This is a genomic window from Caulobacter sp. P4_E5, from assembly GCF_056401555.1.
The window spans coordinates 1-51888 of the sequence record NZ_JBFUJD010000027.1 but is presented as its reverse complement, the minus strand read 5'-3'; the positions used below and the strand labels follow the sequence as shown (position 1 = coordinate 51888).

55 protein-coding genes, 5 tRNA genes and 1 pseudogene are annotated in these 51888 nt (G+C 66.3%); 43 read left to right on the top strand and 18 right to left on the bottom strand.

Features of this window, described 5'->3' with window-relative positions:
- Positions 1–192: 192 nt before the first annotated feature.
- On the bottom strand, positions 193–531 hold the full coding sequence (locus AC1DSO_RS10965) for a P-II family nitrogen regulator (protein ID WP_004623580.1): 339 nt from the start codon (positions 529–531) through the stop codon (positions 193–195).
- Between the two features lie 328 nt (positions 532–859).
- Here AC1DSO_RS10965 and AC1DSO_RS10960 point away from each other — a divergent pair, with 328 nt between their 5' ends.
- From AC1DSO_RS10960 to glyS, 4 genes are all read left to right on the top strand, one after another.
- Positions 860–1210: a DMT family protein gene (locus AC1DSO_RS10960; protein WP_477068849.1), complete on the top strand. Its 351-nt coding sequence runs from the start codon at positions 860–862 to the stop codon at positions 1208–1210.
- Positions 1211–1295: 85 nt separating this feature from the next.
- Positions 1296–2240 carry a fasciclin domain-containing protein gene (locus AC1DSO_RS10955; RefSeq protein WP_477068848.1) on the top strand — a complete coding sequence of 315 codons (945 nt, stop codon included), beginning with the start codon at positions 1296–1298 and terminating at the stop codon, positions 2238–2240.
- Between the two features lie 94 nt (positions 2241–2334).
- Positions 2335–3234, top strand: coding sequence for a glycine--tRNA ligase subunit alpha (locus tag AC1DSO_RS10950; protein WP_477068847.1), 900 nt, complete (start codon positions 2335–2337; stop codon positions 3232–3234).
- Between the two features lie 6 nt (positions 3235–3240).
- Complete coding sequence (glyS, locus tag AC1DSO_RS10945) at positions 3241–5310, top strand: glycine--tRNA ligase subunit beta (protein WP_477068846.1); 2070 nt, start codon at positions 3241–3243, stop codon at positions 5308–5310.
- A 49-nt stretch (positions 5311–5359) separates the two neighbouring features.
- On the opposite strand, the gene AC1DSO_RS10940 is transcribed toward glyS, so the two are convergent.
- The 5 genes from AC1DSO_RS10940 to AC1DSO_RS10920 all read right to left on the bottom strand — a co-directional run bounded on the left by AC1DSO_RS10940 (position 5360) and on the right by AC1DSO_RS10920 (position 9288).
- Positions 5360–5755 carry an NUDIX hydrolase gene (locus AC1DSO_RS10940; protein ID WP_477068845.1) on the bottom strand — a complete coding sequence of 132 codons (396 nt, stop codon included), beginning with the start codon at positions 5753–5755 and terminating at the stop codon, positions 5360–5362.
- A 21-nt stretch (positions 5756–5776) separates the two neighbouring features.
- Positions 5777–6868, bottom strand: coding sequence for a serine hydrolase domain-containing protein (locus tag AC1DSO_RS10935; protein ID WP_477068844.1), 1092 nt, complete (start codon positions 6866–6868; stop codon positions 5777–5779).
- Between the two features lie 30 nt (positions 6869–6898).
- Complete coding sequence (locus tag AC1DSO_RS10930; RefSeq protein ID WP_477068843.1) at positions 6899–7762, bottom strand: helix-turn-helix transcriptional regulator; 864 nt, start codon at positions 7760–7762, stop codon at positions 6899–6901.
- Position 7763: 1 nt separating this feature from the next.
- Positions 7764–8765: a porphobilinogen synthase gene (hemB, locus tag AC1DSO_RS10925; protein WP_477068842.1), complete on the bottom strand. Its 1002-nt coding sequence runs from the start codon at positions 8763–8765 to the stop codon at positions 7764–7766.
- Between the two features lie 61 nt (positions 8766–8826).
- A complete protein-coding gene (locus AC1DSO_RS10920) occupies positions 8827–9288 on the bottom strand; it encodes a DUF2147 domain-containing protein (protein ID WP_477068841.1) in 462 nt (153 codons plus the stop codon).
- Between the two features lie 263 nt (positions 9289–9551).
- Here AC1DSO_RS10920 and AC1DSO_RS10915 point away from each other — a divergent pair, with 263 nt between their 5' ends.
- The 6 genes from AC1DSO_RS10915 to hemA all read left to right on the top strand — a co-directional run bounded on the left by AC1DSO_RS10915 (position 9552) and on the right by hemA (position 15595).
- Positions 9552–10700, top strand: a complete 1149-nt coding sequence (locus AC1DSO_RS10915; RefSeq protein ID WP_477068840.1) for an isobutyryl-CoA dehydrogenase — start codon at positions 9552–9554, stop codon at positions 10698–10700.
- Positions 10697–11296, top strand: coding sequence for a histidine phosphatase family protein (locus AC1DSO_RS10910; protein ID WP_477068839.1), 600 nt, complete (start codon positions 10697–10699; stop codon positions 11294–11296). Before AC1DSO_RS10915 ends, AC1DSO_RS10910 begins: the two co-directional genes overlap by 4 nt.
- A 12-nt stretch (positions 11297–11308) precedes the next feature.
- Entirely contained in the window at positions 11309–12361 is a 1053-nt protein-coding gene (locus tag AC1DSO_RS10905) for an enoyl-CoA hydratase/isomerase family protein (RefSeq protein WP_477068838.1), read from the top strand.
- Positions 12362–12419: 58 nt separating this feature from the next.
- Positions 12420–13220 (top strand): class I SAM-dependent methyltransferase, encoded by an 801-nt coding sequence (locus AC1DSO_RS10900; protein WP_477068837.1) that lies wholly within the window; start codon positions 12420–12422, stop codon positions 13218–13220.
- Positions 13221–13294: 74 nt separating this feature from the next.
- Complete coding sequence (gene mmsB, locus AC1DSO_RS10895; protein WP_477068836.1) at positions 13295–14191, top strand: 3-hydroxyisobutyrate dehydrogenase; 897 nt, start codon at positions 13295–13297, stop codon at positions 14189–14191.
- A 177-nt stretch (positions 14192–14368) separates the two neighbouring features.
- Positions 14369–15595, top strand: a complete 1227-nt coding sequence (gene hemA / locus AC1DSO_RS10890) for a 5-aminolevulinate synthase (RefSeq protein ID WP_477068835.1) — start codon at positions 14369–14371, stop codon at positions 15593–15595.
- A gap of 108 nt (positions 15596–15703) precedes the next feature.
- Here hemA and AC1DSO_RS10885 read toward each other — a convergent pair whose 3' ends face one another.
- Complete coding sequence (locus AC1DSO_RS10885) at positions 15704–16147, bottom strand: Ros/MucR family transcriptional regulator (RefSeq protein ID WP_477068834.1); 444 nt, start codon at positions 16145–16147, stop codon at positions 15704–15706.
- Positions 16148–16311: 164 nt separating this feature from the next.
- On the opposite strand from AC1DSO_RS10885, the gene glyA reads away from it, so the two are divergent.
- The 7 genes from glyA (at position 16312) to AC1DSO_RS10850 (ending at position 23048) form a co-directional block, all read left to right on the top strand.
- Positions 16312–17598 carry a serine hydroxymethyltransferase gene (gene glyA, locus AC1DSO_RS10880; protein WP_477068833.1) on the top strand — a complete coding sequence of 429 codons (1287 nt, stop codon included), beginning with the start codon at positions 16312–16314 and terminating at the stop codon, positions 17596–17598.
- A gap of 32 nt (positions 17599–17630) precedes the next feature.
- Positions 17631–18104, top strand: coding sequence for a transcriptional regulator NrdR (nrdR, locus tag AC1DSO_RS10875; RefSeq protein ID WP_056050709.1), 474 nt, complete (start codon positions 17631–17633; stop codon positions 18102–18104).
- A gap of 64 nt (positions 18105–18168) precedes the next feature.
- A complete protein-coding gene (gene ribH, locus AC1DSO_RS10870) occupies positions 18169–18633 on the top strand; it encodes a 6,7-dimethyl-8-ribityllumazine synthase (protein ID WP_477068832.1) in 465 nt (154 codons plus the stop codon).
- Positions 18630–19079 carry a transcription antitermination factor NusB gene (nusB, locus tag AC1DSO_RS10865; RefSeq protein WP_477068831.1) on the top strand — a complete coding sequence of 150 codons (450 nt, stop codon included), beginning with the start codon at positions 18630–18632 and terminating at the stop codon, positions 19077–19079. The genes ribH and nusB overlap by 4 nt, the downstream gene beginning before the upstream one ends.
- Positions 19039–20100, top strand: coding sequence for a thiamine-phosphate kinase (gene thiL / locus AC1DSO_RS10860; RefSeq protein ID WP_477068830.1), 1062 nt, complete (start codon positions 19039–19041; stop codon positions 20098–20100). The genes nusB and thiL overlap by 41 nt, the downstream gene beginning before the upstream one ends.
- A gap of 60 nt (positions 20101–20160) precedes the next feature.
- On the top strand, positions 20161–20664 hold the full coding sequence (locus AC1DSO_RS10855; protein ID WP_477068829.1) for a hypothetical protein: 504 nt from the start codon (positions 20161–20163) through the stop codon (positions 20662–20664).
- A 245-nt stretch (positions 20665–20909) separates the two neighbouring features.
- Positions 20910–23048: a sodium-translocating pyrophosphatase gene (locus AC1DSO_RS10850; RefSeq protein ID WP_477068828.1), complete on the top strand. Its 2139-nt coding sequence runs from the start codon at positions 20910–20912 to the stop codon at positions 23046–23048.
- A gap of 77 nt (positions 23049–23125) precedes the next feature.
- On the opposite strand, the gene AC1DSO_RS10845 is transcribed toward AC1DSO_RS10850, so the two are convergent.
- Positions 23126–23668 carry a response regulator gene (locus AC1DSO_RS10845; RefSeq protein ID WP_477068827.1) on the bottom strand — a complete coding sequence of 181 codons (543 nt, stop codon included), beginning with the start codon at positions 23666–23668 and terminating at the stop codon, positions 23126–23128.
- Positions 23669–23935: 267 nt separating this feature from the next.
- Complete coding sequence (locus tag AC1DSO_RS10840) at positions 23936–24421, bottom strand: outer membrane protein assembly factor BamE (protein ID WP_477068826.1); 486 nt, start codon at positions 24419–24421, stop codon at positions 23936–23938.
- A gap of 122 nt (positions 24422–24543) precedes the next feature.
- Here AC1DSO_RS10840 and AC1DSO_RS10835 point away from each other — a divergent pair, with 122 nt between their 5' ends.
- The 8 genes from AC1DSO_RS10835 (at position 24544) to AC1DSO_RS10800 (ending at position 29982) form a co-directional block, all read left to right on the top strand.
- Positions 24544–25074, top strand: coding sequence for a ubiquinol-cytochrome C chaperone family protein (locus AC1DSO_RS10835; RefSeq protein ID WP_477068825.1), 531 nt, complete (start codon positions 24544–24546; stop codon positions 25072–25074).
- A complete protein-coding gene (locus AC1DSO_RS10830) occupies positions 25059–25601 on the top strand; it encodes a YceD family protein (RefSeq protein WP_477068824.1) in 543 nt (180 codons plus the stop codon). The genes AC1DSO_RS10835 and AC1DSO_RS10830 overlap by 16 nt, the downstream gene beginning before the upstream one ends.
- Positions 25602–25697: 96 nt before the next feature.
- Positions 25698–26780, top strand: a complete 1083-nt coding sequence (plsX, locus tag AC1DSO_RS10825; RefSeq protein WP_477068823.1) for a phosphate acyltransferase PlsX — start codon at positions 25698–25700, stop codon at positions 26778–26780.
- Complete coding sequence (locus tag AC1DSO_RS10820) at positions 26777–27754, top strand: beta-ketoacyl-ACP synthase III (protein ID WP_477068822.1); 978 nt, start codon at positions 26777–26779, stop codon at positions 27752–27754. The genes plsX and AC1DSO_RS10820 overlap by 4 nt, the downstream gene beginning before the upstream one ends.
- A gap of 199 nt (positions 27755–27953) precedes the next feature.
- On the top strand, positions 27954–28256 hold the full coding sequence (locus tag AC1DSO_RS10815; RefSeq protein ID WP_004623639.1) for an integration host factor subunit alpha: 303 nt from the start codon (positions 27954–27956) through the stop codon (positions 28254–28256).
- A gap of 11 nt (positions 28257–28267) precedes the next feature.
- Positions 28268–28696 carry a MerR family transcriptional regulator gene (locus AC1DSO_RS10810; protein WP_477068821.1) on the top strand — a complete coding sequence of 143 codons (429 nt, stop codon included), beginning with the start codon at positions 28268–28270 and terminating at the stop codon, positions 28694–28696.
- A gap of 63 nt (positions 28697–28759) precedes the next feature.
- Positions 28760–28836: transfer RNA gene (locus tag AC1DSO_RS10805), tRNA-Pro, on the top strand.
- A 156-nt stretch (positions 28837–28992) separates the two neighbouring features.
- Positions 28993–29982, top strand: a complete 990-nt coding sequence (locus AC1DSO_RS10800) for a hypothetical protein (protein WP_477068820.1) — start codon at positions 28993–28995, stop codon at positions 29980–29982.
- Positions 29983–29986: 4 nt separating this feature from the next.
- On the opposite strand, the gene AC1DSO_RS10795 is transcribed toward AC1DSO_RS10800, so the two are convergent.
- Both AC1DSO_RS10795 and AC1DSO_RS10790 read right to left on the bottom strand, forming a co-directional pair.
- Entirely contained in the window at positions 29987–30208 is a 222-nt protein-coding gene (locus AC1DSO_RS10795) for a DUF2842 domain-containing protein (protein WP_477068819.1), read from the bottom strand.
- Complete coding sequence (locus AC1DSO_RS10790; protein WP_047406156.1) at positions 30205–30456, bottom strand: GlsB/YeaQ/YmgE family stress response membrane protein; 252 nt, start codon at positions 30454–30456, stop codon at positions 30205–30207. The genes AC1DSO_RS10795 and AC1DSO_RS10790 overlap by 4 nt, the downstream gene beginning before the upstream one ends.
- A 144-nt stretch (positions 30457–30600) precedes the next feature.
- On the opposite strand from AC1DSO_RS10790, the gene AC1DSO_RS10785 reads away from it, so the two are divergent.
- The gene (locus tag AC1DSO_RS10785; protein ID WP_477068818.1) at positions 30601–31632 is read left to right on the top strand and encodes a COX15/CtaA family protein; all 1032 of its coding nucleotides are present in this window, start codon (positions 30601–30603) and stop codon (positions 31630–31632) included.
- A 28-nt stretch (positions 31633–31660) separates the two neighbouring features.
- Here the strand turns inward: AC1DSO_RS10785 and AC1DSO_RS10780 are convergent, their stop codons facing one another.
- Positions 31661–33061 carry an alkaline phosphatase PhoX gene (locus tag AC1DSO_RS10780; protein WP_477068817.1) on the bottom strand — a complete coding sequence of 467 codons (1401 nt, stop codon included), beginning with the start codon at positions 33059–33061 and terminating at the stop codon, positions 31661–31663.
- A 239-nt stretch (positions 33062–33300) separates the two neighbouring features.
- Between AC1DSO_RS10780 and rplM the strand changes: the two genes are divergently transcribed.
- The 3 genes from rplM to argC all read left to right on the top strand — a co-directional run bounded on the left by rplM (position 33301) and on the right by argC (position 35296).
- The gene (rplM, locus tag AC1DSO_RS10775) at positions 33301–33774 is read left to right on the top strand and encodes a 50S ribosomal protein L13 (protein WP_047406152.1); all 474 of its coding nucleotides are present in this window, start codon (positions 33301–33303) and stop codon (positions 33772–33774) included.
- A gap of 3 nt (positions 33775–33777) precedes the next feature.
- Positions 33778–34248, top strand: a complete 471-nt coding sequence (gene rpsI / locus AC1DSO_RS10770) for a 30S ribosomal protein S9 (protein WP_477068816.1) — start codon at positions 33778–33780, stop codon at positions 34246–34248.
- Positions 34249–34342: 94 nt separating this feature from the next.
- On the top strand, positions 34343–35296 hold the full coding sequence (gene argC / locus AC1DSO_RS10765; protein WP_477068815.1) for an N-acetyl-gamma-glutamyl-phosphate reductase: 954 nt from the start codon (positions 34343–34345) through the stop codon (positions 35294–35296).
- 10 nt (positions 35297–35306) lie between these two features.
- On the opposite strand, the gene AC1DSO_RS10760 is transcribed toward argC, so the two are convergent.
- Positions 35307–35942, bottom strand: coding sequence for a DUF1287 domain-containing protein (locus tag AC1DSO_RS10760; RefSeq protein ID WP_477068814.1), 636 nt, complete (start codon positions 35940–35942; stop codon positions 35307–35309).
- A gap of 61 nt (positions 35943–36003) precedes the next feature.
- Positions 36004–36462 (bottom strand): redox-sensitive transcriptional activator SoxR, encoded by a 459-nt coding sequence (gene soxR, locus AC1DSO_RS10755; protein ID WP_477068813.1) that lies wholly within the window; start codon positions 36460–36462, stop codon positions 36004–36006.
- A gap of 73 nt (positions 36463–36535) precedes the next feature.
- Here soxR and AC1DSO_RS10750 point away from each other — a divergent pair, with 73 nt between their 5' ends.
- Positions 36536–36886 carry a putative quinol monooxygenase gene (locus AC1DSO_RS10750; RefSeq protein WP_477068812.1) on the top strand — a complete coding sequence of 117 codons (351 nt, stop codon included), beginning with the start codon at positions 36536–36538 and terminating at the stop codon, positions 36884–36886.
- A 19-nt stretch (positions 36887–36905) separates the two neighbouring features.
- Here the strand turns inward: AC1DSO_RS10750 and AC1DSO_RS10745 are convergent, their stop codons facing one another.
- Positions 36906–38912 (bottom strand): class I poly(R)-hydroxyalkanoic acid synthase, encoded by a 2007-nt coding sequence (locus AC1DSO_RS10745; protein WP_477068811.1) that lies wholly within the window; start codon positions 38910–38912, stop codon positions 36906–36908.
- Between the two features lie 90 nt (positions 38913–39002).
- On the opposite strand from AC1DSO_RS10745, the gene AC1DSO_RS10740 reads away from it, so the two are divergent.
- The 13 genes and pseudogenes from AC1DSO_RS10740 (at position 39003) to AC1DSO_RS10680 (ending at position 48226) form a co-directional block, all read left to right on the top strand.
- Entirely contained in the window at positions 39003–39443 is a 441-nt protein-coding gene (locus AC1DSO_RS10740) for a hypothetical protein (RefSeq protein WP_477068810.1), read from the top strand.
- A 112-nt stretch (positions 39444–39555) separates the two neighbouring features.
- On the top strand, positions 39556–40776 hold the full coding sequence (locus tag AC1DSO_RS10735) for an LL-diaminopimelate aminotransferase (protein ID WP_354072812.1): 1221 nt from the start codon (positions 39556–39558) through the stop codon (positions 40774–40776).
- Between the two features lie 38 nt (positions 40777–40814).
- The gene (locus AC1DSO_RS10730; RefSeq protein ID WP_477068809.1) at positions 40815–42104 is read left to right on the top strand and encodes a homoserine dehydrogenase; all 1290 of its coding nucleotides are present in this window, start codon (positions 40815–40817) and stop codon (positions 42102–42104) included.
- 78 nt (positions 42105–42182) lie between these two features.
- Complete coding sequence (gene glpX / locus AC1DSO_RS10725) at positions 42183–43136, top strand: class II fructose-bisphosphatase (RefSeq protein WP_477068808.1); 954 nt, start codon at positions 42183–42185, stop codon at positions 43134–43136.
- A gap of 61 nt (positions 43137–43197) precedes the next feature.
- Positions 43198–44172, top strand: coding sequence for a class 1 fructose-bisphosphatase (locus tag AC1DSO_RS10720; protein ID WP_477068807.1), 975 nt, complete (start codon positions 43198–43200; stop codon positions 44170–44172).
- Positions 44173–44245: 73 nt separating this feature from the next.
- Positions 44246–46063 carry a single-stranded-DNA-specific exonuclease RecJ gene (gene recJ / locus AC1DSO_RS10715; protein WP_477068806.1) on the top strand — a complete coding sequence of 606 codons (1818 nt, stop codon included), beginning with the start codon at positions 44246–44248 and terminating at the stop codon, positions 46061–46063.
- 91 nt (positions 46064–46154) lie between these two features.
- A tRNA-Glu gene (locus AC1DSO_RS10710) sits at positions 46155–46229 on the top strand.
- A 44-nt stretch (positions 46230–46273) separates the two neighbouring features.
- Positions 46274–46348: transfer RNA gene (locus AC1DSO_RS10705), tRNA-Glu, on the top strand.
- A gap of 172 nt (positions 46349–46520) precedes the next feature.
- Positions 46521–47111, top strand: coding sequence for a stationary phase survival cold shock domain protein CspD (cspD, locus tag AC1DSO_RS10700; RefSeq protein WP_477068805.1), 591 nt, complete (start codon positions 46521–46523; stop codon positions 47109–47111).
- Positions 47083–47642, top strand: a pseudogene (locus AC1DSO_RS10695) (DUF192 domain-containing protein); the annotation flags it as partial. The gene cspD and the pseudogene AC1DSO_RS10695, both read left to right, overlap by 29 nt.
- Before the next feature lie 76 nt (positions 47643–47718).
- Positions 47719–47795, top strand: a tRNA-Pro gene (locus AC1DSO_RS10690).
- Positions 47796–47820: 25 nt separating this feature from the next.
- Positions 47821–48126, top strand: a complete 306-nt coding sequence (locus AC1DSO_RS10685) for an ETC complex I subunit (protein ID WP_477068804.1) — start codon at positions 47821–47823, stop codon at positions 48124–48126.
- Between the two features lie 23 nt (positions 48127–48149).
- Positions 48150–48226: transfer RNA gene (locus AC1DSO_RS10680), tRNA-Arg, on the top strand.
- Between the two features lie 422 nt (positions 48227–48648).
- On the opposite strand, the gene AC1DSO_RS10675 is transcribed toward AC1DSO_RS10680, so the two are convergent.
- The 3 genes from AC1DSO_RS10675 to AC1DSO_RS10665 form a co-directional block, all read right to left on the bottom strand.
- Positions 48649–49065 carry an EthD family reductase gene (locus AC1DSO_RS10675; RefSeq protein ID WP_477068803.1) on the bottom strand — a complete coding sequence of 139 codons (417 nt, stop codon included), beginning with the start codon at positions 49063–49065 and terminating at the stop codon, positions 48649–48651.
- Positions 49066–49202: 137 nt separating this feature from the next.
- Positions 49203–50426, bottom strand: a complete 1224-nt coding sequence (locus AC1DSO_RS10670) for an ROK family protein (RefSeq protein ID WP_477068802.1) — start codon at positions 50424–50426, stop codon at positions 49203–49205.
- Positions 50427–50571: 145 nt separating this feature from the next.
- Positions 50572–51312 (bottom strand): GntR family transcriptional regulator, encoded by a 741-nt coding sequence (locus AC1DSO_RS10665; RefSeq protein ID WP_477068801.1) that lies wholly within the window; start codon positions 51310–51312, stop codon positions 50572–50574.
- Between the last annotated feature and the right edge of the window lie 576 nt (positions 51313–51888).

The window sequence follows — 51888 nt, the reverse complement described above, 5'->3', positions numbered from 1 at the left end:
GAGCGGGCGTGGCGGCCGGAGCCGGAGCGGCCTCGGCGGGCGCCGCGGCGGTAGCGGCGGCCGGCGCGGGCGCGGCCTCCTGGGCGAAGGCGGTCGCCCCCAGCGGAGCCCCCGCCAGGGTCGCGGCGAGCAGCAGCCCGGCCAGCGGTTTGAAGGTGAGTTTCATCGTCGGTATCCCCTTTTCCCGATGCGTTACAGAGCGGCCGAGCCGGTTTCGCCGGTGCGGATGCGGACGGCTTCTTCGACGTTCAGGACGAAGATCTTGCCGTCGCCAATCTTGCCGGTGGCCGCGGCGGCCTTGACCGCCTCGACGGCCTTGGCGGCGGACGCGTCGTCCACGACCGCTTCGAGTTTCACTTTCGGCACGAAATTCACCTGGTACTCGGCGCCCCGGTAGATCTCGGTCTGGCCCTTCTGGCGGCCGTAGCCCTTCACTTCCGAAACCGTCAGGCCTTCGACGCCGGCGGCGACGAGCGCTTCGCGCACCTCGTCCAGCTTGAAGGGTTTGACGACCGCTATGATCAGTTTCATCCGCCTTGCTCCGACCCGCTGAAGCACGGGCTTGCTTTGCTTGGTTGTCAGAAGCGGAAGACCGCCCCCGGTTTGATCACCGCCGACGCCGCCATTACGCGCTGCATCGTTTCCCCGGCGCGGCCACGCTATCGGCGACGGTTCCATGACGGGGCGCAAGGACAAGAATTTGGAAAGGAAATAGGCAAGGCGCCTAAAATATGTGCGATCGGCGCTGCATTTGCGTCAGAAACTGGCGATTTCGACAGACGGGAGGCTGGTGGCGCAGGAGGCGCCCCTTGCCTTAGGCTGTGGGAATCCCCAACGCCCAGCCCCGGAGCCCCCCGTCATGCCGCCCCTCGTTGTGAAGATCGCGCCCTGGCTGCTGCTGGTAATGTCGAACATCTTCATGACCTACGCCTGGTACGGCCACCTGAAAGGCAAGCCGATGGCGCTGCCTGTGGCGATCCTGTCCAGCTGGTTGATCGCGCTTCCCGAATACATGCTGGCCGTTCCCGCTAATCGCATCGGACACAGCGTGTATTCGACAGCGCAGTTGAAGGTTGGACAAGAGGTCATCACCTTGCTGGTCTTTACGCTGTTCTCCTATTTCTACCTCGGAGAATCAATCAAGTGGACGACACTTATCGGTTTTGGGTTCATCGTCTGCGGCGTGGCGATGGTGTTCTTTTTCAAGTAGAGCTTCCTGGACATCACGAGGCCGTGATCGCGGAACCGAGTCCCCGGTCCGGGCGTACACCGCTCGAACCGAGAGGAACTCGACCATGTACATTCAGCGTCTCCTGACCGCCGCCGCGGCTATCGCCCTGCTGGCGGGCGCCGCCAATGCCCAAGACATGACCTCGCCGGCGCCCGCCGCGCGGGCGCCCGCCGCCGCTTCACCGGTCGTCGCCAAGGGCGACTTGATCGAAACGGCGCAGGCCTCGGGCCAGTTCAGCACCTTCCTGAAGGCCGTCTCGGCGGTGAACCTGACCAGCGTCCTGAAGACCAATCAGAACCTGACCCTGTTCGCCCCGACCGACGCAGCCTTCGCGGCCTTGCCGGCCGGTGAGCTGGACAAGCTGATGCTGCCCGAGAACGGGCCCATGCTGCAGAAGGTGCTGACCTATCACCTGATCAACGCCAAGGTGGACTCCACCAAGATCAAGGGCGCCAAGGGCGAGGTGAAAAGCGTCGAGGGCTCGTCGTTGCTGCTGGACGGCAGCGGGGCCACGCCGATGGTCGACAACGCCGCCATCGTCCAGACCGACGTGATGGCCAGCAACGGCGTGCTGCACGTCGTCGACAAGGTGCTGCTGCCTAAGGACCTTCCCGGCCTGCAGGCCGCGGCCACGCCGTCGGCCACCGATCCGAACGCGACCATGAACGTGGCCGCCAACGAGCAGGTCGCGCCGGCCATGCCGTCGGATCCGACGACCCCGTCGGCCCAGGCCACGACGCCCTCCACCACGACCGCGCCGACCTCGACCACGGACCTGGCCGCCGATCCGGCCGCCTCGCCGTCGGCCATGGCCGCGCCCGCCGCTGGGACGAACACCTCAGGCGTGGTGCCGGTGTCGTCGCAGTCGCCGGAAGCCCAGGCTTCGCTGAAGGCCGGCGACGCCAATGTCGTCTCCAACCCGCCGGTCGCCGACACCCCGGAGAACCGCGCCAAGTACGGCAAGCCGATGTCGAACGCTGGCAAGCGCACCGCGCCCAAGGGCAACTAATTCGCGACCCGGCCTTTTCGGCCGGGACATCGCTTGAAGCAGCAGTTGGCGGGCCCTATGGTCCGCCAACTTTTTTCTAGGCCTGCTTCGATTGATGTCGCGCGAAAAACCCAAGTCCTTCCAGAGCCTGATCCTGACGCTCCATGACTATTGGAGCCGGCAGGGCTGCATCATCCTGCAACCGCATGACGTGGAAGTGGGGGCGGGGACCCTGCACCCGGCCACGGTGCTGCGCGCCCTGGGCCCCAAGCCGTGGAACGCGGCCTATGTGCAGCCCTCGCGCCGCCCGGGTGACGGCCGCTATGGCGAGAACCCCAACCGCCTGCAGCACTATTACCAGTACCAGGTGATCCTGAAGCCGAACCCCGAGAACATGCAGGACCTGTATCTCGGCTCGCTGGAAGCGATCGGCCTCGATTTGCGCACCCACGACATCCGTTTCGTCGAGGACGACTGGGAAAACCCGACCGTCGGCGCTTGGGGTTTGGGCTGGGAAGTCTGGTGCGACGGCATGGAAGTCAGCCAGTACACCTACTTCCAGCAGGTCGGCGGCCTGGACGTCTCGCCGGTGGCCGGCGAGCTGACCTACGGCCTGGAACGCCTGGCCATGTACGTGTTCGGCGTCGACAACGTCTACGACCTGCCGTTCAACGACCCCGACTCGCCGCTGGGCGCGACGACCTATGGCGAAGTGTTCCTGGAGAACGAGCGCCAGCAGTCGGAGGCCAACTTCCACGGCTACGACGTCGCCGTGCTCAAGCAGCAGTTCGAGCAGATGGAGGAGCAGGTGCCGCTGATGCTGGCCCGCTCGTACCAGGGCAAGGCCCTGGTGCTGCCCGCCTATGACATGGTCCTCAAGGCCAGCCACCTCTTCAACCTGATGAACGCCCGCGGCGCGATCGCCGTCGCCGAGCGCGCCAGCTACATCGGCCGCATCCGCGACCTTTGTAAGCTGTGCGCCAGCGCTTGGGTCGATCAGCAGGAAGCCGCGTAAGTACCGATGCCCCAACTTCTTCTCGAACTGTTCTCCGAAGAGATCCCCGCCCGCATGCAGGCCCAGGCCGCCAAGGACCTGGAGCGCTTGGCGCGCGAGCACTTGGCCGCCGCCGGCTTCCTGCCCGAGGCCCTGAAGACCTTCGCCGGCCCGCGCCGCCTGACCTTGGTGGCCGAGGGCCTGCCGCTGGCCCAGGCTGACCGCAAGGAAGAGCTTAAAGGCCCCCGCGTCGGCGCTCCTCCTCAAGCGATGGAAGGCTTCCTGCGCAAGGCGGGCCTGACCCAGGACCAACTGGTCGAGCGCGACGGCGTCTACATGGCCTTCATCGAGAAGAAGGGCCGCCCGACGCCGGAGATCGTCGCCGAGATGGTCGAGGCGATCGTCCGCAACTTCCCCTGGCCCAAGTCGATGACCTGGGGGACTAAGAAGCTGCGCTGGGTGCGGCCGCTGAAGCGGATCCTGTGCGTGCTGGACCGCGAGGTCGTGCCGTTCGCCATCGAGGGGATCGAGAGCGGCGACATCTCCGAAGGCCACCGCTTCATGGGCGACGCCCTGCCATTCCAGGCGCGCGACTTCGACGAATATGCGGCCGGCCTCGAAGCCCACTACGTCGTGCTCGACGTCGAGGAGCGCAAGGAACGCATCCTCGAGGGCTGCAAGACCCTGTGTTTCGCGCGTCATCTCGAACTGGTCGAGGACCCGGGCCTGCTGGAAGAAGTCGCGGGCCTGGCCGAATGGCCGACGCCGGTGCTGGGCGACATGGATCCGGTGTTCCTGAGCCTGCCGCCCGAGGTGATCCGCACCTCGATGCGCACGCACCAGAAGTACTTCGCCGTCCGCAAGGCCGGTGAGCAGGGCCTGGCCCCGCACTTCATCACCATCGCCAACATCCAGGCCGCCGACGGCGGCGCGGTGATCGCGGCCGGCAACGCCAAGGTGCTGTCCTCGCGCCTGTCCGACGCCCGCTTCTTCTGGGACGAGGACGTCAAGGTCGGCTTCGAGCCGTGGTTGAAGAAGCTGGACGGGGTGACCTTCCACGCCAAGCTGGGGACGATGGCCCAGCGCGTCGGGCGCATCGTCGCCCTGGCCGCCGAGATCGCCCCGCTGGTCGGCGCCGATGTCGAGAAGACTAAGGAGGCCGCCCGCCTGGCCAAGGCGGACCTGGCCTCGCAGATGGTCGGCGAGTTCCCGGAGCTGCAGGGGGTCATGGGCGGCTACTACGCCCGGACCTTCGGTCTAGACGGCGAGATCGCCGATGCGGTGCGGGATCACTACAAGCCCCAAGGGCCGTCCGACGCCGTGCCGACGGCGCCGGTGAGTGTGGCGGTGGCGCTGGCGGACAAGCTGGACACGTTGGTCGGGTTCTTCAAGATCAACGAGAAGCCGACTGGTTCTAAGGACCCGTATGCGCTGCGGCGCGCGGCGCTCGGTGTCATTCGAATTATTTTGGAAAACGGTTTGACATTGCCGTTGAACACGACGCTCACAAAGGCCCTCCGTCAGTCGTCCTTTATCCATGAGGAGGTTGCGGATGGATTTGTTGGGGCTGGCGCCGAAGTCGTTCCCGACATTGTCGTCTTCTTCGCCGACCGCCTGAAGGTCACCCTGCGCGACCAGGGCAAGCGCCACGACCTCGTCGACGCCGTCTTCGCCCTGGGCGATGACGACCTGGCGCGGATCGTCGCGCGGGTCGAGGCCTTGGACGGCTTCCTGAAGACCGACGACGGCAAGACGCTGATGGCCGGCTACAAGCGCGCCTCCAACATCCTCAAGGCCGAGGAGAAGAAGGGCGCTCTGCCGACTGGGGAACCGCAAGCTCCGGCCGCCGACAGCGACGCCGAGGTCCAGCTGTTCGACGCCCTGCGCGTGCTGAAGGCCCCGCTGGCCGACGCCCTGGCCAAGGAAGACTTCACCGGCGCCATGGCTCAGCTGGCTGGCCTGCGTGGTCCGGTCGACGCCTATCTGGACGGCGTGTTCGTCAACGACCCCGAGCACCGCGACAACCGCCTGAAGACGCTGGCGGCGGTGCGCGACGCCATGGGGCAGGTGGCGGACTTCGGGCTGATCGCGGGGTAGACCCCAATCCGGCCTTCGCCGGGGAGGTCGGGGTATGAGCTGCCCTGGCCTAGCCCCGCGCCAGCAAGGCCGGCAGCACCGCCTCCGTCAGCAGCGGGGCCAGGCGCAGTGCGCCCGGCGCGGCCGGGACGATCCAGGCTAGCTCCTCGATCTCGGCCAGAGCGGCGATGTCGCCCTCGACCGAGGCCAGGTAGGTCGCTGACTGAACGGTGAAGCCGGCTTCGTTGGCGGCCGGGGCGGAGAACCGGCCCAGCAGCTCGGCGGCGACCAATCGGCAGCCCAGCTCTTCCGCCAGCTCGCGGGCCAGGGTGGTCAGGTCATCCTCACCGCCGTCGCGCTTGCCGCCGGGCTTCATGAAGGTGGTTGTGCCGCGCTTGCGGACCAGCAGCATGCGGCCGTCCGCGTCGCGGATCACGGCGGTGACGATGTCGAGGACGCGGCTCATCCCGGTAGGTTAGCCGAGTCGCTACTTTTCGACCGCCGCCAGGATGTGCTCGGCCAGCAGCTTTTCGGTGATCGCGTGCGGCTGGCGGACGCCGAAGTTGGTGGTGGTGATCACGGCGACCAAATCGAGGTCCGGAACGATGGCCACCTTGTTGCCGCCCGAGCCGCTCATCGCCCAGGCCTCGTGGCCGGCAAAGGTCTGCAGCCAGATCAGATAGCCGTAATCGGTGTTTTCCCGGGCGTTGGCATGCGGAGTGACCGACGCCTTCACGAAGGCCGCCGGCAGTACAGTCTTCCCGTTCCATTGGCCCCCGTTGGCATAGAGCTGGCCCAGCTTCAGCAGGTCGCGACTACGCAGGCCCAGACCGCCGCCGCCCATCGCGAGGCCCTTGGGCGACATCTGCCAGTGCGGGTTTTCGATACCGAGCGGCTTGAACAGCACCTCGTCGGCGAAGGCGGGCAGGGGCTTCTTGACCGCGTTCTGCACGACCTGACCTAGGGCCACGACACCGGCGGTGCAGTAGCTGAAGGCGCGGCCATACGGCGAGGCTTCGGGCTTGGGGCTCCACTCCGGAAAGCCACGCACGGGCAGATCCAGATAGAAGCCCACCCAGTCCTCGATCAGGTACATCCGCTCCTCGTTGCCGCGCGAGAACTGGTTGTCGTCATTACACTCGGCGATCGAGCTCATGGTCAGCAGGTCCTCGACTGTGACCTTGTCCTTGCGCGGATCCGGCGCGGCGGCCGGCGGCCGATCCTTCAGGTAGGCCTTGATCGGCGCCTGGACGCCGGGCAGGGCGCCGCGGGCGATCGCCGCCCCGGTCAGCATGGCGGTGACGGTCTTGGTCGTGGAGCGGGTGTTGCGCCGCGCCTCGGCGCCGCCGTCCGGCTTGCCCTCGTCGTAATAGGCCTCGAACACCAGCTTGCCGTGGCGGGCGATCAGGACGCTGGTGATCTGCTGGAACTGGCCGGCCTTGATGGCGGCGGACATCGCGTCGAGCTTGGCGGCGGACAGGCCTTCGGCGGCGGGCGCCGCGACGGGCAGATCCGACGCGGCGAGCGCGTTGGACAGCGGAGACAGGGCCAGGGCGGCGGCGAAGGCGAGGGCTTTCAAGGGCGGTAACTCCACGGAGACGTCCGAGCTCTAGGCCGCGTCGAACCTCTCGTCTTGGACGCGCGCAACATCCGGTCGGCGGCCGCACAGCCGCGCGAACTCGCCGGGCGTGACGCCATAGGCGCGCCGGAACTGGCGATTGAGATGGCTCTGGTCGCAGAAGCCGCAGGCCAGGGCGATCTCGCCGATCGGGTCGCGACCGCGCATCAGAAGGTCGGCGGCGCGCTCCAGGCGACGCGTCCGCAGGCGATCACCCGGCGCGGCGCCCATCCAGCGACGATAGCCGCGCGCCAGGTGGACGGGATGCACGCCGGCCACGCGGGCCAGGTCGGCGACGCCGATCGGCTGGTCGAAGGCGTCGGCCAGATAGGTCTCGGTGCGCTCCAGCCAAGATGGCAGCCGTTCGCCGTCGCGTGTCGGGCTCAGGGCCTGGGCCGCCAATTCCAGACAAAGGCCCTCCAGCGACAGGGACTCGGCGTCGCGAGCGAGCAACGCGCGAGTTAGGCGCAAAGCCGCGCGGCGCGCATCAGGGCCAACGAGCCGCAGAGCGTCGACCGCCGCGCCGCGTCCGGCGTCGGCCAGCGCCCGCCAGTCCGAGGCCTCGTAGCTGACGGCCAGGAAATAGCCGCCGACCTCGACGAAGCGGTCGCGATGGACGACGCCGGGCGGATTGAAGACCAGCACCGGCCCTTCGGTCTCGGGACCCGCGGCAGTGGTGATGTAGCGGCCGTGGGTGGCCAGCACGAAGTGGGCGTCGTCGTGGCTGTGCTCGTCGACGTGCTCGGCGCGCTTGGTGGCCTCGAGGTGCGCCAGGCGAACACCAGGCAGGCGTCGCTCGACGGTCGGCGCGCCATAGAACCGGCCCTGACTGAAGGCGGTCCTTGGCGCGGCCATCCTAGCCCAGCTTCTCGGCGGCCCAAGGGGCGAAGTAGGTGATGATCCCCGCCGCGCCGGCTCGCTTGAAGGCGGTGAGGCTCTCGAGAATGGCGCGGTCCTGGTCGATCCAGCCGTTCTGGGCGGCGGCCATGATCATCGCGTACTCGCCGGAGACCTGGAAGGCGTAGGTCGGCATGCGGAACTCGTCGACCAGGCGGCGCAGGATATCCAGATACGGCATCCCCGGCTTGACCATGACCATGTCGGCCCCTTCGGCGATGTCGAGCGCGACCTCGCGGATGGCTTCCTCGGTGTTGGCCGGGTCCATCTGGTAGGTCTTCTTGTCGCCCTGACCACCCGCCAGCTTGGCCGAACCTATGGCGTCGCGGTACGGACCGTAGAAGGCCGAGGCGTACTTGGCCGCGTAGGACATGATCATCACGTCCTGGAAGTTCGCCCCTTCCAGCGCCGCGCGCAGCTTGCCGACGCGGCCGTCCATCATGTCGGAGGGCGCCAGGATGTCGGCGCCGGCCTCGGCCTGCATCAGGCCCTGTTCGATCAGGCGCTCGATGGTCGGGTCGTTGAGGATCTTGCCGCCCTCGATCACGCCGTCGTGGCCATGGTCGGTGAAGGGATCCAGCGCCACGTCGCACATGATGCCGACTTCGGGGGCGGCGTCCTTCATGGCCTTGACGGCGCGCGGGATCAACCCGTTCGGATCGGCGGCGATCGAGCCGGTCGCGTCCTTCCTCGAGCCGTCGATGTGCGGAAAGATGGCGATGGCCGGGATGCCCAGGTCGCGCGCGCGGACGGCGGCCTTGGCGGCTTCCTTGACCGACAAGCGCTCCACGCCCGGCATCGAGGCGACAGGGATGGTCCCTTCGCTCTCATGCACCACCATCGACCAGATCAGGTCGGAGGGCCGGACCTCGCTTTCGCGAACGAGGCGGCGGGTCCAGTCGGCCTGGCGCAGGCGGCGCAGGCGTGTGGCGGGATAGGGGGCGAGCGGCGGCGTGGTCATGCCGCTGGTTTCGCGCGGGTGGCCGTGCGAGGCAAGGCTCCCGCTTCCTTAAGGCGTGATCTTACGGCGCGGCGCGCGAGGCCAGGAGCGACGGACCCTCGATGCGGGTCCACAGTTGCGACTTGCACAGGAAGTTGCCGATCACGCAGCCCTTGGCGCGCATGGTCCGGGTGTCGACGATGTCGGCCGAGCCCACCAGGGTGACCTTCAGGGTCGGGACCCAGACGCGGCCTTTCAGCGTGCCATTGTTCTGGGCTTCGAAGTCACGCAGCAGTTGCTTGCCGATCAGCGTGTCGGTGCCCGATTTGCGCGCGTCGGCCTCGGCCTTGGCGCTAGCCCACACGACGACGCCGCAAGTGCTGGCGCCGCAGTCCTTGATTTCCAAGTGGACCGAGTTCTTGGGATTGCGCCAAACGCCATAGCTACGCGAGATGTCGCCGTCGGCCGCGAAGGCCGGCGCGGAGACCGCCGCCATTCCCAGGGCCGCCGCGAGAGCGGCCAGTGCAAGTTTCACGAAACGCATTGTTGTTCTGAGCAAAATTGAAAGTTGGAGGACGCCATCCCCGTGGACTGGGGATTTGAGGGGAACGACCATGGTTATCAAGGGGGTGTGGCGTTTCTGCCGATTCAAGTCGTGTAACGGAGGATTTCAGGTCACACCCTCCGGACCCTGATCAAAAGGCCCTGATCGGCGTCGAAATGGCGGTGCGGCCCGATTGACAGGGGCCCCCGAGCGCGGCACGTCAGCCGCAAGAAGGTGAGGGCGGTTCTGCCCCGAACGGGAGGATGTCGCGCATGGATTTCGCGCTAAACGAAGATCAAGTCGCGATCCAGGACGCCGCCCTTGCGTTCGCCGAGGGACAGCTTGCCCCTCATTCTGCCGAGTGGGACGAGAAGAAACACTTCCCGATCGACGTATTGCGCCAGGCGGCCGGGCTGGGTTTCGCGGGCATCTATGTGAACGAAAATGTCGGGGGGAGCGGATTGTCGCGCCTCGACGCGTCGATCATTTTCGAGGCTCTGAGCTACGGCGACGTGCCGACGGCCGCCTACCTGACCATCCACAACATGGCCTCGTGGATGATCGATCGCTTCGGCTCCGACGACCTGCGCCAGCGCTACCTGCCGCGCCTGACGACCATGGAGCTGATCGCCAGCTACTGCCTGACGGAGCCGGGCTCCGGGTCGGACGCGGCCAACATGCGCACGAGCGCCAAGCTGGACGGCGACCACTATGTCCTGAACGGCGGCAAGGCCTTCATCTCGGGCGGCGGCGTCTCGGATGTTTATGTCGTCATGGCCCGCACCGGCGGCGAAGGCGCCAAGGGCGTCTCGGCCTTCGTGGTCGAGAAGGGCGCTGAGGGCCTCAGCTTCGGGGCCAACGAGCGCAAGATGGGCTGGAACGCCCAGCCGACCGCCCAGGTCAATTTCGACAACTGCCGTGTGCCGGTCGAGAACCGCATCGGCCAGGAGGGCGAGGGCTTCCGCTTCGCCATGATGGGCCTGGACGGTGGTCGCCTGAACATCGCCTCGTGCTCGCTGGGCGGCGCCCAGTTCGCGCTCGACACGGCCAAGGCCTATATGGAGACCCGAAACCAGTTCGGCAAAGCCTTGAAGGATTTCCAGGCCTTGCAGTTCAAGCTGGCCGACATGGCCACGGAACTGGAAGCCGCCCGCCTGATGGTGCGCCGCGCCGCCCACGCGCTCGACAATCGCCACCCCGAGGCGACCAAGCTGTGCGCCATGGCCAAGCGTTTCGCCACCGACGCCGGCTTCCAGGTCGCCAATGACGCCTTGCAGCTGCATGGCGGCTACGGCTACCTCCAGGACTATCCGCTGGAGCGCATCGTGCGCGACCTGCGGGTGCACCAGATCCTGGAAGGGACCAACGAGATCATGCGCGTCATCATCGCCCGCGAGCTGTTCCGGCAGTGATCTATCTCTGTCGCCACGGCCAGACCTTCCACAATCGCGAAGGCCGCATGCAGGGCCAGACCGAGTCGGACCTGACGCCGCTGGGCCGCGCCCAGGCCGCGGCCATGGGGGACCTGCTGTTCGACCTGGTCCGACGCGACCCTCCGGCCGATTGGCGCATCGTCGCCAGCCCCCTGCGCCGGGCGCGACACACGGCCGAAACGATCGGTGCGCGCCTTGGCCTGCCGGTGGAATTCGACGATCGCCTGCTGGAGATCAGCGTCGGCGACTGGTCGAACCGTCTGCGCGACGAGGTGAAGCGCGAGACGCCGGCGCTGCTGACAGACCCCGAATGGGCGTTCAAGTCGCCGAACGGCGAGACCTACGAGCACATCATGGGTCGGATATCCGCCTGGCTGGCCGAACAGGCGCCCGAGCCCGAGCGCCGGCTGATTGTGGTCAGCCACGGCATCGCCGGCTGGATGCTGCGCGGCGCCTATGCCGGTCTGCCGCGCGCCGAGGTGATCGGCCAGGACGTGCCGCAGGACGCCATCTTCCGCTTGAGCAACGGCCAGATCGATCGCCTCAGCTGCGCGCCCGTCGCCGAACCCGCCTAGACACGGATCGACATGACCGAAGACCCCGAAGTCCTGATCCGCGTCGAGAAGAACGTCGGCCGCATCACGCTGAACCGGCCCAAGGCCCTGCACGCCCTGACGCTCTCCATGTGCGAGACCATGATCGGCGCGCTGCTGGACTGGCAGGATGATCCCGAGGTCTACATGGTTCTGATCGACCATGCGGGCGAGCGCGGCTTCTGCGCCGGCGGCGACATCCGCATGCTGGCCGACAGCGGCGCCAAGGATGGTGTGGAGGCGCGACGCTTCTTCCACACCGAGTACCAGCTGAACCATCTACTGTTCAGCTATGACATCCCGGTCGTGGCGGTGATGGACGGCGTGGTCATGGGCGGTGGGGTTGGCGTCTCGATGCCGGCGCACGTGCGGATCGCCACCGAGCGCACGACCTTCGCCATGCCGGAGACCGGCATCGGCCTGTTCCCGGACGTCGGCGGCGGCTGGTACCTGCCGCGTCTGCCGGGCAAGGCGGGCCTGTGGCTGGCCCTGACCGGCGCGCGGATCAAAGGCGCGGACTGCATGCGCCTGGGGATCGCCACCCACTTCGTCGAATTCGGCGCCGTCGAGGGGTTGAAGAAGGCCATCATCGCCGACCCGCGCCGCATCGACGAAACGCTGCGCAAATATCGCGCCGACGCCGGCAAGGCCGCCTTGCTGGGCTTCGAGCAGGACCTCAACCGCCTGTTCGTCGGCGACAGCGTCGAGGAGATCGTCGAGTTCCTGACCCTCGACTCCAGCGACTGGGGCAAGGCCCAGTTGGCGGTGATGCAGACCAAGTCGCCTCAGACCCTGAAGGTCGCCTTCGAGCAGCTGAAGCGCGGCGCGGCCATGACCGACTTCGCCGACAACATGGTCATGGAATATCGGATCGGTTCGCGCGTCGTCCGCAAGCACGACTTCATTGAAGGCGTCCGGGCCGTGATCGTCGACAAGGACAACGCCCCGCGCTGGGATCCGGCGCGCCTCGAGGAGGTCACGGAGGCCATGCTGGACGAGATTTTCGCCCCGCTACCGCCCGGCGAGGAATGGACCCCGCTGACGTAGCGAAAGTCCTGGGTTAACGTCGCCCCCAACAAGAACACGTCGGTTCGGAAGGATTGCCATGCGTAAGCCGCTTCTCAGTCTCGTCGCAGTACTCGGCCTCGCCGCCTGCGCGACGCAACCGATGGGGCCTCCGCCGCCTCCGCCGTCCCGTCCGGTCGCCATCGCGCTGCCGCCCTACGTGGCCGCCGCCCTGAGCGATCCGTCGCGTCCGGCCGCCGACATGGTGCGTGACAAGGACCGTCACCCTGGCGAGGTCCTGGCCTTCGCCGGCGTGAAGCCCGGCGCCAAGGTCGCCGACCTGATTCCCGGCGGCGGCTATTTCACGCGCATCTTCGCGAAGACCGTCGGCCCCCGCGGGCGTGTCTACGCCTATGTGCCGGATGAGCTGACCAAGCTGGCCAAGCGCGAGCCGGCGGTGAACGCTATCGCTCGCGACCCGGCCTATTCGAACGTGACGGTGATCCTCAACAAGCTGCCGAACTTCGCCGCGCCCGAGAAGCTGGACCTGGTGTTCACGGCTCAGAACTATCACGACATGCACGACAAGTTCATGGGCCCGGCCGACCTGTCGGTGGTGAACCGCCAAATCTTCAGAGCCCTCAAGCCCGGCGGCGTCTTCCTGGTCATCGACCACTCGGCCGAACCCGGTTCGGGCCTGCGCGACACCGAGACCCTGCACCGCATCGACTCGGCGGTGGTGAAGTCCGAGATCACGGCCGCCGGCTTCATCTTCGAAGGTGAGAGCCGGGTGCTGCGTGACCCGGGCGACAGCCGCAAGGTCAACGTCTTCGACCCGTCCATCCGCGGCAAGACAGACCAGTTCGTTTACAAGTTCAGAAAGCCATCGACCGCGCGATAGGCGGAAAAATATAGGTATATCAACGATAAGAGCCGCGCCCATGAGGCGCGGTTCGCATTTGCAGGGAGCTCCCAATGACGCGCATCGCCTTCATCGGCCTGGGCAACATGGGTGGCGGCATGGCCGCCAACCAAGCCAAGGCGCAACATCACGTCCGCGCCTTCGACCTGTCGGCGGCGACGGTCGAGCGGGCTGTGGCCGCCGGCTGCCACGCGGCGGCTTCGGTGGCCGAGGCAGTGACGGACGCAGAGGTGGTGATCACCATGCTGCCCGCCGGCCCGCACGTGCGGGCGGTCTATGGCGAGCAGATCCTGGCCCATGCGCCGAAGACCGCCCTGCTGATCGACTGCTCGACCATCGACGTCGAGAGCGCCCGCGCAGTCGCAAACCAGGCGGCCGAAGCTGGATTCCGCTTCGCCGACGCGCCGGTGTCGGGGGGAATCATGGCCGCCGAGGCGGGGACTCTGGCGTTCATGGTCGGCTGCGACGCCGACGACTTCGCGGCCGTCGAGGCGGCGCTGGCGCCGATGTCGCGCGTGACGATCCAGGCCGGCGACCACGGCGCGGGGCAGGCGGCCAAGATCTGCAACAACATGCTGCTGGGCGTCTCGATGCTGGGGACCTGCGAGGCCTTCGCCCTGGCTGAGAAACTGGGTCTGGCGGCCGATCGCTTCTTCGAGATCGCCAGCAAGTCTTCGGGCCAGTGCTGGTCGATCACCACCTATTGCCCGGTGCCGGGCGTCGGCCCGCAGACACCGGCCGATCGCCACTACGAAGGCGGGTTCGCCACGGCGATGATGCTGAAGGACCTCAAGCTGGCGCAGGACGCCGCCGCCAAGGCTGGAGCCAGCACGCCGATGGGCGCCCAGGCCGAGGCGCTTTATGCTCTGCTCGACGGCAACGGCTTCGGCGGCAAGGATTTCTCGGCCGCCATCCAGATGTTGCGCGGCAAGCTGGCGGAACTGAACTGAATCGTCCAAGAACCGCCGTCCGCGCGAGTGGTCATTGACGAAATCAATGCGGCCAATCGCGTAATTCAATTTGCTAGGTAGACGCCCTTAGATGGACACTAAGGGCGCTTGGTGCGAAAAGCCGAGCCTGGATTTAGGGGACCGTCGGACCAATCGACCGCCGGTTTAGAGATCGACATGGACTACAAAGCCGCGTTCCGCAGCGCCATCGACCAGATCCGCGAAGAGGGCCGTTACCGGGTCTTCGCCGACCTGAAGCGTCGGCGCGGCGCGTTCCCGCGGGCCACCTGGACCCGCCAGGACGGCTCGGAGCGCGAGGTCGTGGTCTGGTGCAGCAACGACTATCTGGGCCAAGGCCAGAACCCGGTCGTGATGGACGCCATGAAGGCCGCCGTCGACGAGCATGGCTCGGGCTCGGGCGGCACCCGCAATATCTCGGGCACCAACCATGACCACGTCTTGCTGGAGGCCGAGCTGGCCGACCTGCACGGCAAGGAAGCGGCCCTGCTGTTCACCTCCGGCTATGTCTCGAACGAGGCTAGCCTGTCGGTCGTGCAGAAGATCCTGCCTGGCCTGATCATCTTTTCGGACGAACTGAACCACGCCTCGATGATCGCGGGCATCCGCAACGGCGGCGGCCCGCGCAAGGTGTTCCGCCACAACGACCTGGCCCACCTCGAGGAGCTGCTGGCGGCCGCGCCGGCCGACGCGCCCAAGCTGATCGCGTTCGAAAGCGTCTATTCGATGGACGGCGACATCGCCGACCTCGCCGGGACCGTGGCCCTGGCCAAGAAGTACGGCGCGATGACCTACCTCGACGAGGTCCACGCGGTCGGCATGTACGGCCCGCGCGGCGGCGGCGTCGCCGAGCGCGACGGCCTGATGGGCGAGATCGACATCATCGAAGGCACGCTGGGCAAGGCGTTCGGCGTCATGGGCGGCTACATCGCCGGCGACGCCGAAGTGATCGACGCCATTCGCCTGATGGCCTCGGGCTTCATCTTCACGACGTCGCTGCCGCCGGCCCTGGTCGCCGGAGGGCTGGCCAGCGTCCGCTGGTTGAAGCAGCATCCGGAAGTGCGCGAGATCCACCAGGAGCGCGCCGCGACTCTGAAGGCGATGTTCAAGGCCGCCGGTCTGCCGGTCATGGAAAACGAAAGCCACATTGTACCGGTGCTGGTCGGTGATCCGATCCACACCAAGATGATCAGCGACATGCTGCTGGCCGATCACGGCGTCTATGTGCAGCCGATCAACTATCCGACCGTGCCACGCGGCACCGAGCGCCTGCGCTTCACCCCCACGCCGTTCCATACCGACGAGATGATGCGCAAGCTGGTCTCGGCAATGGAGGCGCTGTGGGCCCACTGTAACGTCGCCCGCATGGGCGGCCACGCGGCCTAAAGGGAATACGCGCACTTCAGCTTCGACCGAACCGCATATCGCCGAAACGAGAAACGCCGCCGGACTCCGGCGGCGTTCGCGTGCCTGAAAGGCAAAGGTGTTGAGCGATCAGCTACCGCGCCGCACGCCCTTGCCCAGCCCGATCTTCTTGGCGAAGTCAGAACGACGGGCGGCATAGGCCGGCGCCACCATCGGATAGTCAGGCGGCAGGCCCCATTTGCGACGATATTCCTCGGGGCTCATGTCGTAGTGCGAGCGCAGGTAGCGCTTGAGCATCTTCAGCTTCTTCCCGTCCTCGAGGCAGACGATGAAGTCGTGCTGGACAGAGCGCCCGACCGGCACGGCCGGCTTGGCCTTCTCGAGCGGGCGGGGCGCTTCGCCGCCGCTGTTCAGCGAGGCGAGCGCCTCGTGGACCGTGCGGATCAGGTCCGGAATGGCCGTCTGGGAAACCGTGTTTTGACCCACATAGGCGGCCACGATCTCGGCGCTGAGTCCCAGGATGTCGACGCTGTTGTCGTTCGCCGTGTCCGTGCCGCCGCCCTGAGACGCCATGAGATACCCCATTACCGTTGTTGCTGTTGGTACGCCGCGGGGGTTGAGAGCCGCCCTGCGCCACTGCAACGCACAGCTGAGCATGTGGTTCCGAGATTGATCGCCGCGCCTATCCCGTTAAAGAGGGCGCCTCTGCTGACTCCCCGTAACGCCTGGAGAGCGTCATGACCCAAGCCAACACCAGCGCCTTTTTCGGCGCCGACCTCGCCACCGCGGACCGTGACATCTTCGACCGTATCGGTCGCGAGCTGGCCCGGCAGCAGAACCAGATCGAGCTGATCGCCTCGGAGAACATCGTCTCCAAGGCCGTCTTGCAGGCCCAGGGCTCGATCCTGACCAACAAGTACGCCGAGGGCTATCCGGGCAAGCGCTATTACGGCGGCTGCGAGTATGTCGACGAGATCGAGACGATCGCGATCGAGCGCGCCAAGCAGCTGTTCGGCGCCGGCTTCGCCAACGTGCAGCCGCACTCGGGCTCGCAAGCCAACCAGTCGGTGTTCATGGCGCTACTGCAGCCGGGCGATAGCTTCCTGGGCATGGACCTGGCCGCCGGCGGCCACCTGACCCACGGCTCGCCCGCCAATCAGTCGGGCAAGTGGTTCAAGCCGATCTCGTACACCGTCCGTCAGCAGGACCAGTTGATCGACTATGACGGCGTGGCCGAGATCGCCCAGCGCGAAAAGCCCAAGCTGATCATCGCCGGCGGCAGCGCCTACAGCCGCGAGATCGACTTCGCCAGATTCCGTGAGATCGCCGACAGCATCGGCGCCTATCTGATGGTCGACATGGCCCACTTCGCGGGTCTGGTCGCCGGCGGCGTGTTCCCCAGCCCGATCCCGCACGCCCACGTCGTCACCACCACCACCCACAAGACCTTGCGCGGTCCGCGTGGCGGCATGGTGCTGACCAACGACGAGGCGATCATCAAGAAGGTCAATTCGGCCGTCTTCCCGGGCCTGCAGGGCGGTCCGCTGGAGCACGTCATCGCCGCCAAGGCCGTGGCGTTCGGCGAGGCGCTGCAGCCGGCGTTCAAGGATTACGCCCGTCAGATCATCGCCAACGCCAGGGCGCTGTCGGAGGCTCTGCTGACGTCGGGCGTCAACATCGTCTCGGGCGGCACCGACAGCCACCTGATGCTGGTCGACCTGCGTCCCAAGGGCGTGACCGGGCGTGACACCGAGCACAGCCTCGAGCGCGCCCACATGACCTGCAACAAGAACGGCGTGCCGTTCGACACCGCGCCGTTCACGATCACCTCGGGCGTCCGCCTGGGTACGCCGGCCGGCACGACGCGCGGCTTCAAGGAAGCCGAGTTCACCCGTGTCGGTCAGCTGATCGGCGAGGTCGTCAACGGCTTGGCCGCCAACGGCCCCGAGGGCAATGCAGCGGTCGAGGCGCAGGTCCGTGAGGAAGTGCTGGCCTTGACGGCCCGCTTCCCGATCTACAACTAATAGGCCTGTTAGCGCCGGGGAGGGGCTAGATCATGCGATGCCCATTCTGCGGCCATGCCGAAAGCCAGGTGAAGGACAGCCGCCCGTCGGAAGACGGCGCGGCCATCCGGCGTCGCCGGATGTGCCCGGAGTGCGGCGGCCGCTTCACCACGTTCGAACGTGTTCAACTGCGCGAGTTGATCATTCTGAAGCGGTCGGGCCGCCGTTCGCCGTTCGACCGCGACAAGCTGGTCCGCTCGATCGCCCTGGCCACCCAGAAGCGTCCGGTCGAGGCCGAACGTGTCGAGCGGATGATCAACGGCATCGTCCGACAGCTGGAAAGCATGGGCGAAACCGAGCTGCCGTCGTCGACCGTGGGCGAAATGGTCATGAAGGCGTTGAAATCGCTCGATGACGTGGCCTATGTCCGCTACGCCTCGGTCTACCGGGACTTCAAGGAGACGAGCGACTTCGCGAAGTTCCTGGGTGAAGAAGGTCTGAGCGACGGCGCCGAGGACGAGCTATAGTCCGTTAATCCTTGATGTGTGTTTCTGGTCACGCCGCGAGCGTGGCCGTGGAGATTCGAGTTAGATGGTTGAAGACAACATCCGCCTGCTGATCGTGGAGGGCCGAAGCCATTCGGGGATCTCCGACGAGCTGCTGCGCGGAGCCGCCCAGGCCATCGAGGCCTATGGCGCGGAATACGACGTGATCACGGTCTCCAGCACCTTGCAGATCCCGACCGCCGTGGCCCTGGCCGAGGAAGCCGGCCATCGCCCGGTCGGCGTGCGCTACGACGGATTCGTGGCCTTGGGCTGCATCATCCGCGGGGAGACCTATCATTTCGAGCTGGTCGCCAACGAGACCGCCCGGGGCCTCCAAGATCTGGGCATCGGCAAGCGCCTGCCGATCGGCTTTGGCGTGCTGGCCGTCGATGACGAGAGCCAGGCCTGGACCCGGGCCAGGGTCAGCGAAGGCGATCGCGGCGGCGCCGCCGCCAAGGCTTGCCTCGAGACCATCGCTCTAAAGCGCCAACTGCTGGGACAGGCCCGATGAGCGGCAACCGCATTCAACCGCGCTCGGTCGCGCGCCTCGCCGCCGTCCAGGCGCTGTACCAGATGGAAGTCTCGGGCGCGGGCGTCGATTCGGTGATCCGCGAATTCTCCGAGCATCGCTTCGACCGCGACGTCGAAGGCGAGCGGCTGGCCGCCGCCGACGAGACCTTTTTCGCCGAGCTGGCCAAGGGTGTCGTCACCAACCAGGCCAAGGTCGATCAGGGCATCGTCAAGCGCCTGGCTTCGGGCTGGCGCCTCGAACGGCTGGACGCTACGGCCCGCGCCGTGCTGCGCGCGGGGGCCTTCGAACTGATGTATCGGCCGGACGTTCCGACCGAGGTCGTCATCAATGAGTACGTCGAGATCGCGAAATCCTTTTTCGAAGGACCCGAGTCAGGCTTCATCAATGGCGCCCTCGACGCGATCGCCCGTGATGCACGAGACTGACGAAGACGACTGGTTCGCCGAAGACGACGCCGCGCCCGCCGCGGCGGTCGCGGCTCCGACCGAATTCGATCATATCGCGCGTCTGCTGCGTCCGCTGACGCGGGGCGATCCGGTCGCGCTGGACCTGCTGGACGACGCGGCCGTACTGCCATCGCGTCCGGGCTATGACCTGGTCGTCACCAAGGACGCCATGGTCGCCGGCGTGCACTTCCTGGCCGACGAGGCGCTGGACGTCGTCGCTCGCAAGCTGCTGCGCACCAACCTCTCTGACTTGGCTGCCAAGGCGGCCGAGCCGTACGGTTACTTCCTGGCCGTGGGCTGGCCATCCGGTTCCGACGTGGCCGCCCGCGAGACCTTCGCTCGCGGCTTGGCCGAGGACGGCGCGCTGTTTGACATTTCGCTGCTTGGCGGCGACACCGTCACCACCTCGGGCCCGCTGGTCGTCTCGGCGACGCTGTTGGGCTGGGTCCCGGCTGGCGGGGCGATTCTGCGGCGTGGCGCCAAGGCTGGCGACCGTCTGATGGTCACCGGCACGATCGGCGATGGTTGGCTAGGCCTGCTGGCCCAGTGGGGCGAGGTGATGGACGCCGACGGCGCTCTGCTGCGCCATTACCGCCAGCCCGAACCGCGCGTTCAGCTGCGCGAGGCCATGCGGGTCCACGCCAAGGCCGCCGCCGACGTCTCCGATGGTCTGTTGGCCGACAGCGCCCACCTGGCCAAGGCCAGCGGCTGCCGCGTACGCGTCGATCTTGAGCGCCTGCCGCTGTCGCCGGGCGGCCAAGCTTGGCTGGATCAACAACCCGAGCAGGTCGAAGGCCGTATTTCCCTGGCCTCTGGCGGCGACGACTACGAGATCGTCTGCGCCGTCGATCCCAACGAGGCCTGGGCCTTCCGCGTGGCCGCCGCCGCCGCGGGCGTGAAGGTCAGCGAAATCGGCGAGTTCGTCGAAGGCGAGGGCGTCTCGGCCTACTACAAGGGGCGCGACGTGACGCCCTCGCGCCTGGGCTGGCTGCACGGCTGAGCCGCTGACCTTTCGACGATTAGGCCAATCTCAAGGCCTGTCGGGTTATGGGAGGTCGCCATGACCGGTCGTCTCGCTCCTTCTCGCCGTCTTTTCCTCGCTGCCGCCTGCGCCGCCTATGGCGCATGGGCGGCCAGTCCGGCCCTGGCCAACGCCAAGAAAGAGAAGAAGGAGGGCGGCGAACAGGCGCTCGATCCTTCCTACAAGCTGGGCTCGATGACCATTCCGATCATCTACAATGGTCGGATCGTGAACTACGTCTTCGTCGCCATGACCCTAACCTTGACCTCCGGCACGGAGGTTCAGGCGTTCAAGGACAAGGAGCCGGCCCTGCGCGACGCGATCGTGCGGGCGGCCTACAGGGCCCCGTTCACGCGCGCCGACAGCTGGAAAGAAGTCGACGGCCCCCGCCTGACCGGCTTCGTGATGGGGCAGTGCGCCAGTCTATTCGGCAAAGGCAAGGTCGCCTCGGTCGAGATCGTCAAGCAGATCCCTCGCCAGCAGTTGATGCCGCCCAGGCCGAACGTCGTGAAAGCGGGCGCGAACTCTAGTCTGAACCCCTGATTCCGCTTTCGCGGCCAAGCTTTGCCCCTGAAAAGGCTTGCGCCGACACGGGTTGCGCGCCTCTCGGCCATCTGACAGTCTCATTCGCATGACGCCGTTCGAGCGTCATGCAAGGGAGCATCGAGGGGGTACGAGGCCAAAGGCCCGCCCGTCGATCCGGGCGGCGGTGTGGCGTTCGTCATTCCTCCAGTCGCCGGGACCGGCGTCCCCCTTTTGATTTGGAAGCGCGAAGGGGCGATGAACGAATGAGTCTTTGGCTTTATCTGGCCATCGGGGCCGGGCTGCTGGCGGTGCTGTACGGCGCCGTGCAAGCGGCCAGTCTGATGCGGGCCTCGGCCGGCAATGCAAGGATGCAGGAGATCGCCGCGGCGATCCAGGAAGGGGCCCAGGCCTATCTGCGCCGGCAATATCTTACCATCGCGATCGTTGGCGCGGTCATCCTCGTCATCGTCTATCTTCTGCTCGGTCAGTGGGCCGCCCTCGGCTTCCTGGTTGGCGCAGTGCTTTCGGGCGCGGCCGGTTTCGCGGGCATGCTGATCTCGGTCCGGGCCAATGTCCGCACCGCCCAGGCCGCGTCCGAAAGCCTGGCGAAAGGTCTGTCGCTGGCCTTCACCTCCGGCGCCATCACCGGCATGCTGGTGGCTGGCTTCGCCCTGCTGGGCGTGGCGGGCTACTACTGGGTGCTGACGGGCGTTCTAGGCCTGGAACCGACCAGCCGCGGCGTTGTCGACGCCCTGGTCGCCCTGGGCTTCGGCGCCTCACTGATCTCGATCTTCGCCCGTCTGGGCGGCGGCATCTTCACCAAGGGCGCCGACGTGGGCGGCGACCTGGTGGGCAAGGTGGAAGCGGGCATCCCCGAGGATGATCCCCGCAACGCCGCCACGATCGCCGACAACGTGGGCGACAACGTCGGCGACTGCGCCGGCATGGCCGCCGACCTGTTCGAGACCTATGCGGTTACCACGGTCGCCACCATGGTGCTGGCGGCGATCTTCTTCCGCGGAACCGAGGTCGTCGGCGCGATGATGCTGCTGCCGCTGGCCATCTGCGCGGTCTGCATCGTCACCTCGATCATCGGCGCGTTCTTCGTCCGCCTGGGCAAGAGCCAGAACATCATGGGGGCCCTGTACAAGGGCCTGATCGTCACGGGCGTCCTGTCGATCCCGGCCGTCTGGTACGTGCTGCACGATCTGATCCCGACCGCGGTCGTGACGGCCACGCGCACCTACACCGCCGACGGCCTGTTCTATTGCGGTCTGGTCGGCCTGGCGGTCACCGCCGCCATCGTGATGATCACCGAGTACTATACCGGCACCAACTTCCGCCCGGTGAAGTCGGTGGCCCAGGCTTCGGTCTCGGGTCACGGCACCAACGTGATCCAGGGCCTGGCCATGTCGCTGGAATCGACGGCCCTGCCGGCCCTGACCATCATCGTCGGCATCGTGGTCACCTATAACCTGGCGGGCCTGTTCGGCATCGCCATCGCCACCACGACCATGTTGTCGCTGGCCGGCTTCATCGTCGCCCTGGATGCTTTCGGTCCAGTCACCGACAACGCTGGCGGCATCGCCGAGATGGCCGGCCTGCCGCCGGAGGTCCGCGTCACCACCGACGCCCTGGACGCCGTGGGCAACACCACCAAGGCCGTCACCAAGGGCTACGCCATCGGTTCGGCGGGCCTGGGCGCGCTGGTGCTGTTCGCGGCCTATACCGAGGACCTGAAGTTCTTCTCGGCCAATGCGGTGCCGGGCAGCTTCTTCGACGGCATGGGGCCGGTGACCTTCGACCTGTCCAACCCGTACGTCGTGGTCGGTCTGCTGTTCGGCGGCCTGCTGCCGTTCCTGTTCGGCGGCATGTCGATGACCGCCGTCGGCCGTGCGGCCGAGTCGGTCGTCGCCGAGGTGCGCCGCCAGTTCCGCGAGAACCCAGGCATCATGACCGGCGAGGTCAAGCCCGAGTACGGCAAGGCCGTGGACATCCTGACCAAGGCCGCCATCCGCGAGATGATCGTGCCCAGCCTGCTGCCGGTGGTCTCGCCGGTGGTGCTGTTCTTCGTGATCAAGGCTATCGCCGGCAAGGTCGACGCCTTCGCCTCGCTCGGCGCCATGCTGATGGGCGTGATCGTCACCGGCTTGTTCGTCGCCATCTCGATGACCAGCGGCGGCGGCGCCTGGGACAACGCCAAGAAGGTGATCGAGGAAGGCTTCACCGACAAGAACGGCGTCCTCCACACCAAGGGCTCGGAGGCCCACAAGGCCGCCGTCACTGGCGACACCGTCGGCGACCCCTACAAGGACACCTCGGGTCCGGCCGTGAACCCGATGATCAAGATCACCAACATCGTGGCCCTGCTGCTGCTGGCAGTGCTGGCCCACGGCGGCTGATCCTCGGCATCGGCCCGAAACTGGAACGCCCCGGAGGAAACTCCGGGGCGTTTTGTTTTCGAGCGCTCGCGTGAACCTCAGTAGACGTCTTCGTGGTCCAGCTCGGCCAAAGCGTCCTGGATTTCGACCTGCGGCGCGCCGCGACGTTCGACACCTTGAAAATCGTGATCGATCTTCCGGCGACGGCAGGGGCCGAAATACTCGCTGACCCGGACGAAGGGGCGGGGATTGTTCACGACCTCGTTGATGCGGTGCATGACCCCGCGCGCGGTCAGCGGCTTGGCCAGAAATTCCGTCACGCCGGCCATGAGCGCATCGTTCAGTGACTGCCGGGTGGCGTGACCCGTCATCATGATGATCGGCACATAGGGGTTGGGGCTGGCCGTCGAGGTGCGGATCCAGCGGATGAAGGCCAAGCCGTCGACCGGATGCATCATCAGATCGGTGAAGATCAGGTCGATCTCCTGGCTCTGGAAGATCTTGAGGGCGTCCAGCCCGTCGCCAGCCTCGCGAACCCGGCGCACGCCCGCCGCCTTCAGGATTTCACTGACGACTTTCCGCATGTTCGCATTGTCATCGACAAGCAGAACCGACACATCGCGAAGATCCATGCTCTCCACAGTGCGCCTCCCACAGCTGCCGTGAATTCGCATCGCCAAATCTCAGGCGATCAGAGTCTGAAATTCACTCAATTTGGGTTTAGGAAGTGTTTAGGGTGCGGAAATCTGTCATTATTAAGAAGGTCAATCTCAAATTCACTGTAAATGGGCGAGCTCTACTTACCCTCCCCAGTAGAGGATTCTCGCGTCACAAAACCGACGCGCGAAAAAGCCGCCCGCCTCGCGGCGGACGGCTTTCAAAATCTTCTGGATCGCCGGCGCTGGATTTTAGCGGCGTTCGCCCGGACGCTGGCCCGGAGCCTCGTCGTCCTGCGGGAGCATGCCGCCGCGACCGACGTTGCCGAGCAGCTGCTCCAGGATCGTCATCTCGCGACCGCGGGTCGGAGTTTCGCGACCGTTATAGGCGATCACCTTGCCGTCCTTCAGCGTGAAGGTGTTCACCGAGGCGACCTTTTCGTCGGCCGGGTTGAACTTGATCGCGACCACGTCGCGCTTGATCACGCGTGGCATGTAGAAGGCCACGCGGTCGGTGGTTTGCGAGATGTAGTACCAGGTGTTCTGGTCGAAGGTCGAAACCGCCGACGGCGAACCCAGCTTTTCCATCAGGGTCGACTTGCTGTCCTCGCCCACCTTCATGTCGGCGGGCTTGGCCTCGATGGCCTGGAAGCCGGAATAGCTCGTCAGCGGCGTGCAGGCCGAAGTAGACAACGCCAGGGCCAGGATGGCGGCGGCGAAAACGGCTGGGCGAGACATCAAGGCTCCGGAACCGGAAAAAATGCAGACTTTGACCTATCGCCCGCGGGGGCTTAGTTCAATGCCCGCGTGAAAGCGGACCCCGCGCATAGCGGGATGTCGCGGCGAAATCGAGGCGTTTCATGTTTCTGGACAGGTTGCTCAAGCCCAGGCCCGCCAAGGCGGCGGGGGCCAAGCTGTATGCTTCGGCGGTCGGGCAGGCGCGGTCCGCGGTCTTTTATCGTGATTTCGGCGTCCGCGACTCGCTGGAGGGCCGTTTCGAGCTGTTCAGTCTGCATGTGATCTTTCTGATCGAGCGGTTGAAGGGGCAGGGCGACGCGGCGGCCGAGACCTCGCAGGCGGTCTTCGACTCATATGTGAAGGGCCTGGACGACGCTTTCCGCGAAATCGGCGTGGCCGACACCGCGGTCGGCAAGAAGATGAAGAAGCTGGCCGGCGCCTTCTATGGCCGCCTGAAAACCTATGACGACGCGCTCGCGACTTTGCCGGACACGACGGCCGTCACCGATTTCCTCACGCGCACGGCGTTCGAGGAGCGCGGGGAGGGCGACGTGGCGGCCTTGAGCGCCTATCTGATCAAGACGCGCGCGTCGCTGGCGGAACAGCCGCTGGAGGCCCTGCTGCAAGGAGACGTGACTTGGCCGAACCCGTGACCGCCCCCTGGCCCTGCGAGATCCCGCTGGCCCAGGTCGACCGCGGCGCCGTGAAACTGCGCCTGGAGCCGACGGCCGAACAGCGCAAGGCCATCGCCAAGCAACTGAACCTCGTCAGCCTGGAAGAGTTCAGCGCCGAGGTGTTCCTGACCTCGTGGCTGGACGGGGCCGAGGTCTCGGGCCTGCTGCGCGCTCGCATCCTCCAGACCTGCAGCGCCACCGCCGACGATTTCGAAACGCCGATCGACGCCCGCTTCGACCTGCGGGTCCTGCCGGCCAACAGCAAGAACGCGCCACAGGACGAGGACAGCGGCGACCTGGGCGTGGACCCAGACGCCGACGATCCGCCGGACGTGCTGGACGGCGATAAGATCGACGTCTCGGGCTATATCGTCGAGCACTTGGCGCTGGAGTTGGATCCGTTCCCCCGTAAGCCAGGCGCGGTGTTCGTTCAGCCGCCGGAGCCGGTCGAACTTTCCCCGTTTTCGGCGCTGAAGGGCCTTAAATTGAAGGACGAGGAAGCCTAAGGCAGGCCGACTCGACCGCTTGCGTGATATTCACGCGGATGTATCGTCCGCCGCCTTGAGGGCGGCGTGACCGCCTGCCGGAGCTCACTGCGCCACGTGTCCCAATCCGTAGTCATCTCCGTCGACGCCATGGGCGGCGACCACGGCCCCTCCATCGTCGTGCCTGGTGTCGCCCAGGTGGCCCAGGCCATGCCCGGAGTGCGGTTCCTGCTGCATGGGGATGGCGAGAAGATCCAGGCTGAACTTGCCAAGCATCCCGCCGCCAAGGCGGTCAGCGAGGTCCGCCACTCCGACAAGGCCATCGGGATGGACGAGAAGCCCGCCCAGGCCATGCGCCGGGGCAAGGGCTCCAGCATGTGGAACGCCATCGAGACGCTGCGCGAAGGCGAGGCTCAGGCCTGCGTCTCGGCGGGCAACACCGGCGCTCTGATGGCCATCTCCAAGCTGATCCTGCGGATGGGCGCGGACCTGGAGCGCCCGGCCATCGTCGCCAACTGGCCCAACATGAAGGGCGTGACGACGGTCCTGGACGTCGGCGCCAACGTCGAAAGCGATGCGGCCCAACTCGTCGAGTTCGCGATCATGGGGGCCGCCTTCCACCACGCCGTGCACGGCGCCAAGCGCCCGACCGTGGGCCTGCTGAACGTCGGCTCCGAAGACCAGAAGGGCCATGAAGAGGTCCGTGAGGCTCACGCCATCCTGCGCGAGGCCAAACTCGACTTCGATTATCACGGCTTCGTCGAGGGCAACGACATCGCCTACGGCACGGTCGACGTGGTCGTCACCGACGGCTTCACCGGCAATGTCGCGTTGAAGACGGCCGAGGGCCTGGCGCGGTTTTTCTCGAACGAGATCAAGATCACCTTGACCTCGGGTCCCATGGCCATGTTGGGCGCCCTGATCGCCTCGGGCGCGCTGAAAAAGATGCGCCAGCGCCTGGATCCGAGCCGGGTGAACGGAGCCCCGCTGTTGGGCCTGAATGGCATCGTGGTGAAAAGCCATGGCGGCGCGGACGCGGGCGGGTTCGCCTCGGCCATCCGAGTCGCGACCAACCTCGCGCGCAGCGATTTCCGCGCCGAGATCGACAGAAATCTGAAACGCCTGACCGCTGTCGCGGCCACGGACGCGCCCGTCGACGGGCAAGGTCCTGGCGTGGATGCCCAGGGAGCGGCCGAGTGAGCGTAACCCGCAGCGTAGTAACCGGCGTCGGCGCGTATCTGCCGCCCAAGGTCGTTACCAATGACGACCTGGCCAAGTTCGTCGACACCAGTGACGAATGGATCGTCGAGCGCACGGGGATCCGCCAGCGCCATCAGGCCGCCGACGACCAGCCGGTCTCGGATCTCGCCGCCGAGGCCGCCAGGGAAGCTCTGGCGGCGGCCGGCAAGACGGCCGCCGACGTCGATCTGATCATCGTGGCCACCACCACGGCCGACCTGACCTTCCCGGCCGTCGCCACCATCGTCCAACGCAAGCTGGGCGCGCCCGTTGGCATCGCCTTCGACGTCCAGGCCGTCTGCTCGGGCTTCGTCTACGCCCTGAGCGTCGCCGACGGCTTCGTGGCGCGTGGCCACGCCAAGTGCGCCCTGGTCATCGGGGCCGAGACCATGACCCGGCTGATGGACTGGAGCGACCGTGGCACCTGCGTGCTGTTCGGCGACGGCGCCGGCGCGATCGTGCTGGAGCCCCAGGAAGGCGAGGGGACCACGGCCGACCGCGGCATGCTGGGCTTCGCTCTGCGCGCCGACGGGACCAAGCAGGACCTGCTCTATGTGGACGGCGGCGTCTCAACCACCGGCACGGTCGGCAAGCTGCGGATGCTAGGAAACCAGGTCTTCAAGCACGCCGTGATCAACATATCCGAGGCCATTCACGCCGCCTCCGCCAATGCCGGCGTCGAGGTCGCGGATGTGGACTGGTTCATCCCGCACCAGGCCAACCAGCGCATTTTGGCCGGGGTGGCCCATCGCTGCGGCATCGACGAGGAGAAGGTGATCTCGACGGTCGCCATCCACGCCAACACCTCGGCGGCCTCGATTCCGCTGGCTTTCGCCCACGGAGTCAAGGACGGGCGCATCAAGCCGGGCGATCTGCTGCTACTTGAAGCCATGGGGGGCGGCCTGACCTGGGGCGCCTGCGTCCTGCGCCTTTAGGGCGCAGCTTGCGCGGCCTTGTCGCCGGGCATGAACTCATGACGTTGAGCCTTTGACTTCATGTGATAATCACGGCATGAGGTCGTCGGTGAACTTGAGTGCGGCCGGTCGAGCGCGGTCGTGAAAAGCTCGAATTCGCCGCGAGTGCTCCATCAGAGGCTGCCTATCGGGCCGCCAAGATACGCGTGAAGGGGGTTGCATGAAGGGCGCTACTTTGACCCGAGCCGACCTGTGCGAGGCGGTTCATGAAGAGGTCGGATTGACCCGTCAGGACTGCGCCGGCCTTGTCGAGCGCACCCTGGATCTCGTGGCCGAGGCGCTTGAAGAGGGCGAGACGGTCAAGCTTTCGGGCTTCGGGGTCTTCCAGGTCCGTTCAAAGCGTGCCCGCATGGGCCGCAATCCCAAGACTGGCGAGCCAGCCGAAATCGAACCCCGTCGGGTGATCGGCTTCCGCGCCTCGCAGGTCATGAAGGCGCGAATCGACCGCGCCCTGGGCGACTAGGGATTCATGCGGTGGCGAAGGGGCCGAACGCCTTCCGCACGATTTCCGAGGCCGCGGAGGAGCTTGGCGTGCCTCAGCACGTCCTGCGCTTCTGGGAAACCAAGTTCTCTTTCATTCGCCCGATGAAGCGGGCCGGCGGGCGGCGGTTCTATCGCCCGCAGGACGTGGCCGTGCTGAACGGCGTGCGCACCCTGCTGCATAGCGAAGGCCTGACCATCAAGGGCGTGCAGAAGCTGCACCGCGACCATGGCCTGGCCCAGGTGATCGCCGCGGGTCTTGGCTCGAACGGTTCGGCCAGCCTTGATCCCGACATCGACTATGATGCGTCCGAGGCGCGGAATCGGCGTTTGGGTGGTGAGACGCGCGATCGCCTGGCCTTCGCGCTGGATGATTTGACCGCCATAAAATCGCGTTTGGACGGTCTTCTGACCCGCGGTTGATTTGGTCTGAAATCGGTGTTGCCCAAGGCCGGAGCGGCCCCTATAAGGGCGCTCCTTCCGCGTCGGAGCGTGGCGCAGCCTGGTAGCGCACTTGACTGGGGGTCAAGGGGTCGCAGGTTCGAATCCTGTCGCTCCGACCATTTCCTTCGGGAAGATAGCGGAAGCTGGAAAGGGTCGCCGAAAGGCGGCCCTTTTTCGTATGCAAAAACGGTCGTTTCACATTTGACTGTTGTGTCAAAATAAAATTAACCAAATGGGGCAGAGACTTAAGCTCAAGCTTACGGTGGAGACCGGGCATGGGCAGGATGTTCCTGAGTGGCGTTCTAGCTTCGACCTTGTTGATCACCGGCTGCGGCACGACGCCTTATAGTGTCGGCGCGGCGCCCAGCAGCGCCAGCCTGGCGCATTACCAGAGCGGCCGTCCAACCTTGATTTCACGCGCCGGGGCAGGGGTGATCGAGCTCACGCCTCTGGCCTCGGAGTTCCAGGATCGTATCGTCCTGGCGGTGACGGCGATCAATACGGGCGTCGCGCCTCTGAACTTCGGATACGAGAATGTCGGGGCGATCTACGAGGACGGCGGAACCGCGAATCTGATCGCGGTCCCGGCTCTGCAGCGCGAGGCCAGGGAGCGTTCTCGGGCCAGAGGCCCGGTTTCGAGCGAGGCCATTTCGGCGACCGTCTACGGTGTCGACGCGGAGGCGATCATCGATTCATATGGCCGACCAGCCGCGCCCGAGACCCTGGGCCTTCTGCGGACCACGACGATCGATCCGCGACACATGACGACGGGCCTGATCGTGCTCGAAAAGCCCTGGCTGAACGATCGAGTCCGAACCTTGGCCGTGAATATCGAGTTCGGCGGGACGGGGCATACCTTCAGGCTGGCGATCGCGCGGCGTGGGGTGCTGCTGCCCCTGGGCGGCGTCGCCGCCGCGGCCCGTTTCGACACCGCCGAGGGGCTTCAAACCTTGCCGTTGATCGCACCTCTCCAGGCGCGCCAAGTTTCACGCCCAGCCGTCCAGTCGCCGCGGAAGGGTCCAGCGCCGGTGGCGCGGCTTGACGCTTCCGCATCCAAGATCCACCGGCAAGCCCCCGTTCAAGCATCGCGGCAGGCGCCGCCACGCCCTCCGGCGCGGGTCGCCACGACCTACACGCTCCAGGCGGCGAGGCCGGTTCAGGTCTCGAGGCTGCCCGCACAAGCTTCGCGGCAGGTTTTCCAGCGCCAGGCGGTGCGGTTCGACCCCTATGCTCGGCCGGAGGCTCAGCGCGGCGTCATCGATTGAGGTGTTAGAGCCGCTTGTCGGCCTTGCCCATCCACGACAGCAGCGGAATCAGCGGCAGGCCCCAGCCCAGGCCGAACACCACGAAATAGGCGAGGTGGACCAAGCGGTTCTGCGGCAGGCGGTCGTAGAGGCTGGTGAAGGCCCAGACGTAGGCGGCCAGGAACACCAGGATCCCGATCGAGCCGATCAATTTACGAAGGCGAGCCGGGATGAGGGGAGCGCTCACGCGGTTCTCCGAAAGAGGCCGAGCACGGCCAGGAATAAAATCGCGCCCACGCTGGAGACGACCAGCTCGCCGGCGAAGCCGGGCAGATGAAGGTCGATGCGCGAAGCGATGAACGCTCCGATGAACGAGCCGATCACGCCGATCAAGAGCTTGATGAACAGCGAGTGGCGCCGTCCCAGCACCAGATCGGCGATCCAGCCGGCCAGGATGCCGATCACCGCCGCCGCGAAAACGCCCATGCCGCTCATCGCCTTCTCCGCCCCCAGAGCCCGGTTTCTCGCACGAAGCAGAGGCGCCGTCATGCGGGTCCACAGAGACATTGATGCGCGTAAGCGTCGGGCGTAGGGAAGTCACGCCGCATTTCGGCCCAGAAGTGACGCTTTTCCGACCCTATGACGTCTTTCCTGCGTTCCGACCGTTCGCGCCCCGTCGCGATTTGGCTCTTCATCGTCGCCGCCATGGTGTTTGCCATGGTCGTCGTCGGTGGGGCGACCCGCCTGACGGGTTCGGGGCTCTCGATCACCCAGTGGAAACCGATCATGGGCGCGCTGCCGCCGATGTCGGAACAGGCCTGGCGCGAGAGCTTCGAGCTCTACAAGAAGATCCCCCAGTATCAGTTGGTGAACCCCGACATGACCCTGGATGGATACAAGGGCATCTTCTGGTGGGAATGGGCGCACCGCCTCCTAGGGCGCACGGTGGGCGTGGTGTTCGCCATTCCGTTCGTCGCCTTCCTGATCCGCCGCGACATCCCGCGCCGCCTGATCTGGCGCTGCGCGGTGATGTTGGGTCTGGGCGGCCTGCAAGGCCTGGTCGGCTGGTGGATGGTGTCGAGCGGGCTGTCCGAGCGCGTCTCCGTCGCGCCCGAACGGCTGATGTTGCATCTGGGTCTGGCGTTGGCCTTGTTCGTCGTCCTGATCTGGACGGCGCTGGACGCCTGGAGCGGCTCGCCTCGCGTGGAGGAGCGCTCGGCCTGGCGTGGCTGGGCGCTGGCCTTCCTCGGCGCGGTGTTCTTCCAGAGCCTGCTGGGCGCGCTGGTGGCCGGCAACGACGCCGGCCTCGTCTACAATGACTGGCCGCTGATGAATGGCCATCTGTTCCCGGCGGACTATGTCGGCCAAGGCTTCTGGGGCACGCTGGCCCATAGCCAGGGCGCGGTGCAACTGCATCACCGGCTGGCGGCCTACGCTCTGTTCGTCGGCGGCGTCGTCATCGGCGTCGTCGCCCAGCGCGACCGTCCGCTGGCGGCGGGCAGCAAGGCTGTCGCGCTGATGGTCGCGGGTGTCGTGGCTCTGCAAGCGGGCCTTGGCGTCTGGACTCTGATGGCCGGCGTGCCGATCGCCCTGGGCGTGCTGCACCAGGCCGGCGCGGCCCTGCTGCTGGCGACCGCCACCGTGTTCGCCTGGCGCGTGCGTCGGCCCTGATTTCTGGCGTCCACGCTGTAGTCGACCGTCAGGCCCTGACGGTCGACCAGGGCCCGGTGATCGCCAGGGTGATGCCAGGGTTCTGGATATTGACGAACAGCGTGCCGCCATCCGGCGAGAAGCAGGAGCCGGCGAACTCGGAATTGCCGGTGAAGACGTTGCGGCCCAGGGTGTAGACCTTGCCCTGGGGCGTCACCCCGCGCAGGTGGTTGCGCAGCGTGTCTGAATAGCGGTCCTCGCAGACGATGACGTGGCCCCACGGGGCGACGACCAGGTTGTCGGCATAGTCCAGCACGCGGTCGTTCTGGCTTTCGACGAACAACTGCAGCTTGCCCGGTTGGTCCGTCTCGCCGGCCTGGCCCTCGGCGGCCGAAGGAACGTAGCGGAAGATCTGGCCCGAGCCGGCCGCGCCGCCGGCCGTGCAGGCGAAATAGAGCTCGCCCTGGCCGAAGAACACGCCTTCGCCCCGGCAGAAGACCGCCGCGCCCTTGGCGTAGCCACGCCGGCGCAGGTCGTCATAGGGGTTGTCGACACCGTCCAGATCGATCCAGCGCACGGCCTTCCAGCCGCCGCGCGGGAAGGTCTTTTCCTCTTGGTTGCGAGTGTCGCCGCCCTCCGGCGCATCGACCAGGCCCAAGGCCTGAAGTCGGCCGCCCGCGCCGAGATTGCGCCGATCATTCGGCAGGAAGCGGTAGAAGAGGCCGTCGGCGACGTCCTCGGTCATATAGACCACGCCAGTTCGCGGATCGATGCAGGCGGCTTCGTGCTTGAAACGGCCCAGCGCCGTCAGGGCGACCGGTTGGACCAGGCCGACGTGGGCGCTGGGCACCTCAAAGACGTAGCCGTGGCTTTTGCCGACCTCCAGCCCCGATTCCAGCGTCGTCTCCTCGCAGGTCAGCCAGGAGCCCCAGGGCGTAACGCCGCCGGCGCAATTGACGATCGTACCGGCCAAGCTGAGGTGCTGGCGCTCGGTCTGGCGGGTCTTCAGATTATAGAGCTGTGTCGTCGTGCCGCCGGGCAGGGGGCGTTCGCCGTTGTGGAAGTCCCAGACCTTGGCGCGATCGATGCGATCGACCAGGTGGCCGGAGAGGCCGAAGGCCCCGTTGTGCAGGTCACTGACCGATAGTTCGTGGTTGCGCACCAGCAGCACACGGTCGGCGTCGACGGGAAAGCAGCCCATGCCGTCGGCCTTGCCTGGGACCAGGAAGCCGTCGCTCATGGTCTCGCCGGCCTGGGCGATGACTTGGTAGCGAAAGCCCACCGGCAGATCGAGCATACCCTTGGGGTCGTCGACCAAGGGGCCGTAGCCTTCGACCTCGTTCAGATAGGTCTCGGCCTCGACCGCCTCGTCCTGGGCGCGGGCGGAGAAGGCGCCGAAGGCCAGGCTGGTGGCGGCGGCGCCGAGGAAGCTTCTGCGGGAAAAAGACATGGATCGCGCCCGTGCGTGAGGTGACTGGCCGGGAGCTATGCCCATCATTGATGACGGTTCGAACACAGCGATGTGGTATTATAATACCGCAGTCCATATCTCTTTGTATTATATGGGTTTTGTAAGTTTCTGGGTGCGCTGTTGTTGACAGGTCGCGAACCCTCCTGTACCTGCCGCGCCTCACACGGACGAAGCCGGCTTTCTCGGGTTCGGACGCCCAGAAATTACGGATCAATCCCATGCAAAAGACCACGGCTTCCCTGAAGCCCGCCGAGGTCGAGAAGAAGTGGATCGTGGTCGACGCCCAGGACGCCGTTGTCGGTCGTCTGGCGACGTTCATCGCCATGCGTCTTCGCGGCAAGCACCGTCCTGACTACACCCCGCACGTCGACTGCGGCGACTTCGTCGTCGTGATCAACGCCGACAAGGTGAAGTTCACCGGCAAGAAGCTGGACGACAAGGTCTACTACCGCCACACCGGTCACCCGGGCGGCGTCAAGTCGACCACCCCGCGCAAGGTTCTGGGCGGCAAGTTCCCGGAACGCGTCCTGGAAAAGGCCGTCGAGCGCATGCTGCCGAAGGAAAGCCCGCTTGCTCGCAAGCAGCTGACCCACCTGCTCATCTACAACAACGGCGAGCACCCGCACCAAGCGCAAAGCCCGGAAGTCGTCGACTTCGCGGCGCGCAACGCCAAGAACACCCGGAGCATCTAAGCCATGACCGACGCACAAGGCTTTGACGCGCTGGCCAGCCTGTCCAGCAACCCGGTGGCCGCTTCGGTGGAACCCCAGATCGACGCCCAAGGCCGCGCCTACGCGACCGGCAAGCGCAAGAACGCGATCGCTCGCGTCTGGATCAAGCCGGGCAAGGGTTCGATCACCATCAACGGCCGGGACCAGGAAGTTTACTTCGCCCGTCCGGTGCTGCGCATGATGATCGCCCAGCCTCTGGAAGTGACCGATCGCCTCGGTCAATTCGACGTCGTCGTGACCGTGGAAGGCTCGGGCCTCTCGGGTCAAGCCGGCGCCATCCGTCACGGCCTGTCCAAGGCTCTGACCCTTTATGAGCCCGGCCTGCGCCCGGTCCTGAAGCCGCACGGCTTCCTGACCCGCGACAGCCGCGTGGTCGAGCGTAAGAAGTACGGCAAGGCCAAGGCCCGTCGTAGCTTCCAGTTCTCGAAGCGCTAAACGCGGCTCGCACGCGTTTGGAAGAGGGCGCTTCGGTCATCCGAAGCGCCCTTTTTCTTGTCCATTTCACCTTATGTCTGGATCGGAGTCCGCCATGGCGAACGCCCCCAAGGTCTTCATCGACGGTGAAGCCGGCACCACCGGCCTGCAGATCCGTGAGCGCCTGACTGGCCGCACCGACCTGCAGCTGGTCTCGATCGATCCCGACAAACGCAAGGACGCCGCCGCCCGCGCCGAGATGCTGAACGGCGCGGACGCCGTGATCCTGTGCCTGCCCGACGATGCGGCCAAGGAAGCCGTGTCGTTGGTGACCAACCCCGACACCGTGATCATCGACGCCTCGACCGCCTATCGCACCGCCGAGGGCTGGGCCTACGGCTTCGCCGAACTCGACAGCGAGCAACGGAGCAAGATCGCCGCGTCCAAGCGGATCTCCAATCCGGGCTGCTATCCGACCGGCGCCATCGCCCTGACGCGGCCGCTGGTCTCGGCCGGCATCCTGCCGCCGGAGCTGCCGGTCTCGTACAACGCCGTCTCGGGCTACAGCGGCGGCGGCAAGGCGATGATCGCCGAGTTCGAGGACGAGAGCGCCGCCAACCACACCAAGGTCCCGTACCGCATCTACGGGCTGTCGATGAGCCACAAGCATGTGCCGGAGATGCAGAAGCACGGCGGCCTACTGAGCCGGCCGATCTTCATGCCCGCCGTGGGCCGCTATCTTCAAGGCATGATCGTCGAGATGCCGCTGCACTTCTCGACTCTGAATGGCGCGCCGTCGTTGGGCGACATCCACGCCGCGCTCTGCAAGCACTACAAGGGCGAGAAGTTCATCGAGGTCGCCTCGCTGGAGGAGGCCAAGGGCCTGTCGACCCTGGACCCCGAGGGGCTGAACGGCACCAACCGGCTGAAGCTGTTCGTGTTCGGTTCGGACACCAGCGGCCAAGCGCGCCTGGTGGCCTTGCTCGACAACCTGGGCAAGGGCGCTTCGGGCGCGGCGGTTCAGAACCTGAACATCGCCCTGGGCCTGAAGGAAGACGCGGGCCTCTAGGCCTCGGCGTCTACACTCGCCAGCGGTAGTGGCCGGCGGCCTTGTGCAGCTTGAACACCCATAGCGGCTCCTCTCGAACGCCGTCGCCGATATTGTGCGCCACGCGCGCATGCTGCGGGCCGTCGACCACCACGCCCAGGTGCGGACGGCCGCCGGCGGCCAGCCGCCAGGTCAGCACGTCGCCGGGCTGGGGCGCGTCGAACCCGTCCCCGCTGAATGGCCGCGAGCCGCCGACGGTCAGCTGGGCGTCCTGACGCGCGAGGTAGGTTTCCAGGTTCAGCACCCGCCGATGGTCGATATTGGCGTCTGGCCTGGTCAGGCCCCAGGCCCGGCGCGAGGGATAGGCCTCGAAGGCGCGGACCATGTCCTCGTGCACCCGCTTCTGCAGATCGACGTTCCAGGCGTCACGGGCGGCCCGGATCAATACGTCCGAACAGACGCCGCGCGTGCGCAGCACGTCGCCGTTCGGATAGCCGATCGAGCGGTAGCTGGGATCGTAGTCGACCGTGATCCCGATCTGCGCGCGGGCCGCCGCGGCCAGTTTCGCGCCCGCATTCTGGATCAGGGCGTGGCTGGGCCCGCCGCGCGCCAGGAACGGCGTGGCGGCGAACATTCCCAAGGCTGTCCGACGGTCGAGCGTGAGCATGGCGCGGAAGCTTAACCGCGATCCTGGCGACTTTTGGGCGAACGCGGGTCTTTGCGCGATCTTAGTTGTCTTCAACCTCTAGAAGACGTGGGCCGGAGCCGTCAGCGCCCAGGGCGTCTCCCGGATTGCGGAGTGGGCAGGCGGTCAGCGACAGGCATCCGCAGCCGATGCAATCGCCTAGTTGATCACGCAGCTGGGTGAGTCGACGAATGCGGACATCCAACTCGTCGCGCCAGTTGGTGGAAAGTCTCTTCCAGTCGTCGACGCTGGGCGCGCGATCGTCGGGCAGGGCGGCCAGCGCTTCGCGAATTTCAGAGAGAGGCATGCCCGTGCGTTGAGCCACCTTGATCACCGCCACACGCCGCAGCACGCCGCGTGGATAGCGCCGCTGGTTGCCATCGGTGCGCAGGCTGCGGATCAGCCCCTTGGCCTCATAAAAATGTAAGGCGGAAACGGCGACGCCACTACGCTTGGCGACTTCGCCGATGCTCAGTGTCGGAGGCGAAGAGGATTTCGACATCGGCGCTTGACCTCAACTATGGTTGAGGTTTTACAGGAGAGGCTCCTAAGCAGGCAACCACCCAGGAGCTTTCATGACCCTCGCCGTTCAAGACCAAAACGCTGACGCCGCCCAGTCGGCCAAGCCGGCGCTCAGCATCAGCGTCATCCGGATCAAGCCTGGCCACTTCGAAGAGTTCATGGCCCTTCAGACCGCGCATCTGGAGCGTATCCGCGGCACGGTTCCGGGCGTGCGCGGCGGTCGGCTGTTCAAGTCGTCCGAGAAGAACACGATCGTCTTCGTGTCGGCCTTCGAGACGGCGGAGGACGGCGAGCGATTCCGGCAAGACCCTCGGTTCCGCGAGCACCTGATCCGCGCCGGCGCGCTGATCGAGAGCAACGAAGCCTTGTCGGTCGAGCTGGCCTACGAAATTGGCGTGATCTGACGCGGGAGACGTCGCGGCCTCAAGGCTGCGACTTCACCATCACGAAGCTGCCTGGCGCGTCATCGAGCGGCTTCAACGGTCCTTTGATCGGATCGCGAGCAGGGACTTGTTCGCCCGAACGCGCGCGCAGCCAGGCCGCCCAATGCGGCCACCACGAGCCGGGATGCTCCTCCGCGCCCGCGATCCAGTCGCCCACGTCGCCGGGTAAGCCGTCGTTGGTCCAGTGCTGGTACTTCTTGGCGTCTGGATGATTGATCACCCCGGCGATATGGCCGGAGCCCGCCATGGTGAAGGTCACCGGCCCGCCGAAGGCCTTGGCCCCGCGATAGACGCTGCGGAACGGCGCGATGTGGTCGTCCTTGGACGACTGGACGTAGATCGGGGTTTTTACCTTCGACAGGTCCAGTTGCTCGCCGCCCAGGCTGAGCTTGCCCGTGGTCAGGGCGTTGTCCTTGTAGAAGTTGCGCAGATAGAACAGATGCAACGACTTGGGCATCCGCGTCTGGTCGGCGTTCCAGAACAGCAGGTCGAAGGGGCGGGGCTCCTTGCCCATCAAGTAGTTGCTGACGAAGAACGACCAGATCAGGTCATTGCCGCGCAGCGCGTTGAAGGTGTCGGCCATCGATTGGCTGGGCAGGAAGCCGCCGGCGGCGTCCATCTGCTGCTCGATCGACTGCAGCCATTCCTCGTTGGTGAACAGCAGCAGGTCGCCGGCCTCGGCGAAGTCCTGCTGGGCGGCGAAGAAGGTGGCCGAATTGATCCGCTTGTCGCCGCGCGCGGCCATGTGGGCCAGGGCGACGGACAGCAGCGTGCCGCCGATGCAGTAGCCGACCGTATTGACCTTATCGACGTCGCACTGGGTCATCACCTGCTGGGTCGCGTCGTAGATCCCCTCGAGCATGTAGTCCTCGAAGGTCTTGGCCGCGAGCTTCTGGTCTGGGTTGACCCATGAGGCGACGAACACCGTGAAACCCTGGCCAGTCAGCCAGCGGATCATCGAATTCTCGGGGCGCAGGTCCAGGATGTAGAACTTGTTGATCCACGGCGGGAAGATCAACAACGGGATCTCGCTGACCGTCTCGGTGGTCGGGTTGAACTGCAGCAGCTGCAGGATGTCGTTCTGGTAGACGACCTTGCCCGGCGCCGTGGCGACGTTCTCCCCGACCTTGAACTTGGCCAGGTCCGTCTGGCTGATCGCCAGCTGACCGCCGCCACGATCGAGGTCGGCCGCGAAGTTCTCCATACCGCGCACCAGGCTCTGGCCTTGGGTCTGCACAACCTCGCGCAGGGCGGCGGGGTTAGAGATCAGGAAGTTCGACGGCGAGAACGCGTCGGTCAGCATCTTGGTGAAGAACTCGACCCGTCGCTTGCTGGCCGGATCGACACCGTCAACCTCGGCGATCAGGCCGTTCAGCCAGTTCGACGACAGCAGGTAGGACTGCTTCATCAGGTCGAACATCGGGTTGGACGCCCAGTCGGGATCGTTGAAGCGCTTGTCGCCGGCGGCTGGCGCGACCACGGGGGCGACCTCCTCGCCGGCGGCGCGACGGGCGGTGGTTTGCCAGAGATCCATGTATTGGCTGAAGAGGTCGGCCTGAGCTCGCATCAATCGATCGGGCTGGGCCGCCAGGCGAGACATCACCTCATTCAAGGCCGGGGCGACGTGGAAAGGGTCGGGCGTCAGGGCGGCCGGGCGGTCGGCTTGGCGTAGCGCCGCTTCGGCGATCGCGCCCTGGGCGGTGACGGCGGCGCGGGCCAGGTTGGCCGACAGGGTTTCGACCATCCTCAGCTGGTCGGGCGAGAGCATGGTTTCGAACGGCGGGAAGGGCGGCGCGCCGGGACCCGGGTTTCCGGATGCTTGGGAGCCTGGAGGCGGACCCGCCGATTCGGTCTTTGGCGGCGGAGCGGCTTCCAGCTTGGCCTTGGACTTCGAGCTCTTCGACGCGGCCTTGGCTTGGGGTTCGGGCGTCTCGACCTTGGGTGCGGCTTTCTTCTTAGGCTTTGAAGCCGCCTTCGCCGTGGCCATGAGGTTTCCTCCGGTTGTCCAAGGGCAGTTCGCGAAAAGCGGCGCCGAACGCCTTTCGCTCGCCGCGATCATCGCATAAGACCAGAACCAATGAACGGCGAAACCCGCAAAATTGTACGTGTCGCTCTGATCGTCGGCCTCGCCGCCGGCGCGGCCGCGTGCGTCGCCAGCCCGTTCAAGACGGCCAAGGTCGATCCCAGCTCGCCCGTCGCCGCCGCCGCGACCGCCGCGGCCAAGACCAACGCCTCGTACCGCAAGTTCTCGGACATTCCGGCGATCCCGACCGACGTCCCGACCGCCGACCAGATCCGCGCGGCCGTCGTCAAGCAACAGGTCGCCGGCGAAGCCCTGACCAAGGCCGTCGCTCCGAACACCTGGGAGCTGAAGGACACCGAGACCTACGCCTCGAAGGCGCGTCGCGACGTCAAGCCGCCGGCCTTCGAAGCGCCGACCGACGCCGATCGCGCCGCCACCGAAGCCTTCGCGCGCGCAGCTCGCGGCCGAGCTAGCGCGCCTCCGTCCCAGCCCTAACGGGGCGACGGAGGCATAATCTTCCTTGAACCGGCTTGGCTCGACCCCGCTTGGGGTCTATCCATGCCCGACTTTTCGCTCCCAAAGCGCCGAAGCGGCGCATAGAGCCCTCATGAGCACCGATTTCCACCGTATCCGTCGTCTGCCGCCGTACGTCTTCGAAGAGGTCAACAAGATCAAGGCGCGCCTTCGCGCCGAGGGGACCGACATCATCGACTTCGGCATGGGCAATCCGGACATGCCCACGCCTCAGCACATCGTCGACAAGCTGATTGAGACGGCGCGCGACCCCAAGGCCGGTCGCTACTCCGCCTCGAAGGGCATCCCCGGCCTGCGCAAGGCGATGGCCAACTACTACGGCCGCCGTTTCGGCGTGAAGCTGAATCCCGACACCGAGGTGATCGCCACCCTGGGGTCCAAGGAAGGCTTCGCCAACCTGGCCCAGGCCCTGACCGGTCCCGGCGACGTGATCATCTGCCCGAACCCGGCCTATCCGATCCACGCCTTCGGCTTCATCATGGCCGGCGGCATCATCCGCCACGTGCCGGCCCTGTCGCCGGAAGAGTACCTGTCCAACATCAGCCGCGCGGTGAAGCACTCGGTGCCGCCGCCCAGCGTGCTGATCCTGTCCTATCCGTCCAATCCGACCGCCCAATGGGTGGATCTGGACTTCTACAAGGACGCCGTCGCTCTGGCGAAGAAGCACGATCTGCTGGTGATCAGCGATGTCGCCTACGGCGAGATCTATTTCGACAACAACCCGCCGCCGTCGATCCTGCAGGTCGAGGGCGCCAAGGACATCGCCGTCGAGGTCAACTCGCTGTCGAAGACCTACGCCATGGCCGGTTGGCGCGTCGGCATGGTGGTCGGCAACGCCCGCATCTGCGCGGCCCTGGCGCGCGTGAAGTCGTACCTGGACTACGGCGCCTATACGCCGGTCCAGGTTGCGGCGGCTGCGGCGCTGAATGGCCCGCAGGACTGCGTCGACGAGATCCGCGGCATCTACAAGAGCCGGCGCGACACCCTGATCAAGTCGATGAAGGGCGCGGGCTGGGACATCCCCAATCCGCCGGCCTCGATGTTCGCCTGGGCCAAGATCCCCGAGCAGTACCGCGAGGCCGGATCGATGCTGTTCTCGCGCCTGCTGATCGAGGAGGCCGGCGTCGCCGTCGCTCCCGGCATCGGCTTTGGCGAATATGGCGAGGGCTATGTCCGGATCGGCCTGGTCGAGAACGAGCACCGCATCCGCCAGGCGGCGCGCAACGTGAAGAAATTCATCGCCAACGCCGACTCCATCCTGGCCAAGGCCCACAACAAGATGGAACAGGCCTGAAACAGGGCTCGTCCGGACGGCGTAACGAGGATTCGAAGATGACGAACAAGACCTGGCGCGTCGGCGTCGCGGGCCTGGGCACCGTGGGCGGCGGCCTCCTGCAGTTTCTAGCCGAGCGCCCGGCCTTCGCGCCGGCCGGCGATCGCGCCGTGGTCACCGCCGTCTCGGCTCGGTCCAAGTCGCGGCCGCGCACGGTCGACATCTCGAACCTGGCCTGGTTCGACGATCCCGTGGCCCTGGCCGCCTCGCCGGATGTCGACATCTTCGTCGAACTGGTCGGTGGCTCGGACGGCCCGGCCAAGGCCGCCGTCGAGACGGCGTTGAAGGCGGGCAAGCCGGTGGTCACGGCCAACAAGGCCTTGATCGCCGAGCACGGCGCCGAGTTGGCCGCCCTGGCCGAGGCCAATGGCGCGCCGCTGCTGTTCGAAGCCGCGGTGATGGGCGGCGTTCCCGCCGTGAAGATGATGCGCGAAGCCCTGGTCGGCGACGACATCGTTTCGGTCGCGGGCATCCTGAACGGCACCTGCAACTTCATCCTCTCGGAGATGGAGAAGACCGGCCGCTCGTTCGCCGACGTGCTGCGCGAAGCCCAGGGCCTGGGCTATGCCGAGGCCGATCCGACCATGGACGTCGGCGGCTTCGACGCCGGCCATAAGATCAGCATCCTGGCGGCCCTGGCGTTCGGCTGCGCCCCCAACTTCGCGGCCGCCGAGATCGAGGGCATCAGCGACGTCGAACTGCTCGACATCAAGCTGGCCAAGGATCTGGGCTACCGCATCAAGCTGGTGGCTAGCGCGGCCAAGACCGACGATGGCGTCGCGGTGAAGGTGCATCCGTCGCTGATACCGCTCGAGCATCCCCTGGCCCAGGCCGGCGGGGCGTTGAACGCGTTGTTCATCGAGGGCAAGCGGATCGGCCGGATCTTCGTCCAGGGCCCGGGTGCGGGCGCGGGTCCCACCGCCGCCGCCGTGGCCGCCGACATCGCCGACGTGATGACCAAGGCGGTGCGTCCGGTGTTCCAGGCCCCCGCGGGCGAGCTGGCCTCGTTCATGCCCATCGATCCGGCTCGAGCCGTGGGCAAGGCCTATCTGCGCGTCATGGTCCAGGACCAGCCGGGCGTGATCGCCGCCATCTCCGAAACCCTGGCCGAATGCGGTGTTTCGATCGACAGCTTCCTGCAAAAGCCCGTCGAAGGCGCGGGGGGCGTGCCGATCGTGCTCGTTACCCATGCGACGCCAGAATCGAACCTCCTGGACGCGATTAGCCGCATCGAAAAGCTGCAGACCGTGCTAGAGCGTCCCCGCCTTCTGCGCGTCGCGCGCATCTAAACGACCCGCCGAAAAGGCGGGCGCCAAAGGCGACATTGGGAACAAGGTCTCCTTTTCCGGGGAGGCCGGGAGAGACGGATGAGTTCGAACACCCTGGACCGCTCGCTGGTCCTGGACGCGGTTCGCGTGACCGAAGCCGCCGCGATCGCGTCGTGGACGATGCTGGGACGCGGCGACGAAATGGCCGCCGACCAGGCCGCCGTCGATGCGATGCGCAACGCCTTGAACGAGCTGAACATCGACGGCGAAATCGTCATCGGTGAAGGCGAGCGCGACGAGGCGCCGATGCTCTACATCGGCGAGAAGGTCGGCACGGGCAAAGGCCCCAAGGTCGACATCGCCCTCGATCCGCTGGAAGGCACCACGCTGGCGGCCAAGTCGCAGCCCAACGCCCTGACCGTGATGGCCTGGGCGCCCAAGGGTACGCTGTTGAACGCGCCCGACACCTACATGGACAAGATCGCGTGCGGTCCCGGCCTGCCGGCCGGCGTCATCGATCTCGACAAATCGCCGGCCGAGAACATCAAGGCCCTGGCCGAGGCCAAGGGTGTCGCGCCGACTGAGATCACGGTCTGCGTGCTGGATCGCCCGCGTCACGCCGAGATCATCGCCAACGTCCGCGCCGCCGGCGCCCGCATCCATCTGATTACCGATGGCGATGTGGCCGGGGTGATCAACACCACCGACCCTTCGACCGGCATCGACCTTTATCTGGGCTCGGGCGGCGCGCCGGAGGGCGTTCTGGCCTGCGCTGCCCTGAAATGCGTCGGCGGTCAGTTCCAGGGGCGGCTGCTGTTCCGCAATGGCGACGAGCGCGCTCGCGCCGCCAAGTGGGGCATCACTGAGCTCGACAAGAAGTACGACCTGCACGACATCGTCCGCGACGAGGCGATCTTCGCCGCCACCGGCGTGACGCGCGGCGGGCTGTTGGACGGCGTCGTCTATCGCGACGGCTGCGTCCATACCCACACCCTGGTGATGAACTCCTCGACGGGCACCGTCCGCGAGGTCCGTATGAAGCGGAAGGTCTGAGACCTTCCTGTCACGGCCGTCCTGTAGGGCGGCCGTTTCGCTTTCTGGTTTCGAGGTTCCCATGACTTCCTTTGTCGACTTGGCCGCATGGCTCGCGGCGGAGCCGGCGGACGCCGCCCTCAAGGACGTCGTCCAGACGATCGCGGCGACCTGCGCCCAGATCAGCCGCGTCGTCGCCTCCGGCGCCCTGTCGGGCAGCCTGGGCGCGGCCGGCAGCACCAACGTGCAGGACGAGGAGCAAAAGAAGCTCGACGTCATCACCAACGACATGCTGAGCCAGGCCCTGAAGGGCTGCGCGCCTGTCGCCGGCCTGGCCTCGGAAGAGCTGGAAGAGGTCGAACCCACGGGTCGCGTCGGCGGCTATCTGGTGACCTTCGACCCGCTGGACGGCTCCAGCAACATCGACGTCAACGTCTCGGTTGGCACGATCTTCTCGGTGCTTCCCGCGCCGGCCGGTTGTGCGCCGGCGGAGGCTGATTTCCTGCAGCCGGGCCGCAACCAGGTGGCCGCGGGCTATGCGGTCTACGGTCCGCAGACCATGCTGGTCCTGACGCTGTCGAGCGGCGTCAACGCCTTCACCCTCGACGCTGATGGGCAGTGGCTGCTGACCCATCCGACCCTCGGCGTGAAAGCCGATACCGCCGAGTTCGCGATCAACATGTCGAACCAGCGCCACTGGGCCGAGCCCGTGCGCCGCTATATCGACGGCTGCCTGAGCGGCAAGGACGGCCCGCGCGGCAAGAACTTCAACATGCGCTGGATCGCCTCGATGGTGGCCGACGTCCATCGCATCATGATGCGCGGCGGGATCTTCCTGTATCCGTGGGACGCTCGCGAACCCGAAAAGCCCGGCAAGCTGCGGCTGATGTACGAGGCCAACCCGATGAGCCTGATCGTCGAACGGGCCGGCGGCAAGGCCACGGACGGCGTCACCCGCATCCTCGACATCCAGCCGACCAAGCTGCACCAGCGCGTGCCGGTGGTGCTGGGCTCGGCCAACGAGGTCGAGGCCGTGCGAGCGGAAATGAGCGCCTAGCGCCTCCTTGCGTCCGGGACTGTCGCCGCCGTGTCGCATGGAGCGAATCCGTACGAACGAGTAGTCTGCCGCCATGGCCGCTGACGGTGTCTCCAATATCGCCTCCGACGCCTTCCTGGGCGTCGAACGTTCGCTGAGCGGCCGCGCCTGGCGTGAGCGCCCGGCGGACCTCGCCGTGGTGCGCGACCTACAGCAGCGCCACGGTCTGATCGAGCCCTTGGCTCGGGCCCTGGTGTCGCGCGGCGTCTCGCTGGACGGCGCCGAGCACTATCTGCGCCCGACCCTGAAGGCGCTGTTCCCCGATCCGTCCAGCTTCACCGACATGGATCGAGCGGCCGAGATCCTGATCGACGCGCTGGAGCAGGGCCGGCCGACCATGGTCTTCGCGGACTACGACGTCGACGGGGCCACCAGCGCCGCCCAGTTGGTGCGCTGGTTCCGTTACATGGGCGTAGAGCTGCCCATCTACATTCCCGACCGGCTGACCGAGGGCTACGGCCCCAGCCCGGCGGCGTTCCGCACCATCCGCGAGGGCGGGGCCGAGCTGGTCGTCACCCTGGACTGCGGCGCGGCGGCCTATGACGCCATCGCCAGCGCCGCCGAGATCGGTCTCGAGGTCGTGGTCATCGACCACCACCTGATGCGTGAAGACCCGCCGGCCGCCGCCGCCGTGGTCAATCCCAACCGGCCGGGCTGTCAGAGCGGACAGGGGGTCTTGGCCGCCGCCGGCGTGACCTTCGTGCTGCTGGCCGCCCTGAACCGCGAAGCGCGCAAGCGCGGTCTGTTCACCGACGAGCGTCCGCAGCCGGACCCGCGCCAATGGTTGGACCTGGTCGCCCTGGGCGAGGTCTGCGACGTCACCCAGCTGGTCGGTTTCAACCGCGCTCTGACGGCTCTGGGGCTGCGAACCATGGGGGCCTGGGCCAACCCCGGGCTGAAGGCCCTGTTCGCGGTGGGCAAGGGCTCGGGCGACCCGTCCGTGTTCCACGCCGGCTTCATCCTGGGGCCCCGGATCAACGCCGGCGGCCGCATCGGTCGCTCTGATCTCGGCGCGCGCCTGCTGTCGACCGACGACCCTGTGGAAGCCGCCGCCTTGGCCGAGGAGCTGGACGGCCTCAACACCGAACGCAAAGCGGTCGAGGCCGCCGTGGTCGAGGAGGCCGCGGCTGTGCTCGAGCGTGGCAACTTCAATACCGACGCACCGGTGATCGTCGTGGCGGGCGAGGGCTGGCACCCCGGCGTGATCGGCATCGTCGCCGGCCGCCTGCGCGAGCGTTATCGCAAGCCTGTCGTGGTGATCGGCGTCGATCGCGCCGCCAATGTCGGCAAGGGTTCGGGTCGATCGCAGCCGGGCGTGAACCTGGGCAGGGCGATCCAGGCCGCCTTCGAGGCGGGCCTGCTGATGGCCGGCGGCGGTCACGCCATGGCGGCGGGGCTGTCGATCCGTCCGGAGATGATTCCCGAATTCCGCGCCTTCCTGGAGGAGCGGCTGGCCGGCGAGATGGAAGCGGTCGGCGTCGAATCGGTCGAGATCGACGCCCTGGTCCAGCCGCGCGCGGCGAATCGGGCGCTGCTGGATGACTTCCAGCGCCTGGCGCCGTTCGGTCCGGGCAATCCCGAGCCGATGTTCGCCTTGACCCAGGTGCGTCCCGACCGCGTCTCGGCCCTGAAGGGCGGGCACGTGCGCCTGGATCTCGTCGGCCCCACGGGCGACCGGATCAAGGCCATCAGCTGGCGCAGCGCCGAGACGCCGCTGGGCCAGCGCCTTCTGGCTGGTGGCGGGACTCTGGACGTGGTGGGTAAGCTGAAACCGGACGACTACATGGGCCGCAACGGCGTCCAGCTGGAGATCGAGGACGCCCACGATCCGAGGGCGCGCTACGCGCTCTAGCTGGGTGGCGTGGACGGACTGAAAAAACGACTTGGAGCGGGTTGCGCACCCCAAACGACGCGGCTATACACCCGCTTCCTCGCGGGGCCGCGGTCCCTTCGTCTATCGGTTAGGACGCCAGATTTTCAATCTGGAGAGAGGGGTTCGACTCCCCTAGGGACTGCCACCCGCGAGGCCATATCTCGACGATGTTCCGCTTCGGCGTGACGTGGTCCCTTCGTCTATCGGTTAGGACGCCAGATTTTCAATCTGGAGAGAGGGGTTCGACTCCCCTAGGGACTGCCATCTTCGGCTGTATTTCAGAATTATTGCCAGAATGTAGCTGCGGCGAAATGTCGCGGATCGCGTCCGCACGTCATTTTGACGTGATTTCGTCATTGACGGCTCTCGTCACGCGAGAACACTGTTCTTGTAGTGCTCGCTCCGATGGGCTGATTGGGCGAGCCAGAGGGGTGGGATGTCTGGTTATGATTTCGAGGACGCTGCGGCGCACGAAGAGTTCGTGCGCATCAGCGGGAGGGTGAAGTGGTTCGACGCCGGCAAGGGTTACGGGTTCATCGTACCGGATGATCCGGGCCAAACCGGGCTGAAGGACGTGCTTCTACATGTGACATCGCTGCGCAACTGCGGCCGCGAAACCGCCATGGAGGGGGCGGTGATCGTGTGCGACGTGGTGCGGAGGCCGAAAGGCTGGCAGGTCAGCGAGGTCGTCAATCTCGACGAAAGTTGCGCGCCCGCGCCGCTCGAGCGGCAAAAGCGGACTTTCGCCGATGGGCCGCCGCGCCGGGACCCCCTCAGAGAAGGTCACGGGCGTCACGCCTTGACCCCCGAGGGGCCGGCCGAGCACGCCAAGGTCAAGTGGTTCAACCGCACCAAGGGTTATGGCTTCGTGATTCGCGACGCCGAACCGGGCGATATCTTCGTGCATATCGAGACGCTCCGTCGGGGCGGACTTGAGGACCTGCAGCCGGGCGACGACGTCCTGGTGCGGTTCGCGCGGGGGCCCAAGGGCCTGGTGGTCGCGGAAATCACCGCCGGCGACGTCTGACTTCCGCCGCCTCGACCCGGACGCTAGTCTCCTCGGGGGCTGGCTTTTTCGGCGAGGTGACGTGTGGCGCGACGGATGATCGACAGGCGAGGCCTGCTCGCCGGGTTGGCGCTTGGCGTCTGCGCGAGCGGAGAGGTTTGGGGCGCGCCCAAGCTGGAGGCGGTGGAAATCGTCACCAGCCGCGGCCGCGCGCGCTTTCAGGTCGAGATCGCCGCCACCCGGGCCGAGCAGGCGCGGGGACTGATGTTCCGCAAGGCGCTCGCGCCCGATCGGGGGATGCTGTTTGTCTACAAGCGGCCGCAGCCGGCGGCCTATTGGATGAAGAACACCCTGATCCCGCTGGATATCATCTACATCCAGCCGGACGGCAGGATCCTGTCGATCGTCCGCAACGCCCGTCCGCACGACGAGACGCCGCTCCCGTCGGGAGGGTTGGTGCTGGGTGTTCTGGAGATCGCCGGCGGCCGCGCGGCGCAGCTTGGCGTCCTGCCAGGCGACCGCGTCCTGCACCGGATCTTTCCGAAGGCGTGAACAAGACGCGAAGTTGAGCGCGGCCTTTGTTGATCCGCGCGCCGAACCCCTGTAGAGCACGCGCCTGCCGATGTTTCGGAGCGTAGCGCAGTCTGGTAGCGCGCCTGGTTTGGGACCAGGATGTCGCAGGTTCGAATCCTGCCGCTCCGACCATCGGCAAGTACTTTGGGAGAGGTCCATGCTGGCCCGCATCTATCGCCCCGCCAAGAACGCCATGCAGTCCGGCAAGGCCAAGACCAAGGACTGGGTGCTGGAGTTCGAACCGGCTTCGGCCCGCAAGTCCGATCCCCTGATGGGCTGGACCCAGTCCAGCGACATGAACGGCCAGGTCCGCCTGACTTTCGAGACCCGCGACGAGGCCGTGGCCTATGCCCAGCGCCATCAGATCGCGTTCCAGCTGTTCGAGGCCAAGGCTCCCAAGCGGATCCTCAAGGCCTATGCCGACAACTTCGCGGCCAACCGCAAGCAGCCCTGGACTCACTAGGCCCTGCGGACGCCCCGGCGCGCGCGCCCTTAGCTCAGCTGGATAGAGCACTCGCCTTCTAAGCGAGCGGTCGCAGGTTCGAATCCTGCAGGGCGCGCCAATCCGCCGATTATACGATCCTGTACGCCGGAGCCGCCCCAACGATGCGGATTGGGCTCAAAAATATTTCCTCGCCGGAAGGCAGGGCTGGAGAGTTTTGGTTCAACTTAGGATTTTATAAATGTAATCTTGAGTTGCTCGCAGCTATTTTCTCAGACACGACGACGCGCTCGCCAAGGCTCCGTGCGGCGGATTTCGTCCTCTAGCGTCGCCCGAGCCCAATCGGCGCCTTTGCAGGTCGAACGACGTCCGACGAACCAAGGCTCTTCCGTCGCGGCCGCGCACGGTCGATATCTCGAACCTGGCCGCCCTGATCGTCCGCGAAGTGCGCCAACCGCTTTTTGGCGCGACCTCGCCGCCCGACCAGACATCTGGACCGCCTGCAATTGCGGGTAGGGTCTTCGAGCTATCGCGTCGCTTGGCTTAGAGCGGCCTGCCGAACATCGTCGTTGGCTTGATGTCGGAGAATTTGGCGAGGTCGGCTCGAAGCTCGGCCATCTCGGGCTTGGCGAGGGCGGCCTCCAGGGCTTCGGACGACGCGAACTCGAAGTGGGCGATCATCGCGAACGGCGGCGCCGTCGCGCCTCTTGGCACGCCCTCGATCAGCGTGACCTTGTCGGCCTTCATCACGCGCATCACCATGGGGATGTGGGTGGACCGGTAGTAGCCGGTGTCGAACCGCGCGCCGTCGTGGTTCGGGTAGATCACGTTAAAGCTGACGCTGGATTTTGGCTCCGCCGCCATGGCCGATCCGGATGCGGCGGCCGTTGTCACACCGACGCCCGCCGCCGCGGCCAATCCCAAATCGCGCCTGCTCAGCATCGTGGTGATCTTCCTCATGAGCGCCCAAGCAAGCGCGCGGCGACCGGAAACAGGCGAGCCCGTCTCGCGGGGCGGACCATACACTCAGGCCGCTCCCGCCCTCAGTCAATGCGTTCGAGCGACCGGGGCCGCCGTTCGCTGACGGCGGCGGCTAGCTAATCCTCGCCCATTTTTCGCAAGTTGGCTCGAGACGGTAGTAGTTGGCTGATGAACGGCAGGATCGCCGCGCCGACAGCCGGCGCGTCGGCCGCTGTCGCCGCACGCAGGACGGGGGCGATGGTCGGCACGCCCTCGATCTTGGACAGTCTGCGATTGAGGGCATGGATCAGGTGGTCGACGATGTCGGCCGGAAGACGGCCGCCGACATAGATGGCCTCGGGATTGACCACGCAGCTGATGTTCAGAACGGGCTCGGTCAGAAGTTCGGCGGCCAGATCGACCCATTCGGCGAGGAGCGCTTGGCCGCCGGGCGGCAAGGCCGAGAGCTCCTCTGGGTGGGACAGGCTGAAGCCGCCACGCTCCAGATGATCGTAGAGGGCTGAAAGCGACACGACGCCCTGTAGTGATCGCGCCGGGGAGCGGCGCGAGCGAACCGGCAAGAAGCCGATCTCGCCGCTGCGTCCGTTGGCCCCGCGGAAATGCTCGCCGTCGATGACCAGTCCCCCGCCCAAGCCTGAGGTGATCAGGATGTAGAAGAAGCTCGGCTTGCGTAGCCCATGGCCAAATTGCGACTCGCCCAGCGCCGCGGCGGCCGCGTCGTTCTCGACGATGATTGGCAGGTCGAAGGCCGGCGCCAGCAGGGCGCGCACGTCCACGCTGTTCCAGGCTTCGTAGTCGGCGGGTCTACGGGGCAGCTCCACCTGGCCCATGTCGTCCGGCATGGCCACGCCAAGGCCCAGGACCGGCATGGCGGAAAAGTTCCACTCCGAGAACATGCGCTCGGTCTCGTCCCGGAAGAAACTCGCCACGGCCTCGGGAGAGGCGAAGTCGATTTCACAGGTCGCGCGTGATCGCACCCGGCCGGCTAAGTCGAGCAAGACGATCGTGATGTGATCGCGGTCGATGTTCATGCCAAGCGAGAAGCAACCCTCGGGGTTGATGGCCAACTGCATGCCCGGCTGCCCTCGGCCTCCGCGCACGCGTCCCACCTCGATGATCAACTTCTGATCCAGCAGTCGCTTGGTGATGTTCGCGATGGCCGGCGGCGTCAGGCCGGTGATCGTGGCCAGGTCCGGGCGGATCACGGGGCCGACGACCCGGATTGCCTGTAGGGTCACCCGCTGATTGTAGTCGCCGGCCCGCTCGAGGTTGGTGCCCGACAGGTGCGGCCCAGCCGCCTTGTTTCTTTCCGGACGAGTTATTCCGGCGGGTCTTCGCATGGGTCGTCCTCTTCGTCTTCGACTCAAGCGCCCGTGGGCTATCAGCCCTGGAGTAATGAGCGCGTCTAGACCTGGAAAGAGGATCGCCTTCCGGAGGTCGGCGAGCCTCTTGGCCGGGGCGCAAGAGCCCCGTGGGCGCGAGCCGCTATTGGCCGCTGGTGAGTTCGGCGACGACGTCATAGGCGTCGCCGCGATAGTAGGATTGGGAAAACTCCGCCGCGCGGCCGTCCGGAAGGAAGCCGCGTCGTTCGATCAACAGGCCGGCATCGCGGACCGAGACCCCGAGACTGTCGGCCTGGGCCTTGGTAAGCGCGACCGCGCGCAAGCGCTGAAGGGCGCGCACCGGACGATAGCCCGACTGCGCGAGCGCCTCGTAGAGCGAGTCTCCAACCGCCTCGATCGAAGGCAGGCAATAGGCCGGAATGGTCGCATACTCCAACGCCATGGGCGCATCGTCGGCGTAGCGGATGCGGTGGAAGCGATAGACCGCCGCGCCTGGTGAGAGTCCGAGCGACAAGGCCTCCTCGGGCGTCACCGCGCCGAGCGAGCGATTGACCCATACGCTATGGGGGCGGCGGCCTCGCGACACCATGTCCTCGGAGAACGACGACAGCCTGGAGAAGCTCTTCTCGACGCGGCTGGTCACGAAGGTGCCCGCGCCTCGGTGGCGGCTCAATAGGCCCTCATCCACCAGGCCGCTCAGCGCCCTGCGCACCGTGATACGGGAGACCGCGTACTCCTCCGCCAGATCCCGTTCGGCAGGAATGGCCGCGTCGTGCCGTAAAACGCGGCTCTGGATGGCGCGCCTGAGCACACGTTGTAGCTGCAGGTAAAGGGGGAGGGCGTCATCGGCCTCAAGCCGGCCCACGAGGTCGGAGAAGGACATGGAACTCCCTGTGGATTTCATGGGTAGGCGCCACTGAGCACCAGTGCGCGCACGCAGCGAAGCGCGCGGATGGGGTCCGGGTCACTTGCGAGACCGTTGTAAGGGTCAGGGTAAGACCACTTGAAGCCCAGGATAAAACCTCACCAACTTGCTTTAAATTCGATCGCACACACCACGTCGTACCGAAGGCCAAGTTTGTCGCCACCTGGCCCGGGTTGCGGGGATCCGACCAAAACGCGATTGAAATATATAGCGTTCCTATACCTCTTGGGTGGCAGGAACGATCGCCTTCACGATGAGGCGGCGCCCGCAGAGTGGCAACTTTATGCGACCTTGGGAAATTATATATGAAATTTGATTTTACTATTTGACGATGCCGCCGACGCGGTCCTAGGGTCCAATTCGTATCAGGTATCTCAATGGTCCTGAATTGGTATGCATGACTTTTGAGAGCCTTGAGCGGCCGTCGCCTCGACGGTCTGGCGAGGGGGCGGCGGCGCCCAAGGGGAGGAACTCGGACATGAGCCTCAGATCACATGTGCTCCTGACGACCGCGTTGGCGGGGTTGTTGGCGGC

Coding starts and splice junctions, on each gene's coding strand:
- rplM (WP_047406152.1), top strand. CDS start 33,301: ATGCAAAAGACCACGGCTTCCCTGAAGCCCGCCGAGGTCGAGAAGAAG.
- AC1DSO_RS10745 (WP_477068811.1), bottom strand. CDS start 38,912: ATGGCCACGGCGAAGGCGGCTTCAAAGCCTAAGAAGAAAGCCGCACCC.
- AC1DSO_RS10760 (WP_477068814.1), bottom strand. CDS start 35,942: ATGCTCACGCTCGACCGTCGGACAGCCTTGGGAATGTTCGCCGCCACG.
- AC1DSO_RS10735 (WP_354072812.1), top strand. CDS start 39,556: ATGAGCACCGATTTCCACCGTATCCGTCGTCTGCCGCCGTACGTCTTC.
- AC1DSO_RS10930 (WP_477068843.1), bottom strand. CDS start 7,762: ATGGCCGCGCCAAGGACCGCCTTCAGTCAGGGCCGGTTCTATGGCGCG.
- mmsB (WP_477068836.1), top strand. CDS start 13,295: ATGACGCGCATCGCCTTCATCGGCCTGGGCAACATGGGTGGCGGCATG.
- glyS (WP_477068846.1), top strand. CDS start 3,241: ATGCCCCAACTTCTTCTCGAACTGTTCTCCGAAGAGATCCCCGCCCGC.
- soxR (WP_477068813.1), bottom strand. CDS start 36,462: ATGTCGAAATCCTCTTCGCCTCCGACACTGAGCATCGGCGAAGTCGCC.
- hemB (WP_477068842.1), bottom strand. CDS start 8,765: ATGACCACGCCGCCGCTCGCCCCCTATCCCGCCACACGCCTGCGCCGC.
- AC1DSO_RS10785 (WP_477068818.1), top strand. CDS start 30,601: ATGACGTCTTTCCTGCGTTCCGACCGTTCGCGCCCCGTCGCGATTTGG.
- AC1DSO_RS10750 (WP_477068812.1), top strand. CDS start 36,536: ATGACCCTCGCCGTTCAAGACCAAAACGCTGACGCCGCCCAGTCGGCC.
- AC1DSO_RS10720 (WP_477068807.1), top strand. CDS start 43,198: ATGACTTCCTTTGTCGACTTGGCCGCATGGCTCGCGGCGGAGCCGGCG.
- AC1DSO_RS10850 (WP_477068828.1), top strand. CDS start 20,910: ATGAGTCTTTGGCTTTATCTGGCCATCGGGGCCGGGCTGCTGGCGGTG.
- AC1DSO_RS10905 (WP_477068838.1), top strand. CDS start 11,309: ATGACCGAAGACCCCGAAGTCCTGATCCGCGTCGAGAAGAACGTCGGC.
- AC1DSO_RS10740 (WP_477068810.1), top strand. CDS start 39,003: ATGAACGGCGAAACCCGCAAAATTGTACGTGTCGCTCTGATCGTCGGC.
- AC1DSO_RS10840 (WP_477068826.1), bottom strand. CDS start 24,421: ATGTCTCGCCCAGCCGTTTTCGCCGCCGCCATCCTGGCCCTGGCGTTG.
- AC1DSO_RS10675 (WP_477068803.1), bottom strand. CDS start 49,065: ATGAGGAAGATCACCACGATGCTGAGCAGGCGCGATTTGGGATTGGCC.
- AC1DSO_RS10965 (WP_004623580.1), bottom strand. CDS start 531: ATGAAACTGATCATAGCGGTCGTCAAACCCTTCAAGCTGGACGAGGTG.
- nusB (WP_477068831.1), top strand. CDS start 18,630: ATGAGCGGCAACCGCATTCAACCGCGCTCGGTCGCGCGCCTCGCCGCC.
- AC1DSO_RS10940 (WP_477068845.1), bottom strand. CDS start 5,755: ATGAGCCGCGTCCTCGACATCGTCACCGCCGTGATCCGCGACGCGGAC.
- AC1DSO_RS10670 (WP_477068802.1), bottom strand. CDS start 50,426: ATGCGAAGACCCGCCGGAATAACTCGTCCGGAAAGAAACAAGGCGGCT.
- argC (WP_477068815.1), top strand. CDS start 34,343: ATGGCGAACGCCCCCAAGGTCTTCATCGACGGTGAAGCCGGCACCACC.
- AC1DSO_RS10835 (WP_477068825.1), top strand. CDS start 24,544: ATGTTTCTGGACAGGTTGCTCAAGCCCAGGCCCGCCAAGGCGGCGGGG.
- AC1DSO_RS10790 (WP_047406156.1), bottom strand. CDS start 30,456: ATGAGCGGCATGGGCGTTTTCGCGGCGGCGGTGATCGGCATCCTGGCC.
- AC1DSO_RS10920 (WP_477068841.1), bottom strand. CDS start 9,288: ATGCGTTTCGTGAAACTTGCACTGGCCGCTCTCGCGGCGGCCCTGGGA.
- AC1DSO_RS10665 (WP_477068801.1), bottom strand. CDS start 51,312: ATGTCCTTCTCCGACCTCGTGGGCCGGCTTGAGGCCGATGACGCCCTC.
- AC1DSO_RS10800 (WP_477068820.1), top strand. CDS start 28,993: ATGGGCAGGATGTTCCTGAGTGGCGTTCTAGCTTCGACCTTGTTGATC.
- AC1DSO_RS10960 (WP_477068849.1), top strand. CDS start 860: ATGCCGCCCCTCGTTGTGAAGATCGCGCCCTGGCTGCTGCTGGTAATG.
- AC1DSO_RS10885 (WP_477068834.1), bottom strand. CDS start 16,147: ATGGCGTCTCAGGGCGGCGGCACGGACACGGCGAACGACAACAGCGTC.
- glyA (WP_477068833.1), top strand. CDS start 16,312: ATGACCCAAGCCAACACCAGCGCCTTTTTCGGCGCCGACCTCGCCACC.
- recJ (WP_477068806.1), top strand. CDS start 44,246: ATGGCCGCTGACGGTGTCTCCAATATCGCCTCCGACGCCTTCCTGGGC.
- AC1DSO_RS10915 (WP_477068840.1), top strand. CDS start 9,552: ATGTCGCGCATGGATTTCGCGCTAAACGAAGATCAAGTCGCGATCCAG.
- ribH (WP_477068832.1), top strand. CDS start 18,169: ATGGTTGAAGACAACATCCGCCTGCTGATCGTGGAGGGCCGAAGCCAT.
- thiL (WP_477068830.1), top strand. CDS start 19,039: ATGGCGCCCTCGACGCGATCGCCCGTGATGCACGAGACTGACGAAGAC.
- AC1DSO_RS10780 (WP_477068817.1), bottom strand. CDS start 33,061: ATGTCTTTTTCCCGCAGAAGCTTCCTCGGCGCCGCCGCCACCAGCCTG.
- glpX (WP_477068808.1), top strand. CDS start 42,183: ATGAGTTCGAACACCCTGGACCGCTCGCTGGTCCTGGACGCGGTTCGC.
- cspD (WP_477068805.1), top strand. CDS start 46,521: ATGTCTGGTTATGATTTCGAGGACGCTGCGGCGCACGAAGAGTTCGTG.
- AC1DSO_RS10950 (WP_477068847.1), top strand. CDS start 2,335: ATGTCGCGCGAAAAACCCAAGTCCTTCCAGAGCCTGATCCTGACGCTC.
- AC1DSO_RS10855 (WP_477068829.1), top strand. CDS start 20,161: ATGACCGGTCGTCTCGCTCCTTCTCGCCGTCTTTTCCTCGCTGCCGCC.
- AC1DSO_RS10730 (WP_477068809.1), top strand. CDS start 40,815: ATGACGAACAAGACCTGGCGCGTCGGCGTCGCGGGCCTGGGCACCGTG.
- AC1DSO_RS10685 (WP_477068804.1), top strand. CDS start 47,821: ATGCTGGCCCGCATCTATCGCCCCGCCAAGAACGCCATGCAGTCCGGC.
- AC1DSO_RS10955 (WP_477068848.1), top strand. CDS start 1,296: ATGTACATTCAGCGTCTCCTGACCGCCGCCGCGGCTATCGCCCTGCTG.
- nrdR (WP_056050709.1), top strand. CDS start 17,631: ATGCGATGCCCATTCTGCGGCCATGCCGAAAGCCAGGTGAAGGACAGC.
- rpsI (WP_477068816.1), top strand. CDS start 33,778: ATGACCGACGCACAAGGCTTTGACGCGCTGGCCAGCCTGTCCAGCAAC.
- hemA (WP_477068835.1), top strand. CDS start 14,369: ATGGACTACAAAGCCGCGTTCCGCAGCGCCATCGACCAGATCCGCGAA.
- AC1DSO_RS10900 (WP_477068837.1), top strand. CDS start 12,420: ATGCGTAAGCCGCTTCTCAGTCTCGTCGCAGTACTCGGCCTCGCCGCC.
- AC1DSO_RS10815 (WP_004623639.1), top strand. CDS start 27,954: ATGAAGGGCGCTACTTTGACCCGAGCCGACCTGTGCGAGGCGGTTCAT.